The following is a 57671-nucleotide window of genomic DNA, read 5'->3' as shown; positions in this document are numbered from 1 at the left end:
TTTTCCGAATCCCTGCGCGCGCAGGTCGGGCAGCAGGCCCTTCAGCGCGGGCTTGCCGTAGCGCATCGCTGCTGCGACATGCCACTCCGGAAGCCGCGCCTGCATCGCCGCGGCCAGGCGCTGCGTGTGAACGGCCAACGGCGAGCCTTCCGGCAGCCAGATCTTGGCGTACTTGGCCGCCGCTTTCGGGCCACGCAGGGGCAGGATCACGAAGTGCAGCAAGGGGCACCAGATCCAGCGGGTCAGCTGGACCACGCGAGGGTCGTGGAGGAATTCGGCCAGATATCGCCGCACCGCCTTGGCGGTGGGTGCGTCCGGAGTGCCTAGATTGGCGACCACCAGGGCGATCCTGGATGGGCTTTCGGGGGTTTCGGGCATCGGCACATGATGACAGATGGGTTTGCGGGAGCCATGGGCGCGTGCCGTAGGGCGGGCACTGCCCGCCATGAATCGCACGCGAACGGCGGCGGGCAATGCCCGCCCTACTTCAAGCCGAGCTTGCCCGGCTGCTCTTTGCGCAGAAGCAAAAGCAGCCGAGCAAGCTCGGCTCTACAAAAGCAAAAAACTCATCGACGATTCACGCTGCCGCGTCTAGGCTCGGTGTTCCAGGCTGCACTATCAAGGCTTTAGCGCGCGTTCCTGTTGCGCCACATCGCCAATGAATCCATTTCGGGAGTCAACCATGTCCGTCCTTCGCCCCCTCCGAGGATCGCGTCTTCCGCGTCTGGCCCTGCTGCTGGCAATCGGCGTATTCGCCGGTCAGGCGCTGGCCGGGACCGAAGAAGACAAGCGCGCCAACGATGCGGTGCGCGTGCTCAGCGAGATCCAGAAGATCCCCGAGCAAGGCATTCCCGACAAGTTGCTGGACGAAGGCCGCGCGGTGGTGGTGATTCCCGACACGCTCAAGGTCGGCCTGGTCATCGGCGGACGCCGCGGCCACGGCCTGATGTCGGTGAAAACCGCCGATGGCAGCTGGTCGCAGCCGGTGTTCGTCAAGCTCACCGGCGGCAGCATCGGCTTCCAGGCCGGCGTGCAGTCTTCCGACGTGGTGCTGGTGTTCCGCAACGACCGCAACCTGGAAAACATCGTCAACGGCAAGATCACCCTGGGCGCCGATGCCGGCGTGGCCGCCGGCCCGGTCGGCCGCAACGCCTCGGCGTCCACCGACGGCCAGCTGAAGGCGGAAATCTGGTCGTGGTCGCGCGCGCGCGGACTGTTCGCCGGTGTGGCCCTGGACGGCGCGGTGCTGCAGATCGACGACGACGCCAACGTGGCGGTGTACGGCAGCGCCGCCACCCCGCGCGCTATCTTCGAAAGCCGCGCCGGCATTCCTTCCGACGCCGTGGTCGGTTTCCGCGACCAGCTGGAGGAAGCCACCGCCATCGCCCGCGCCGCGCGCCGCGACGAGCCCTCCGAGCCGGCGGCCCCGATGGCCGCGCCGGTCACCGTCACCGGCTCGTCGGCTTCCCAGCCGGAAGTCTCCCAGCCGCAGCCCGCCACCACCGAAGCCCAAACGCAGGGTTTCCAGCCCGTGGCCGAGGGCGAGATCCGCAGCGAACCGCTGCCGACCACGCCATGACGCGATTGCGGGCCGGCTTGGCAGTCCCCGGCCCGCAAGCTGCGTTATCCTGATGTCCCTCATTTTTTCGGCGAGCGCACCATGGGCGGTTTGAGCATCTGGCATTGGATCATCGTGCTGGTGGTGGTGTTGCTGGTTTTCGGCACCAAGCGCCTGCGCAACGCCGGGCAGGACCTGGGCGAAGCGGTCAAGGGTTTCAAGAAGGGCATGAAGGACGAGGACAAGCCCAACGGCCAGTTGGGCGACGAATCCCGCGACGAGGGCACGCGGTCCAAAGACGCCAGCGAGTCGAAGGAACGCGACCGCGACGCGCGCTGATTCCGCGGACGCAGGCCTATAGGCTTAACCCGGTCATGTTCGGCATCAGCGGCGGCGAGCTGTTCTTCATCGCCATCATCGCCTTGATCGTGCTCGGCCCCGAGCGGCTGCCGAAGGTCGCGCGCATGGCCGGCATGTGGGTGCGCCGCGCGCGCAACCAATGGGATTCGGTGAAGGACGAATTGGAACGCGAACTGGCCGCCGAGGAACTCAAGCGCAGCCTGCACGACGCGAAATCGGCCTTGCAGGATACCGAGCAGCGGATCCGCGACAGCGGCGCCGAAGCGCGGCGCGAGTTCGAGCAGATGCGGGCTTCGGTGCGGGAACCGGACGCTTCGGCCGATGCATCCGCGCCAACTTCCGATGAGGCTGCTTCCGATGAGCCGGCATCCCCGTCGAAACCGCAGGAAGGGCAGGGCGATGAACCGCGCAACGCCTGAATCCGATTCCGAATCCAGCCTGCTCAGCCATCTGATCGAGCTGCGCACGCGGCTGATGCGCGGGCTGGCCGGGGTCTTCGTGGTGCTGCTGGGCTTGCTTCCCTTCACCAGCAAGCTCTACAACTGGATCGCCGAACCGCTGATCGCGCGCCTGCCGGCGGGTCAGTCGATGATCGCCACCGATCCGGCCGGCGGTTTCATCGCGCCGGTGAAGCTGGCGTTCTTCGTGGCGTTGTTCGTCGCCGCGCCCTGGCTGCTGTACCAGGCGTGGGCGTTCGTGGCGCCGGGCCTGTACCAGCGCGAGAAACGCTTGGCCGTTCCCTTGTTGGGCTCGGCGGTGGTCCTGTTCTATGCGGGCTGCGCCTTCGCCTACTTCCTGGTGCTGCCGTCGCTGTTCAAGTTCGTCATCAACTTCACGCCGGAGGTCATTTCGGTCACCCCCGACGCCAGCGCGTATCTGGATTTCGTGCTGGTGATCTTCCTGGCCTTCGGCGCCAGCTTCGAGCTGCCGGTGGCGCTGGTGATCCTGGTGCTGCTGGGTTGGGTGACGCCGGAGCAATTGAAGGAAGCGCGCGGCTACGCGCTGGTCGGCATCTTCGTGCTGGCGGCGGTCATCACTCCGCCGGATGTCGTATCGCAATTGCTGCTGGCCATCCCGATGTACCTGCTGTACGAAACCGGGATCATCGCCTCGAAATGGATCACCCCGCGCGAAGCGAAGGAATCGTAGGTCGGGGCTACGCCCCCGACGCGCCTGATGGACCTAGCGCCCGAGTCCGTACAGCGTCGGCCAGATGATCCTGTAGGAGCGGGCCCTGCCCGCGACGCTTTTCGTCAGGCAAATCAAGCAAGAGCATCGCGGGCAGGGCCCGCTCCTACAGATCAGGCTTCCAGATGCGCTTGCGCAGCCGATGTCGTGGATTCCGCGCCGCCGCCCAGCATCTGCCGCCAGGCGTAGAACACGGCTCCGGCCATCAGCGGCATCACCACCGCCATCAGCAGCAGATTGGAAACCCACATTCCAACGGTCGGCCCGGCCACCAACTGCACCACCATGGCCAACATCTGGATACCGATGCTGAGTGCGAACAGCGCGATGAACAACAGCACGTAGAACACCAGCATCGCCAGCAGATTCTGCACGCAGGCGCGGAAACTGTTGCGCATTGCGGTTATTCCGCCGTTGCCGCCGAACACGATGTCCGGCACCGCCACGAAGGTGAGCAGGCTCATCAGGATGACCGCCGCGAACAGCATCAGCATCCACAGGAACAGCCTGCCGACCGGCAGCGCCTGCACCAGCGCCGGATCAGGCTGGCCGCCGGTCTGCGCCGTTTCCTGCAATTTGGCCACGACCTCGGCCAAGTGCTGCAGCTCGGCGGGACCGATCATCACCACCAGCAGAACGCCCAGCACCAACGCCGCAGCCAGTTGCGGCAACAGCGTCGCCAACAGGCTGGGCGCGTAGTCGCTGCGCAAGGAATGGAACAGGTGCGAGGGCTGCGCTGCGCGGCCTTCATCGACTTCGCGCACGGCCCACAGCATGCCTGCGAACAACAGCGGCCCCAGCAATGCCAGTACGAGCTGCATGAACAATCCGAAGGTCACGTTCAACACCATAGCCTGCACCGCCAACGTCGACAGCAGGCCCCAGATAACGCCCAGCAACCCCAGCGACAGCGGCGCCTTGCGGATCAGCGCGAACGCGCCCAGCAGCCATTCCGCACCGGCACTGGCCGGCACTTTGTTGATATTCGACATCCAGGGTTTTTCCGATGGCCTTGTGGGGGGATTTGTGCGGTCGTGGTGGGCTCAGCGTGCGTGCAAACCGCGCGCGTGCTTGACGAAGCGCCGCAATAGTTTGCGCGCCTGCGGCGCTGCCGTCACGTCGCGGGCGATGGTGGTGGGGCAGCGGCCGGCTTTCTTCAACTCTTCGCCGCGGAATGCCACGTAGCCGCGCATGTGGTGGGTGGCGAATTCGGGATGGAACTGCACGCCCCAGGCCCGGTCGCGCCAGCGGAAGGCATGGCAATCGTCCTGCTCGGAACGGGCCAGCACCGTGGCTTCTTCCGGCGGGCGCAACACCGTTTGCACATGGGTGGCATGCGCAGGAAAGGTGAGCGGCAGGCCCGAGAACAGCGGATCGTCCTGGGCCGGCGGATGCAGATCGATGCGCACCGTGCCCGATTCGCGCCCGGCCGGGTTGTCGGCCACCTCGCCGCCCAGCGCATGCGCCAGCAACTGGTGTCCGTAGCAGATGCCCAGCAGCGACATGCCGTCGTGGGCCGCATCGCGCAGCCAGTCGGCGCTGCGCTCGCTCCAGTCGGCACGGTCGGTGACCATGGCCGCCGAACCGGTGACGATGACGCCGGCGAAACCTTCGCGCCGCGGCAAGATGCCGCCCTGTTCCACATTCACCACCACCGCCTCGCTGGCTTCCAGGCCGGCGGCCACGCGGATCCAGTGCGGGAAGCGGCCGTAGCGGCGCAGCCGGGTGGCGGGCTGTCCGGTTTCGACGATCAGAAATGGAGCTTTGTGCGTGGTGTTCACGGGCAAAAACAAGGCCGGTCAGGAGCTTGCGCGCTTATACTAGCCCGCTTTTCCGCAGTGCAATAAAAAGGCCATGACAGGACCCACGTTCCAGGGCTTGATCCAGACCCTCAACAGCTACTGGGCGGCCCAGGGCTGCGTGCTGATCCAGCCGCTGGACATCGAGGTCGGCGCCGGCACCTTCCACCCCGCCACCTTCCTGCGCGCCCTGGGCCCGGAGCCGTGGAGCGCCGCCTACGTGCAGCCCTGCCGCCGCCCCACCGACGGCCGCTACGGCGAAAACCCCAACCGCCTGCAGCATTACTACCAGTACCAGGTGGCGATGAAGCCCAACCCCGACAACATCCAGGAGCTGTACCTGGACTCGTTGAAGGCGCTGGGCATCGACCCGCGCGTGCACGACCTGCGCTTCGTCGAGGACAACTGGGAATCGCCCACCCTGGGCGCCTGGGGCCTGGGCTGGGAAGTCTGGTTGAACGGCATGGAAGTCACCCAGTTCACCTATTTCCAGCAGGCCGGCGGCCTGGAATGCCGGCCGGTGCTGGGCGAAATCACCTACGGGCTGGAACGCCTGTGCATGTACCTGCAGAACGTGGACAACGTCTACGACCTGGTCTGGACCGAAGGCCCGCAGGGCGTGGTCACTTACGGCGACGTCTACCACCAGAACGAAGTCGAGCAGAGCACCTACAACTTCGAAGTGGCCGACGTGGCCGAGCTGTTCCACCGTTTCGACGCCTGCGAGGCCGAGTCGCAGAAGCTGGTGGAAGCCGGTCTGCCGCTGCCCGCCTACGAACAGGTGTGCAAGGCCAGCCACTGCTTCAACCTGCTCGATGCGCGCCGCGCGATCTCCGTCACCGAACGCCAGCGCTACATCCTGCGCGTGCGCAAGCTGGCGCAGGCGGTGGCCGAGGCCTACTACGCGCAGCGCGAGAAGCTGGGCTTCCCGGGCCTCAAGACAAAGGACGCTGCGTGACCGCAACGTCTTCCGCCGCTACCACGGCATCGGTCGCGTTCCTGTTCGCGATCTTCGTGGCGCATTGGGCCCAGAACACGGGCCGCAATACACTGCTTTGGTTCCTGTTCGGCTTCGTGCTGCCACCCGTCGCCGGACTGGTACTGCTATGGAAGAACAGCAAGCAGAATCAGATTCCGCCCAGACTTGAGGATCCCGGCCGGGCCGATCTGATTGCCACGCGCAAGGACGTCCTATGATCCTCATCGGCATGTTCGATTCGCCCTACGTGCGGCGCGTCGCCATCGCCATGACTTTGCTCGGGCTGGAGTTCGAGCACCGCAACTGGTCGGTGGGCAAGGACTTCGACCGCATCCGCGACTACAGCCCGATCGGCCGCGTGCCCGCGCTGGTGCTGGATTCGGGCGAAGTGCTGGCCGAATCGGCGTTGATCCTGGATTACCTGGACAGCCTGGCCGGCCCGCAACGCGCATTGCTGCCCACCGAAGGCGGCGCGCGGCGCCAGTCGCTGCGTCTGATCGGCCTGGCCACCGGTGCGGTCGACAAGGGCATCACCATGGTGATGGAGCGCGTGTTCCGCCCTGAAGAAAAACGCCATGCGCCGTGGACCGACCGTTGCCGCGCGCAAGCGGAAGGCGCGCTGGCCGAGCTGGAAAAGCACTGCGCCCAACGCAACGGACAATGGCTGGTGGGCGACGCGATGACGCTGGCCGACATCACCCTGGGCTGCAACGGGACCTACCTGCGCGAAGCGGTGCCGCTGGATCTTTCCCCCTACCCTCACGTCGAAGCCCACGTGGACCGTTGCGAGGCGCTGCCGGTGTTCGAGCGCTTCCACGTTCCCTTCGATGCGCCCACTCCCGCTCCGCCGCCATGAAGGAACGCCTGACGCCCCATCATGCATTGGCTGCACTGGCCCGCAGCGAAGACAAGCTGCCGTTCGTGGAATTGTTTCGGCACGGCACACTGTCGGTGGAGATCTACCAGCCGGTGGGCCAGGACCTGCAGACGCCGCATACGCGCGACGAGGTCTACGTGGTGGTGTCGGGCGTGGGCGAGTTCATCAACGGCGGCCAGCGCAGACCATTCGAACCTGGCGAACTGCTGTTCGTACCGGCCGGCGTCGAGCACCGTTTCGAGAATTTCAGCGACGACTTCACCACCTGGGTGATCTTCTACGGCCCCGAAGGCGGCGAATCCAGAGCCCCTCTCCCTGCGGGAGAGGGGTTGGGGTGAGGGTACGGCGGAGTCCATGTCTTACAAGCATCTGGACTTCGCCGTACCCTCATCCGCCCTACGGGCACCCCGTATCAAGTACGGGGCAGGCTCTTCTCCCGATGGAAGAAGGGAACCACTACTAAGGTTTTTTTGAGATGGCCGAAATGAAACCCCTACTGATCGAACTAGGCACCGAAGAACTCCCGGTCAAGGCGCTGCCTGGACTGGCGCAGGCATTCTTCGACGGCGTGATCGAAGCGCTGCAGAAGCGCGGCATCGACTTCGACCGTACCGACGCCAAGCCGCTGTACACGCCGCGCCGCCTGGCCGTGTTACTGCCTGCGGTTTCGGTGGAGCAGCCGGAACAGAGCTCGGAAGTGCTGGGCCCGTACCTCAACATCGCACTCGATGCCGAAGGCCAGCCGACCAAGGCCCTGCAGGGTTTCGCGGCCAAGGCCGGCATCGACTGGTCGCAGCTGGAACGCACCACCGACGGCAAGGGCGAGCGTTTCGTGCATCGCTCCAACAAGCCGGGTGCGAAGACCGCCGACCTGCTGGCCGACATCGTGCGCGAGTCGCTGGCGGCCATGCCCATTCCCAAGCCGATGCGCTGGGGCGACCACGACTATGCGTTCGCGCGGCCGGTGCACTGGCTGGTGATGCTGTTGGGCAAGGACGTGGTGGATGCCGAAGTGCTGGGCGTGCGCAGCGACCGCATGAGCCGCGGCCATCGTTTCGAACACGATAAGCCGGTGTGGATCAACCAGCCGGGCGACTACGTGGATGCGCTGCGCGGCGCGCATGTGCTGGTGGACGCGGACGAGCGCCGCACGCGCATCGCCCAACAGGTGCGGGAAGCGGCTGCCAAGGCCGGCGGCGATGCGCGCATCACCGAGGACAACCTGGAGCAGGTGAACTGTCTGGTGGAATGGCCGTCGGCGGTGCTGTGCGGTTTCGAATCGGAGTTCCTTGCGGTGCCGCAGGAAGCGTTGATCGCGACGATGGAGGCCAACCAGAAGTTCTTCCCGGTGCTGGACCACGGCGGCAAGCTGACCGAACGCTTCATCGGCATCGCCAATATCGAATCGCAGGATGTGCGCGAGGTCAGCAAGGGCTATGAGCGGGTGATACGTCCACGCTTCTCTGATGCGAAGTTCTTTTTCGATGAGGATTTGAAGCAGGGATTGGTGGCGATGGGCGACGGGCTGAAGACCGTGACCTATCAGGCCAAGCTGGGTTCGGTCGCGGACAAGGTGGCGCGCGTGGCTGCGTTGGCCGAGACGATTGCGAAGGAAGTCGGCGCCGATCCGGCGCTGGCGCGCCGCGCGGCGGAGCTGTCGAAGAACGATTTGCAGTCGCGCATGGTCAACGAGTTTCCTGAACTGCAGGGAATCGCGGGCCGCCACTATGCGGCAGCGGCAGATGAGCCCAGAGCAATCGCACTGGCCATTGACGAGTCTTACCAGCCGCGCTTTGCTGGTGACGACATTGCATTGTCGCCAGCGGGCAAGGTGTTGGCGATTGCAGAACGACTGAGCACGCTTGCGGGTGGTTTTGCGGCTGGTTTGAGGCCTACCGGCAACAAGGATCCGTTTGCATTGCGGCGCAACGGTCTGGGCTTAGCCCGAACCATTATCGAAAGCGGGTATGAATTACATCTTCCCAGTAACGTCGGATATGCGCTTGAACAGGTTCGTGAAGCCGCCCGAGCTCAGCGAATCGAAGAGTTGAATGCAGAACGTGAAAAAGAAAAGCGCGGCACCTTAGTTGGACTGCCAAATATCCTGGCTGACATCACCCGTGCGGTTGAAGAGATTAATACTGAGGATGGATTGAGAAGTTATCTTTCCAAGCTTGGCAATGAACTTTACGACTTCATCCTCGACCGTTTGCGTGGCTACTACTCCGACAAAGATGTTCCAATTCAGCACTTCAATGCCATTGCCGAGCTCCGCCCGCAGTCCCTTTACGACTTCGACACCCGACTGGACGCTATCGGCCAGTTCGCTACGCTGCCGGAGGCCGAAGCCCTAGCTGCCGCCAACAAGCGCATCAACAACATCCTGAAGAAAGCCGACATCGAAATCCCGCACGCCATAGACCGCAGCCTGCTCAACGACCCGGCCGAAAGCGCGCTGGCCGAAGCGGTGGAAGCGGCCCTGGGCGACACCGACGAAGCTTTGCACCACCACGACTACATCCGCGTGCTCAGCCGTTTGGCGCTGCTGCGTCCGCAGGTGGATGCGTTCTTCGATGGCGTGATGGTGAATGTTGACGACCCCACAGTGCGCGCCAACCGCCTGGCTCTGCTAAAGCGCTTGGCCGACCGTTTTCGCGCTGTTGCTGCAATCGAGCATCTATCCAGCTAACTACGTCCTTTTGCCTTGCGCTACGAGAACGAGAAAGAGAGCAATAACCCGCAGATGCCATTGCAAAGGCAGAAGCGATCCGCGAACACGGCCGCTGAATTCACAATCTGCGACGATGCCTCTTCGCCTGCCCTCTCCCGCCGCGCAAGCGCGTCGACCTCTCCCACGAGGGGAGAGGTGGTAATTGTGGCCTGCTCGATATTATTCGTTGATTCCCCCTTCTCCCCTTGTGGGAGAAGGTGCCCGTAGGGCGGACGCTGCGAAGCAAGCACCCTTGGGGTGTGAGGGGAGCGAGCATAGCGAGTGCTGTTGGCTCTGCGCGAAGATCAAAATGGATCCCAGCTTGACCAGCTTCGCTGTTGAGAGCCGCTGGGATGACGATCCTTGGGTCCTGAGCATTCCGCGACTCACACAACTCGTCCCTCGCGGCCCGCACAAATGTGCCATCCGCCTCACCCTCGGTTAACCCGATTGCGCGCCCGCCCGGTATCCTGTGCCGCATGCGCTCATCCCCCCTGCTCGCCGCCGCCGTTCTGTTCACCGTCGTCGGCCAGGCGCAGGCAGCTTCCACCATCGACAAGGTCGAAGTCCGCGGCCTGAACCCGGACAACGAAACCGAAGCGTTGATGATCGAAAACATCAACGTGGCCCTGTCGCTGAACGACATCATCGGCCGCCGCCAGGGCGAATCGCGGCTGGAATACCTGATGACCGAAGCCAAGGCCGAAGCGCGCGAGGCGCTGGAGCCTTTCGGCTACTACTCGCCCGAGATCAGCGTGGACGCCGCACGCCCGGGCGGCGAGGACGAGCACATCACCGTGGTCGTCACCGTCGACAAAGGCGAACCGGTGCGCGTGCGGCACTCGGACCTGAGCATCGAAGGCGCCGGCGGCAGCGACCGCTACCTCAAGGAAGACCTGGCCGCGTTCCGCCCGCAGGTCGGCGACATCTTCGACCACACCACCTACGAAACCAGCAAGACCCAGATCGTGCGCCGGCTGGCCGACCGCGGCTACTTCGATGCGGACTTCATCCACCGCCGGGTGGAAGTGACGCGCGCCGAACGCGCCGCCGATATCGACCTGACCTGGGCCAGCGGCATCCGCTACGACATGGGGCCCACCACCTTCCACCAGACCAAATTCCGCCCCGGCCTGCTGGACAAGCTGGTGTACTGGGAAGAAGGCAGCTACTTCCACCAGGGCAAACTGGACCGCCTGCGCGAATCGCTGGTGGGGCTGGATTACTTCGGCAACATCGACATCCAGGCCAAGCCCGAGAACGCCGTGGACGGCCGCGTGCCGATCGACGTCAACCTCACCCTGGCCAAGCGCGACGTCTACACCACGGGCGTGAGCTACGGCACCGAGAGCGGTCCCGGCGTGCGCTTCGGGCTGGAGCGGCGTTACGTGAATTCGCGCGGCCATAAATTGTCCACGCAGCTGGACTACGCGCAGAAGCGCAAGAACTTCATCACCCAGTACCGCATCCCGGCGTTCAAATGGCTGGACGGCTGGTACGCGGTGGCCCTGCAGGCCTACGACGAGCAGACCGACTACATCGATACGCGCCGCCTGGAACTGGTGGGCAGCCGCAGCGGCGAACTCAACGACCGCTGGACCCTGCTCGCTTCGGTGCACGCGCTGCGCGAACGCTGGAGCTACGGCGAAACGGTGCCGGGCGTGACCCCGGACTACCAGTATTCCACGCTGACCTATCCTGAAATCAGCGGGCAATACGCAAGCGTGGACAACCGCACCTTCCCGCGCAAAGGCATCAGCGGCAGCATCGCCTTGCGCGGCGGCGTGGAAGGCGTCGGCTCCGACGCCAGTTTCGTGCAACTGCATTCCGTCGCGCGCTGGTATCGCGGCATGGGCGAGAACAACCGCCTGCTGGTGCGCGGCGAATTCGGCACCACCTACACCAATGCGCTGGTGGCCATGCCGCCCAGTCTGCGCTTCTATGCCGGCGGCGACCGCAGCGTGCGCGGCTACGCCTATCGCGAAGTCGGCCCGCGCCTGCCCAACGACTACGCGCTGGGCGCCAAGCACATCGTCACCGGCAGCGTCGAATACGAGCACTACCTGCCGGGCAGCGCCTGGGGCGGCGCGGTGTTCGTCGATACCGGCAGCGCCTTCGACGACACGCCCGACCTGAAGACCGGTGTTGGCGTCGGCCTGCGCTGGCGGTCGCCGGTGGGGCCGGTCCGCGTGGATATCGCGCATGGCCTGAACGATCCTGATTCCAGCTTCCAGCTCTATCTCAACATCGGAGCGGACCTTTGAACCATCGCCCTGACGACATGAGTCCGCAGGAGCGCGATGCCCGCATCGCCGAACTGCGCGCGCGCCGCCGTGCGCGCATGCGTACGCTGGCTCTGCGCAGCACGCTCGTTTCGCTGGCCCTGGCGCTGTTGCTGATAGTGGCGCTGTACTGGCTGTTGCAAACCGTTGCTGGGCGCGATGTGCTGTTGAACCAGATCATTACGCGTCTGCCGGCCGGTTCTTCGTTCACCTGGAAAAAAGCGGAAGGGCCTCTGGCCGGTCCGCTGACGTTGTATGGGGTGGATTTCCGCTACGAAAAGATCCATTTCACCGCCGAACGCGTATACCTGGACCCGGATCTGCGCCCGCTGCTGGGCAAGCGCCTGCGCCTGGATGCCCTGCAGGTGACCAGCGCGACGCTGGAGATCCCCAAGAGCGACGAGCCGTTCGAACTGCCGACCTGGCCCGAACTGCTGCCGCAGATCGAGATGCCGATCGCGATCCAGGCGGACGCCATGGCGATCGATGGCTTGCGCATTACCCAAAACACGCAGCCGCTGATCGACATCCGGCGCGCGCACGGCGGCATCGATATCGGCGACGGCTACTTCAAAGCGGAAAGGCTGGCGATCGACAGCGATCGCGGACGCATCGGCATCCATGGCAGCTACGAACCACGCGACGGCTACGCCACCGACGTGGTGGCCACGGCGGTGTTCCCGGCATCGCTGGGCCGCACGCCCGCAAGGCTTGGGCTGGTGGCGCGCGGCAACCGCAAGAGCATGGACATGGGCCTGGCCGGCAACGCGCCGGCACCGGTGCGGGTGACGCTTGGCGTGCGCGGCGAAGACAACCCCACCTGGAGCTTCAGCGGCAAGACCGAGTCGCTGGATCTGGCGCTGCTGGGAATGGTCGAAGACAGCATGCCGCTGGCCTTCGACCTGGAAGCGAAAGGCGCCGGCGGCGCCGCCGCCCTGCAGGGCCGCATCGCGCAAGGCGATTTCGTCGCCGTGATCGAACCTTCGAAGATCCGCATCGCCGATGAAGTGCTGACCGTGGAACCGCTGGCGGTGCGCGCCTTCGACGGACTGACCACGCTGCGCGGGCGCGCCGATTTCAAGGATCCGGAAAATCCGGTGTTCAAATTCTCGGCCAATGCGCGCGGCCTGCGCTGGGGCCAGGATGCGCAGACGCAAATCGGCGCCGACGCCGATCTGGGCATCGCCGGCCAAATGAAGGCATGGGCGGCGATCGGCAAGGCCACGCTGGTGCGGGAGAAACAAAAGGCCACGGTCGATTTCGACGGCCGTGGCGACGGCGAACAGCTGGTGCTGAAAAAACTGCAGGCGAAGATGCCCACCGGCACGCTGGACGCTACCGGCACCGTGGGCTGGGAACCGGCGCTGCGCTGGGATCTGGGCGCGAAGCTGGCCGGTTTCGATCCGGGTTATTTCCTGGCCGATTGGAAAGGCAACGTGTCCGGAGATCTGGCCAGCAAAGGCCAGGCGCGAGAGACCGGCGGCTTCGATGCCACGCTGGACGTGCCCAAGCTGGGCGGCAGTCTGCGCGGACGCAAGCTGGACGGCCGCGGCAAGTTCGCGCTGCACGGCGACCAGGGCGAAGGCGAACTGGCGCTTTCTCTCGGCAACAGCCGCGTCAATGCCAAGGGCAAAGTCGGCGACCGTCTGGATGTCGATGCGAAACTGCAACCCCTGCACCTGGACGATCTGCTGCCGGACGCCAGCGGCAGCATCGCCGGCACGCTGAAGCTGACCGGCGCGCGCAACGCGCCCAACGTGGATGCCGATCTCACCGGCAGCGGTCTGAAGTGGAGCGGCTACAGCGCCGATGCGCTCAGTGTGCGCGGACGCCTGCCGTGGGCCGGTAGCGGTGGCGAACTGGCAGTGCGCGGTTCGGCGGTCGACGTCGGCATGGTTCTGGACAGCGTGCGCCTGGATGCGCATGGCGCAGTGGAGAACTTGCGTTTCGATGGCGGCGCCAACAATTCCATGGGCTCGGTGTCGCTGGCCGGCACCGCGTTGAAGCGCGGCGCCAATTGGCAAGGCAGCCTGGACGCTTTGCAGCTGACGCCCTCCAAGGGCAGCAGTTGGCGCCTGCAGCAAGCCGCGCGTTATGCGCAGAACGGTTCCGCGTTCACGCTTTCCCCCGCATGCCTGGCCGCCAGCGGCGGCGGCGCGCTGTGCGCGCAGGCCAACTGGCCGAAGCAAGGAATACAGGTGCATGCCGACGCCCTGCCGCTGACCCTGGTGCAGCCGTGGCTGCCGCCGAACAATGGCCGGCCGCTCACCCTGCGCGGCGAGATCAAGCTGAAAGGGTCGGTGAAACCGGCCGGCAACGCCTGGGTGGGCGAACTGCATCTGAGCTCGCTCGACGGCGGCCTGAAGCTGGGCAACAACGCGCGCGGCGAGATCGTGCGCTACGACAACTTCACCCTGGACGTCGATTTCAATCCGCAGACCATCAAGGGCCGGCTTGGCACCGGTTTCAAGGGCGACGGTTTCGTCGATGCGACAATCGCCACCGGCTGGGACGAATTCGCGCCGCTGAAAGGCGACATCTATTTCCACAACTCGCGCCTGTTCTGGATGGAGCTGTTCTCGCCCGACCTGGTGCGTCCCACCGGCAAGCTGCAGGGGCATGTCGGGCTGGCGGGTACGCGCGGCACGCCGGCGCTGAGCGGCGACGCCCATCTCACCGAGTTCAAGGGCGAGTTGCCTTCGCTGGGCATCACCCTGACCGACGGCATAGCCAATCTGGACGCGCAAGCCGACGGCAGCGCACGTATCGACGGCACGCTGAAATCGGTGTCCTCCACCGGCGGCACGGTCAACGGCGGCACCTTGAGCGTGGACGGCACCCTGGACTGGAAGGTGGAAGGCTCGCCGCTGCAGTTCAACATCCGCGGCAAGGATTTCCTGGTTTCCGACACCACCGAACTGCAGGCGGTCGCTTCGCCGGACCTGCAGGTGGGCTTCGCCAACAACACCATCCAGGTGCGCGGCAAGGTGGCGGTGCCTTCGGCCAGCATCGACGTGGAGAAACTCGACGACGGCGTTTCGGTATCCGAAGACGTGGTGGTGCTGGACCCGGCCGATCCCGAACGTACGCCCAGTTCGCGCCTGGATCTGGACATGGCCATCACCCTGGGCGATGCGGTGAAACTGAAAGGCTACGGACTGGACGGCACCCTGGCCGGCACCATGAACGTGCGCTCGCGCATCGGCCGCGAAATGGTCGCCACCGGGCGCCTGGATGTGGACGGGCGCTACACCGCCTACGGACAGAAATTGAACATCACCCGCGGCGAACTGGTGTGGAGCAACAACGCCGTCTCCGACCCGCGCATCAACATCCGCGCCGAGCGCGAAGTGGTCAGCGCCGGAGTCACCGCCGGCATCGACGTCACCGGCCGCGCGGGCAGCCCCAAGGCGACCATCTGGTCGAATCCGGCCATGGACGAATCGGCGGCGCTGGCCTATCTGGTGCTGGGACGTTCGTTGAATACCGCCAGCACCGACGAAACCCGGAAGATCAACGCCGCCTCCACCGCGCTCAGCGCCGGCGCCGGCCTGCTGGCCTCGCAGCTGGGCGCCAAGATCGGCCTGGACGATGCGGGCGTGCTGGAATCGCGCACGCTGGGCGGCTCGGTGTTCGGGGTGGGCAAGTACCTGTCGCCCAAACTCTACGTGAGCTATGGCGTGTCGATGGTGGGCGGCGGTTCGGCGATCACGCTGAAGTACCTGTTGCGCAAGGGCTTCGATGTGGAAATAGAATCGAGCACGGTGGAAACGCGCGGCTCGCTGAACTGGCGCAAGGAAAAGTAGGCAAGCGCGGGGATTATGGCGACGAAGGTTTCCCGGATCGCAAGGCTGCGTCTGCAAAGGCAACGTATCGTTGGCGGGAAATTCGAATCGCCCGCGCAAGTCGTTTCCTGGCTCGGCGCGATGCAGGCACAGGACTACGCAGCCGCGCTGTGGGCGATCGGCTTGCGTACGCGGGACGCGACCCTGGCGCAGGTGGAGCAGGCCATCGCCGAACGCCGCATCGTCCGCACCTGGCCGATGCGTGGCACGCTGCATTTCCTGGCCGCCGAAGACGTGCGCTGGATGTCGGCGTTGATGGCGCCGCGCGTCATCGCCAACAACAAGTCGCGACTGCAGCGCGAGTTCGACCTGGACGATGCCGTGCTGGCCCGCTGCAGGAAGGTGCTGGTGAAAGCTTTGCGTGACGGTCAGCGGCTGACGCGGAGCGATGCGTACGCGAAGCTCGAAGAGGCCGGCATCTCCACCGCCAAGCAGCGCGGCATCCACATCACCGGGCGTCTGGCCCAGGAAGGCCTGCTGTGCCTGGGTCCACGCGCGGACAAACAGCCGACCTTCGTGCTGCTGGACGAATGGATTCCCGACAGCCGCACGATGCCGCGCGAGCAGGCGCTGGCCGAACTGGCGCGCCGTTACTTCCACAGCCATGGGCCGGCCACGGTGCAGGATTTCGCATGGTGGTCGGGGCTGACGGTCAAGGATGTGCAACTGGCCATCGAACTGGCCGCAGCCGACCTGGCCCAGGAAGTCATCGACGGCCGGCTTTATCTGCATTCGGGCGAAGAGTCTGAATCGGAAGAGGATGTTGCCGGCGATCCGCACTTGCTGCCCTCGTTCGACGAATACCTGGTCGCCTACAAGGACCGCAGCGAGGCGGTGGAAGCGCGCTTCAGCCAACGGGTCATCGGCATCAACGGCCTGTTCAACGCCAGTCTGGTGATCGATGGCCGCATCGTGGGCACCTGGAAGCGAAACATCGACAAGGCCGGCCTGACCGTGGAGCTGAGTCCGTTCCGCGTCTTGCTCAGGAAAGAACAGAAATCGCTAGACGAGGCCGCGCGCCGCTACGGCGATTTCATCGGTTTGCCGGTGCAGTTGAAGCTGTTGGAAAAACAACATTGAAAAAGCCGTAGGGCGGGCATTGCCCGCCGGCTCTGTCTTCACGAAGCGGAAACGCGGCGGGCAATGCCCGCCCTACACCAAACCCTATCTCCGTTTGGTTTCTCGCTTCCGAGAACTTGCTCAGATCCCTTTCGCAGTCAGCCTCGCACCATGCAGCGCGGGTTTTCCGTCCACCACGTCGGTCCAGACCAGATACGCCGCCCCCTCGCGCGCGACCAGTTGTGCGAAGCCGGTAGCGCGGCCCCGGCCTTGCAGCTTGGCTACCTGGATACGCTGCAGCTCCTTGCCCAAGCCGGCGTCGTAACGCGCCAGCCAGATCGATTGCCCGTTGGCGTCTTCTCGCGACCAGCTCACCCACACCGCATCGCCATCGGCCGCTACGCCGACGCGGCCCTGCACTTCCAGTCCGCTGTCCAGATCGACAGGAGCGGAGAAACTGTCCCCGGCATCCTGCGAGCGGGCCACGCGCACCTTGGGCAGGTCGCCGGCGGCCGTGTACCACGCGACCCATGCCTGCGTACCCTTTGCCGTGATCGCTGGACCGTTGACCGGGCACGCCGGCATCTTCCAGCGGTCGTCGTGGACCTTGCGCGGCAAGGTCCACGCACCATCGTCGAAACGCGCCGTCACGATATCGCGGATCTCGCCTCCGTCGCGGTCGCGATAGACCAGCAGCAGCCCGCGCGCGGTCATCGCCGCATCGGTCTGGCAGCAGTCGCAGGTGCGGGAGTCGAGTTCGCTTTCCGAAGATTTTCCCAGGTCCGCGCCGATGTCGGCCACGCGCAAGGTCATCGCGCCCCCGTGCGCTTCATGGCCGCCATGCCCACCGCCCACAGTATTGCGGCCATCCAGCCAGGCGATGCCGATGGAGTCGCGCGATTGCGGCCAGAGGGAAACGAAGCCGTGTTCGGTCGGCGTCCCATCATCGTTGACCTTGATCGGCGCAGACCAGGTGTTTCCTCCATCTGCCGAACGCGACAGCACCACATCGTAGGCATAGGCCGCCTTCGCCGATTGGCGCAGCCAGTGCGCCCACAACGCGCCATCGGCGGTGGCCGCCAGGTGCGGGGTGTCGGCCCAGTTGACGAACCAGTCGTCGCCGCGCGCGATTTTCCGTGGCGGGCTCCATGCATCGCCGTCGAATGCCGCGGACATCAGCGTATGCGCGTTACCGTTTTCGGCTTCGATCCAGGACAGCAGCACGTGTCCGTCCGGGCCGACCACCAGATCGGGCTGTGCGGCCCTTCCGTGCACGGGCAATTCCCACTCCGACAGATCGTAGGAAACATGCGTGCCCACCGTCGGCGGCACCGGTACCGATTCGACAGGGTCGCCATCGCAGGCAGACAGGAGGAAAAGCAGGAATACGAAGTAGTGGCGCATGCATGAAGCATAACGCTTCATGCCGCCGCCTACTCTTCTACCGCACGACCGGAAAGCCCGTGGAAGCGGCATCCCGCCGCGAGCTCTTCAAGCAATCCGGCAGTCATGGAAAAAGCTCGGGCGGGACGCCGCTCCCACAATGCTCTCACACCGTGAATGTGCGATTGCGAAACCAGCAACCGCCTTCCTGTCAACGGGTTCCCCCCACGCGCCGCGACCGCCACAATCGGGGCCTGCCAATCACGAATTCGAACAAACGCAATGAAGGACACCCCAAAGCAACTCGCCCAGCACATCGCCCACACCATCGCCGCGGAGATCGGCGCCCAGACCGCGCAGGCCCTGGCTGCCATCGCGTTGCTGGACGAAGGCGCCAGCGTTCCCTTCATCGCCCGCTACCGCAAGGAAATCACCGGCGGGCTGGACGACACCCAGCTGCGCAACCTGGAAACGCGCCTGGCCTATCTGCGCGAACTGGAAGACCGCCGCGCCACCGTGCTGGCCAGCATCGAGGAACAAGGCAAGCTGACCGTCGAATTGCGCGCCGAGATCGAGGCCGCCGACAGCAAGGCGCGGCTGGAAGATCTGTACCTGCCGTACAAGCCCAAGCGCCGCACCCGCGCGCAGATCGCCCGTGAGGCCGGACTGGAACCGCTGGCTGACGGATTGCTGGCCGATCCCACTCAGTCGCCGGAGATCTTCGCCGCCGCTTTCGTGGATGCCGGCAAGGGCGTGGCCGACGCCAAGGCCGCGCTCGACGGCGCGCGCGCGATCCTGATGGAGCGCTGGGGCGAAGACCCTGCGCTGGTCGGCGAACTGCGCCACTGGCTGGGCGAAGTGGGTGTGATCCGCGCCCGCGTGGCCGAAGGCAAGGAAGAGGCCGGCGCCAAGTACCGCGATTACTTCGAACACAGCGAAGCGCTGGCGAAGATCCCTTCGCACCGTTTGCTGGCCTTGTTCCGCGCGCGCAAGGAAGAAATCCTGTATCTCGACCTGGATCCGGGCAAGGATGCGGAAGCCGGCCACCTGTACGGCGACGGCCGCGTGGCGCTGCATGCCGGCGTCAGCGACCAGGGCCGCGCCGCCGACCGCTGGCTGCTGGACAGTTGCCGGATGACCTGGCGTGCGAAGCTGCACCTGCATTTGCTGCTCGATCTCTTCAGCCAGGCGCGCGAGAAGGCGGAAGCCGAAGCCATCGCCATCTTCGGCGACAATTTGAAGGATCTGCTGCTGGCCGCTCCGGCTGGCGCACGCACGGTAATGGGTCTGGATCCGGGCATCCGCACCGGCGTGAAAGTGGCGGTGGTCGACCGCACCGGCAAACTGGTGGCGACCGATACGATCTACCCCCACGAGCCGCGCAAGCAGTGGGACCAGTCGCTGCATGCGTTGGGCAAGCTGTGCGTTCAGCACAACGTGGAGCTGATCGCCATCGGCAACGGCACCGCCTCGCGCGAGACCGACAAGCTGGCCGGCGAAGTGATCAACAAGCACCCGGAGTTGAAGCTGCAGAAGATCGTGGTCAGCGAAGCCGGCGCTTCGGTGTATTCGGCCTCGGAACTGGCGGCGAAGGAATTCCCGGAGCTGGACGTGAGCCTGCGCGGCGCGGTGTCGATCGCGCGCCGGCTGCAGGACCCGCTGGCCGAACTGGTGAAGATAGAACCCAAGGCGATAGGCGTGGGGCAGTACCAGCACGACGTGGATCCCTACCGCATGGCGCGCGCTCTGGATGCGCGCGTGGAGGACTGCGTGAACGCGGTCGGCGTGCACGTGAACACCGCCTCGGCCGCGCTGCTTTCGCGGGTGTCCGGATTGTCCGCCTCGGTGGCGGAGAACATCGTCCTGCATCGCGACCAGAACGGCCCGTTCAAGCGCCGCCGCGAATTGCTGAAGGTGCCGCGCCTGGGCGAGAAGACTTTCGAGCAATGCGCCGGCTTCCTGCGCATCGCCGACGGCGACGAGCCGCTGGATGCGTCCTCGGTGCATCCGGAGGCGTATCCGGTGGTCGAACGCATCGTGAAGGACAGCGGCCGTGCGGTGAAGCAGCTGATCGGCGACAGCGGCTACCTGCGCGGGTTGAAACCGGAATCCTTCACCGACGAGAAGTTCGGCGTGCCGACGGTGCGCGACATCCTCAAGGAACTGGAGAAGCCAGGCCGCGATCCGCGTCCCGAGTTCAAGGCCGCGCGTTTCGCCGAAGGCGTCGAGGAGATCAAACACCTCAAGGTCGGCATGATCCTGGAAGGCGTGGTCACCAATGTGGCTGCCTTCGGCGCCTTCGTCGATATCGGCGTGCACCAGGACGGCCTGGTCCACATCTCGGCGCTGTCCGACACCTACGTGAAGGACCCGCGCGATGTGGTCAAGGCCGGCGACATCGTCAAGGTGCGGGTGCTGGAGGTGGACATTCCGCGCAAGCGCATCGCGTTGACACGGCGGTTGGAGGACGTGCCGGTGGCCAAGCCGGCGCAGGACAGCCACCGGCGCGATGCGGATCCATCACGCGGCCGAACACCGAGCCGGCAAGGCAAACCTGCAACGCAGCCGACTAATTCGCAACCCGCGAATAATGCGTTGGCAGCAGCGTTTGCACGAGCAAAGAGCGGCGCCTGATCGAATCGGTAGGTGCGTAGGAGCGACGTAAGTCGCGACTAGGCGCGTTGTATTTTCGAGGCCGACCACCAAGACCCCGCTTTTTTCCGTCGCGACTTACGTCGCTCCTACGTCAGGCGACTCGGCTACGGCGCGCGCGCGTCAGATGCACCAGCAGCAACGAAATCGCCGCGGGCGTCATGCCGGGAATGCGCTGCGCCTGGCCGACGGTCTGCGGCTGCACGCGTTCCAGCTTCTGCAGCACCTCGAAGGACAGGCCGCGCACGCCGGCGTAATCGAAGCCCGACGGAATGGTCGTGTCCTCGTTGCGCTGCTGGCGCTCGATCTCTTCGCGCTGGCGGTCCAGGTAACCGGAATACTTCACGCCGATCTCCACCTGTTCGGCGACTTTGGCGTCTTCCACTCCGGGTCCGATCGAAGGCACCGACGCCAGCTTGGCGTAATCCAGTTCCGGGCGCTTGATCATGTCCAGCACGGTGGTCTCGCGGCTGACCGCGATACCCAGAACGGCTTCCACCTCGCGGCCCAGCGCATTGCCGGGCGACACCCAGACCGCACGCAGGCGCTCGGTTTCGCTGGCGATCGCATCGCGCTTGGCGGCGAACTTCGACCAGCGCGCATCGTCGACCAGCCCCATCGCCCGGCCGGTTTCGGTCAGGCGCAGATCCGCATTGTCTTCGCGCAGCTGCAGGCGGTATTCCGCGCGCGAAGTGAACATGCGGTACGGCTCCTTGGTGCCGTGGGTGATCAGATCGTCGATGAGGACGCCGATATAGGCTTCGTCGCGACGCGGCGACCACGCTTCTTTCTGCTGCACCTGCCGCGCGGCGTTGAGGCCGGCGATCAATCCCTGCGCTGCGGCTTCCTCGTAACCGGTGGTGCCGTTGATCTGTCCGGCGAAGAACAGGCCGGCTACCGCCTTGGTTTCCAGCGAGGATTTCAATCCGCGCGGATCGAAGAAATCGTATTCGATGGCGTAACCCGGCCGGGTGATGTGCGCCTGTTCCATGCCGCGGATGCTGCGCACCAGCTCCAACTGCACGTCGAACGGCAGCGAGGTGGAAATGCCGTTGGGATAGATTTCGGCGACGTCGAGCCCTTCCGGTTCGACGAAGATCTGATGCGAGGCTTTTTCGGCGAAGCGCACCACTTTGTCTTCGATGGACGGGCAGTAGCGCGGGCCGATGCCTTCGATCTGGCCGCTGTACAGCGGCGAGCGATGCAGCGCGTTGCGGATGATTTCGTGCGTGCGCTCGCTGGTGTGGGTGATCCAGCACGAGACCTGGCGCGGATGCTGCGAGGCGTCGCCGACGAAGGACATCACCGGCAGCGGATCGTCGCCGGGCTGTTCCTCCATCACCGAATAGTCCAGCGAACGTCCATCGATGCGCGGCGGCGTGCCGGTCTTCAGACGATCGACCACGAACAAACCTTCGCGCAGTTTGTGCGCCAGCGCAGTGGCGGGCGGATCGCCGGCGCGGCCGGCGGCGTACTGGGTTTCGCCAACATGGATCTTGCCGGCCAGGAAGGTGCCCGCAGTCAGCACCACGCAGGGCGCATCGAAACGCAGGCCGGTCTGGGTGATGGCGCCGCGCACGGTATTGTTTTCGATCACCAGATCGTCGACGGCAGCCTGGAAGATCGTCAAGTTGGGCTGTGCCTCGACGATGCGGCGGATGGCGCTGCGATACAGCGAACGGTCGGCCTGGCAGCGCGTGGCGCGTACCGCCGGACCTTTGGATGCGTTGAGCGTGCGCCATTGGATGCCGGCCAGGTCGGCCGCGTGCGCCATGACCCCGCCCAGCGCGTCGATTTCCTTGACCAGGTGGCCCTTGCCGATGCCGCCGATGGCCGGGTTGCAGCTCATCGCGCCCACGGTTTCCACGTTGTGGGTGAGCAGCAGCGTGCGCGCACCGGCGCGCGCGGAGGCCAGCGCCGCTTCGGTACCGGCGTGGCCGCCGCCTATGACGATGACGTCGTAGTGGTGGAAAGAGGCGTTCATGGCGATCAGTTTCGCATTGCAGGAGAGGAGGAGCTAACCGGGGCATGCAGAAAAGTTGGCACGGTTTCTGCGATATCCCCATTGCACCCGTCGTGGCAAGCGACCAGGGGCGCAGGCTGGTAATTGGAACAGGGGCCAGCCATGTGCACTGCGGGGGAGCGCGGGGCCGGTAGTCGGGGGACTGCCGGCCCCATTTTATTTGCAACGCGCGGCCAATCCAACAAAAAGCCCGGCATGGCCGGGCTTTTGCATGAGCGCCGACGCCCGGCAGGGCCGGAACAGGGGGGATCCAGATTTCCCCACCGGACGTCGACATAGAGGCTTGTCATTCCAATCACGTCAATAAGCGACGCAACCGGTCAACTGCCCATGACAAGCCCTGCGGCGTCCGGACGCACGCGTTGAGGGTCAGGGTTCTTCGGTTCTTATCCGCTCGCGGTTTGCTGCGCGCGGGGCCGGTTGCGCACGTTCCACCGGACGCGGCCTTTCCATCTGGCGGGGCTGGGGTTGGGAAGGAACCGACATCCGCGGGGGCTGGTTGCCGCCCTCGGGCCTGACCCGCATGCCCGGATAGCGGCCGCCTTCCTGGCGGACCTGCGGTTGGCTGGGAACCTGGGGAATGCCGTTGCGGGGCGGAATCATCACCTGGCCCGAATCCTGGTAGCGGCCGTCGGGACGGCGCCAGGGGGGCGGACGGCCGCCCTGGCTCGGCGGCCGGTCGTCGTCGTGATCCGGACGCGGGTGGTGCGGGCGATACGGACGGTAGGGGTAGTAGTAGTAAGGGTAATAGCCGCCGTAATAGCCGTAGGGGGCGTAGCCGTAGCCGCCACCATACCCATAGCCGCCGTAACCGTACGAGCCGTACCCGTAGCCTCCGCCATAAGGTCCGTAGTACTCCACCGAAGGCCGACCGTAGTAATAGCCACCGGGTGCGCTGCCGCCGGCATAGTCGTACGTCGCGCAGCCGCTGAGTGCGGCGGCGGCGAAGAGTGCGGTCAACAGACGCATTTTCATAAGACACCCCTGATTCGTACGGCCAGAATCTGCCTGCCGCATTGAATCGGTGCTTAATTCCACCGGCTGGCTTCGGACACGGCGGGTTCCGTTCATGTGCTCGGCCTATGTGCCGATGCCGGTTGGCTTCGGTGGGTCCGGGACCGGCGAGGGATACGCTAATCTTTGGGCATGCCCGACTCCCTGCCTTGCTTCGACGACATCCTGGCCGCCGCCGCACGTATTTCGCCCCATGCCTACGTCACTCCGGTACTCCGTTCGCGCACGCTGGACACGCTGGCGTCGGCGCAGCTGCACTTCAAGGCCGAGCATCTGCAACGGGTGGGCGCATTCAAGTTCCGCGGCGCGTGCAATGCGGTCTGGGCGCTTTCCGAGGCGCAAGCACGCGCGAGCGTGGTCACCCATTCCTCCGGCAACCATGGCGCGGCGCTGGCGCTGGCCGCCCAGACCCGGGGCATCGCCTGCCATGTGGTGGTGCCCGAGGGTGCGGTGGCCGCCAAACTGGCATCGATCCAGCGCTACGGCGCGACCCTGCACCCCTGCGCACCCAGCATCGCCGCGCGCGAGGAGAAATGCCTGCAGGTGCAGCGCGAAACCGGAGCGGTTCTGGTCCATCCCTACACCGATCCGCGCGTGATCGCGGGCCAGGGCACCGCGGCGCTGGAATTGCTCAATGCCGTGGAGGAGTTGGAAGTGCTGGTGGTGCCGGTGGGCGGCGGCGGCCTGGCCGCGGGCACGGCGATCGCCGCGGCGGCCCTGCTGCCGGATTGCCGGGTGGTGCTGGCCGAACCGGAGGGCGCCGCCGATACCGCGCGTTCGCTGGCCGCTGGCGAGCGTCTCGTCGATTTCGTTCCCGACACCGTCTGCGATGGCCTGCGCGGCACCCTGGGACAACCGAATTTCGAACTGCTGCGGCGATACGCGGTGGAAGTGCTGACGGTGCGCGACGCCGACACCCTGCAAGCCATGCGCCTGCTCTGGCAGACCACCAAGCAGTTGGTGGAGCCTTCTTCGGCCATCGCCCTGGCGGCGGTGCTGCAACACTCCGCGCGCTTCGCCGGGCGGCGCGTCGGCCTGCTGTTGTCCGGCGGCAACGTCGACCTGGACGCCCTGCCCTGGAGCGCGCGATGAGCGCGCGCGGGCAACGCAAGCGACGCGGCGTGCTGGGCTGGGCCTGGCGCCTGCTGCTGTTGCTGGCGCTGTGGCTGGCGGGTGTGGCGTCCTACATCGTCTGGGTCGGCGAGCGCGACCAGGCCGCGCCCGCCGATGTGATCATCGTGCTGGGCGCCGCCGCCTACGACGCCCGTCCTTCGCCGGTGTTCGCCGAACGAATCCGCCACGGCATCGACCTTTACCAGCGTGGCCTGGCCAAGCACCTCATCTTCACCGGCGGTTTCGGCAACGGCGCGCGGTTCTCCGAATCGCAGGTGGCCCAGCGCTATGCGCTGAAACACGGCGTACCGCGGCAGGCGATCCTGATCGAAACCCGGTCGCGCACCACCCACCAGAACCTGCAGCAGGCGGCGGCGCTGATGAAGGCGCACGGGTTCAAGCGCGCGATCATCGTCAGCGATCCCCTGCACATGGCGCGGGCGCTGCGGCTGGCGCGGGAGGCGGGCATCGACGCGCTGGGATCGTCCACGCCCACCAGCCGCTTCCGCAGCTTCGAGACGCGCAAGCGCTTCCTGTTGCAGGAGGTGTATTTCTTCCATCGCGACCTGTTCGTGAAAACCAGATGATTGCAGCCGATAACCGCAGCCTATGGCCGCGCCGGGAACGGGTGGATGCCGTCGGCGCTATGATGAAATGCTGAATCAGGCAGGGAATCCGTCCATGAAGATCGATGGCAACCGCAAGCAGGACCGCGCCACCGAACTGGTGCTGACCTATTACTCCGCCTTCAACCGCGGCGACTGGGACGGCATGCTGGCGCTGTTGACCGAGGATGTGGCCCACGACCTCAACCAGGGCGGCCGCGAAATCGGTCGCGAAGCGTTCGCGGCTTTCCTGGCGCGCATGCAGGCCAGCTACCGCGAACAATTGCGCGACATCGTCGTGCTGGCCACCATCGACGGCGACCGCGCAGCGGCCGAGTACGTGGTGCACGGCCAATACCACGCCACCGACGAAGGCCTGCCGCCGGCCCGCGGCCAGAAATACGTGTTGCCCGGCGGCGCGTTCTTCGATATCCGCGAAGACCGCATCGCGCGGGTCAGCAACTACTACAACCTGCAGGACTGGATCACGCAGGTTTCAGCGTAGGTCGGGGCTACGCCCCCGACGCGCGAGTCGCGGGTTCAGAGCTAGTTGGATACGTTGGTGAAGATGGTTTCGCTCCTCCTCTCCCCTTGTAGTGCCCGAGGATGTGCAAAGCTGAGAGGATGCCCGGAGAGCCTGCCCCGTACTTGATACGGGGGCAGGAGAGGAGTGCGCGAGCGTAGCGATGCGTGCTTTGGCTCCGCTTCACTCGACCCACAACAGATTGTTCACCATTACGGGCTCCGGCGCACCCTCTCCCGGCCTTCGGCCACCCTCTCCCATCAAGGGAGAGGGATTAATCATTCGCGTCGACGGATCGGTATCGCCGATATCGGCACCGAGGCCACTTCCTCGCCCTGTCCGCGGATCGGTGCGCCCGGTGGCGGCGCCCAGGCATGCGCGTAGATGACTTCCCAGGTGCTGGGCAGCTTGCCATCGTCGCGACGGAAGGTTTCGTAGGCGGCGGTAGCCGCCGCGAAGCGCGAACGCCCGGTCAACGTATGCCGGCGCGCCTGCAAGGCATTGGTCGCGCCCATCGCCCGTAGTTCGCGCATCAATGCGGGCAAGTCGTCGTAGGTCAGGGTGAAGCGGTCGCGATCGACCACCGGATCGCGAAACCCCGACATCAGCAAGGCATCGCCGAATTGCGCGATGGGCGGGAACCGGCTGACATGCGGCGTCGCATCGGCCTGTGCGAAGGCGTCGCGCAATTCGATCAGCGTTTCCGGGCCGAAGGTGGAGCACAGCAACAGTCCGCCCGGCTTGAGCACGCGCCTGAATCCGGCGAATACCGCCGGCAAATCCTCCACCCATTGCAGGCAAAGATTGCTGAACAACACATCCACGCTGCCGTCGGCGAAGGGCAACGCGCGCGCATCGGCGCACACGCGCGCGAACGGCTTCCACCAGCCCGCATGCTTCTTCGCCTCGCGCAGCATCGGCAGGGCCATGTCCAGCGCCACCACCTGCGCACGCGGCCAACGCTTGCGCATCGCAGCGGCCGCGTGCGCCGGGCCGCTGCCGACATCCAACGCTACTTGCGGCGTGCGCTCGCCCAGATAGTCCAGCGATTCGAGCAGGCGCTTCTCGACTTCGTGCTGCAGGGCGGCGGCCGCATCGTAACTGGAGGCGGAACGCGAAAAAGCGCGGCGGATCTGGCGGTGGTCGAAAGGGGCGTTCATTGAGGATGATTCTGCTGCAAATCTCTGATGCGATCTCATGAAACCGTAGGAGCGACGCAAGTCGCGAAGGCAAGCTCGTGCGAACAGCGTCCATTCGCGACTTACGTCGCTCCTACGGCGGGGGAACGGATGCCATGAAGTTGCGTACTTCGTCGGCAACCTGGTCGGCATGGCCGAGGAAAGGGGCGTGTCCGCCGCCTGCAATGTCCAGGTAGCGGCTGCCCGGCGCCATCGCCGCGGCGGCCTGCATGGCGGCGGGAGAGACCAGGCGGTCGCGATGTCCGGAGATCCACAGGCTGGGGACCGACACCGCCGGCAACGATCCGCGCAGATCGCTTTGCTCCAGTAAAACGAGGCCCTGTTGCAAAGCTTGCGGAGAAGGTTCACCGCGCGCGTAGAGCTTTCCCTTCAACGTGCGCAGTTCGGCGCGCGCATGCTCGGAACCGATGGTATCCAGCGCCAGGAAACGCTCCAGCGTGCCGCGATAATCCTGCTGCAGGTCCTTGCCGAACTGCTCGAACATCGAGACTTCCACCGCATGCGGCCAATCCCCGCCACGCACGAAGCGCGGCGTGACCGCGACCAGCGCCAGTGCGCGTACCTGCGTGGAGACCGAAGCGGCATGCAAGGCGAACAGGCCACCCAGCGACCACGCCAGCCAGGCAGCAGGCGGCGTGCGCGCAAGGATTTCGGCGACGGTGGCTTGCAGCGTCAGCGGCGTGGCGTCTTCGCGGCTGTAGCCGTGGCCGGGTAGATCGACCAGATGCATGCGGAAACGATCGGACAAACGATCGACCAGCGGCGCGAACACTCCGCCGTGTAATCCCCAACCATGAATCAATACCAAGGGTGGGCCATCGCCCACGGTTTCGATATGCAACGCCATCGAATCAGGCAGCGCCGCGTACGCGTTGCACCGCATCGCGCGAGCGCGCCAGGACTTCGACCATGGCATCCACCTCGGCCGCCATGTGCAAAGCGGACAAAGTCACCCGCAGGCGCGCCTTGCCTTCGGGCACGGTGGGCGGGCGGATGGCGGTGACCAGATAGCCGGCGTTTTCCAGCGCCGAGGACAGAGCCACCGCGCTGGCGTCGTCGCCGCACATCACCGGCTGGATGGGCGAATCGGAAGGCAACAGTTCCAGTCCATGGCGTTGCGCACCGGTGCGGAAGCGGCCGATCAGTCCCTGCAGCTTTTCCCGCCGCCAATGATCGCGGCGCGCATGCTTGACCGCGGCCAGCGCCGCCGCTGCCTGCGCCGGCGGCAGCGCCGTGGTGTAGATGTAGGGACGCGCGGTTTCGTGCAGGTGCTGGATCAGGGCGTCGTCGCCGACCACCACCGCGCCATAACCGCCCAGCGCCTTGCCCAGGGTAACCAGTTGCAGCGGCACTTCGACCATGCCCAGGTTCGCTTCGGCCACGCTTCCGCGCCCTTCCGGCCCGCGCACGCCGACGCCATGCGCGTCGTCCACGTACAGCAATGCCCGCTGCATGCGCGCGACCAGAGTCAGCGCGCGCAGCGGCGCCACGTCGCCGTCCATGCTGAAGACGCCATCGGTGGCCAGCATCGCCGCGCCTTCCGGCGCATGCTTGAGTTGCCGCAGCGCGCCTTCGGCGTCGGCATGCGGATAACGCCGCAGCCTGCAACCCGCAAGCAGCGATGCATCCAGCAGACTGGCGTGGTTGAGGCGGTCCTGCACGCAGACATCGTCGTCTTCCTGCAGCAAAGCCTGTTGCACGGCCAGATTGGCCGTGAATCCGCTGCCGAACAGCAGCCCGCGCGAATAACCCAGCCACTGCGCGATTTCGCGCTCCAGGGCTTCGTGGGCGGCGTGGTGGCCGCTGACCAGATGCGAAGCGCCCGCGCCGACGCCGTCGCGCGCGGCGCCGTCCTGCAGCGCGCTGACCACTTCGAATTGCTGCGACAGGCCCAGGTAATCGTTGCTGCAGAATTCGGTCAGCCAGCGGCCGTCGACTTCCACGCACACGCCGTCGCGGCGGGTGATGGTGCGGCGCACGCGCACGCGGCCCTGGGCGATGCGCAGTTTGCGCAGCGCGTGGACGCGTTCGTGCAGATCGGGCCGCATGGCTTTAGGCGGCGCGTCCGCAGGCGTGGTTGTGTTCGACGATGTCGGCATGCACGGTTCCCCCTGGCGCTGGCATGGCTGGCTCCACCGGCATGGGCCGCAGGCCCAGGCGCGCGAACAGCGCCTGGTCGCGTTCCACGTCCGGGTTGCCGGTGGTCAACAGTTTTTCCCCGTAGAAGATCGAATTGGCGCCAGCGGCGAAGCACAGCGCCTGCAGCTCGTCGCTCATGGATTCGCGGCCAGCCGACAATCTGACCATAGAGTGAGGCATGGTGATCCGCGCGATTGCGATGGTGCGCACGAATTCGAACGGATCCAGTTCGGCGGTGCCGTGCAGCGGGGTGCCTTCCACCTGCACCAGGCGGTTGATCGGCACCGAATCCGGATGCGCCGGCAGGTTGGCCAGCGCCAGCAGCAGGCCGGCGCGCTGGGCGCGCGACTCGCCCAAGCCGACGATGCCGCCGCAGCAGGTCTTCATGCCGGCGTCGCGCACGTGTTCCAGCGTGTCCAGGCGGTCCTGGTATTCGCGGGTATGGATGATCTGGCCGTAGAAATCCGGTGCGGTGTCCAGGTTGTGGTTGTAGTAGTCCAGGCCGGCCGACTTCAAGGCATCGGCCTGCGGCGCGCTGAGCATGCCCAGGGTGGCGCAGGTTTCCAGCCCCAGCGCCTTCACTTCGCGGATCATGGCCGCGACCTTGGGGATATCGCGGTCCTTGGGCGAGCGCCAGGCCGCGCCCATGCAGAAGCGCGAGGCGCCGGCGGCCTTGGCCTGCCTGGCCTTTTCCAGCACCGCCTCGGTGCTCATCAATTTCTGCGCGTCCACGCCGGTGTGGTAGCGCTGGGCCTGCGGGCAGTAGGCGCAGTCCTCGGGGCAGCCGCCGGTCTTGACCGACAAAAGAGTGGAAACCTGGACTTCGGCCGGATCGAAATGCTGACGGTGCACGCTGGCGGCCCGGTGCAGGAGTTCGGTGAACGGCAGTTCGAACAGGGCCAGCAATTCGGACTGCTGCCAGTCGTGGCGGATCGCGCCCGTGGAAGCCGGACTGGCGGTGATCGGAGCTTGTGCGGACATCGGGGCCTCGCGGCGTTAAAGTCCGGGCAGTCTGAAAACCGGAAGCAAGGCTGTCAACCGCATGGATGCTTTGAAAGTTGACGAGTGGCTGCGAAAGGCTGCCCGGGCGGTGTTTTCGCCACTGTAGATTTAGGGATATGGCAGGTACTGGGGGGGTCAAAAGGTGAGAACGCTAAAGCCATAAAGCGAGTATTTCCGTGTAGGCGATCTGACGCAGAGCTGGCTCAATTCTTTATCAAATGTCGGCGAATGGGAGTCTAATGGTCGCCATCGGCGACCAAAGTGGTGAGCTAAGCGACGGACGATCAACATCTAAACGCGGATGGCGCCCATAAGTCGCATGCGATGCCGAAGCGACGAAGTTGGCCAAGGACCAATGAGAGACCTGCGCGGTACGCGGACGGCACTGGTCAACCCTTTTGGCGATCTCCAGGTGATTGGCTAGCGACTTAAGAATGACTAGATCCGTCTCACGTCCTCCGATCTACTCGGCGCCGCTTGACGGGACTGCTCTTCGTGGGCGCGGCGAGTGCCGCCTCAAGCCTTCTTACAAAGTCGTCCAAGCTGACACCGAGTGCTCGACACAGGTCTCGCAGCTCGATGATGTCGATTCTCCGCTGGCCGGCCTCGATGGTGCTCATGTACGGCTGAGGCTGACCTAGCGCCTCTGCTACTGCTTCCTGCGTGAGCTGTGCCTCATGCCGGATATCCGTCAATAGACGGCGAACGACGGCGTATTCCGGACGATGAATAGGTTTGGGCATGGGGCCGCCGAGCTTTGGGCGGCCTTGACGCTAAATACGCTTTTCTTATATAAGAAAATCCTATATAGCCGGGAAGGGGGTCAAGCCATGGTGCTGCCGGTAGGAGAAGGCTTTCAGCAAGGCGTGCTGTCCGAGCGCTACGCGCAACAGTGGCAGCGTGGCAGGGAGCAGCGCGACGCCAATGACGCACTAGCCTCCTGGCAGCGCTATGCAGCTGATCTCGAACAGCGCTTGGCGCAAGCACAGGCCGAAAGCTATGCCGCTCAGTACCAACGCAATGTGCTAGCCGAACAGCTCGATAGTTTGCAAGCTGAGATCAGGCGCTTGGATCCCAAGAATCATTTAGGCAATGAAGCCGCCTTAGTTGAGGCTGGCCGGCAGCGGGTGGATCGACATTTAGCGACCAAAGGATTGCAGATCGATCGAAGCAATCCGAAAGTGTTCGCCGTGAAAGGTCAGTTGCGCTGAGGACAAGCCTAAGAATTCCGCATCTCTACGCTACCGTCCGTCCTACCGTCTTGGAGGTCCGCCTTGCAGCCTTATACGATGGCTTGCAGTGGTCGTCCGGCTCCACATGCAGGGGAAGAGTGCCGTAATGCGTGAGGACTCGACCAGCTTCGCTGTGGGCTTACGCGAAGACGCGATCATTTCCCCAAAGGCCTACGTCGAACGCCTGCACATCAGCATGCAACGCTTGGCTGACCTTGCGCACGTGCACCACACGGCCCTCCTGCATGCTCCGGAGTCGGAGAAGGTGCAGGACTACATGCGGAACTCGATCAGCGTGATCGCCATGCTTCTGGATTTCAACGGCGGTGACGCCGAGCGTGCGATCTACTGGTTCCGCAACGTGCCATTGACCGAACTGGGCGGCGAAACCGCCGAGCACTATGTGGCCAGCGGCAAGGCTAAGGTGATCCGCAGCTACATCACTAACCTGGCCGCAGGGGCGACCGGCTAAGCCTCGTCAAGCTATACATCGTAGGGGTGCCCTGGTCGGAATCGAACCGGGTGCCGGGCTCACTTCATAGATCTGCGGAGACAGAAAGGCCTAGGCTAGTTCAGATTTTCCTTTAGCGTAGGCCATGGTCGTGGCTTGCCGCTCGGCACATCAAACCCGTCTCGGCGATTCTCAAGCGCCTTAATTGGCAAGCGTCTTCCACATGTCAGTGCCTTGTTTGGCGTGCGCCTGCGCAAACTCCTGCGGATCCCAACTTGTCCCCGTCAGCAATAGGCCAAGTTTGGCCACGAGGGCCTGACCGAGGTCACCGAACGCCAACACCTCATCGAAGGTCAGCCCAATGGAATCCGCATCGAACGGCTTTGGCTCTTCGTCCAACTTCTGCATTTCGAAATGGGCGTGGCGCTTATTGCGGAACGTCTTTATTTTTGCTGCCACTGGATTACTGCCGAGGACGGCCATCTCGGCTTCCACCCGTTCCCAATCTTCGTCGAACCGCGCGTAGTTCTTGTCCCGATCTTGCTGTGCGAATTGCTCCATGATGGCTGCTGAGCTCTCTGGAGAAAGGCCTTCTATCGTGTCGGTGCGCAAGTCGTCGAACATTCGGCCATAGACTTCACGAAAGTGATCCTTGATCGCCGGGTCGACGCGGAGTTTGCGCCAGAGGTTGGTCAAACTTCCCGATCGGCTGTCGTCGTCGAGGAAGAGCCGCGCCTGGTCGCGTAAGAGATCCTGGCCGAGTAGTGGAGCCAAATGGTTCCAAGCGCCCACCCCTGGTGTCTTGTCCAGCTTCTTTTTCAAGGCCTGTTGGATCTCGGAATTTTGGAGCAGGGGCGCGAGGATGTGTCTGCGCTCATCCAGGATGTGGCATTCCTGCGTCAGGGCCCGGATGAACCCTTCAACCTGGTCGACACGCTGCTTCAATTCTTCCGATTTCATGGCTGTTCTGCCTTCGTTGGAACTTGCTGGAAGCGCACCTGCAACCGCTTGATGAGCGCGCGAGTTTCGACCGACGGTGCACGCGTGAGGATGCGCAAAGTGTCGGGAATGACGTGACTACGCCAAGGCGTCTGCGCCAATGGAACGCTGGACCCATCGAATTCAACGGCCATGAGCACCCCCTATTCTCTTGGACTCCCCTGCGGCAGCGGCCTCCTGACTGCGATTGGCCGGTTGGCGCCGGCGCCGCAGGGTTTCTACCAGCGATGGAGACTGCCGAAGTGCGTGGGCCGCGTCCGGAAAAAGAAACGCCAGCAAGTTGTCATAGCGGCGGTTCGGTTCGAACGTGGGATCCCCAAGGAACCACCCTTCCCGATATTCGTCCCGCTTCTTCTTCCATCCGTCCACGTTTCCGTTGGCCGTGAGGTCGTGGCCGCGATCGAAGTGCCTGAGCATGACCGAGAACACCCACAAGGCGTCCTTGTGGAGATTGAACAAGCTGTTGGCCAAGCCCATCAGGTTCTTGATGCCACAGGCCACGGGCTTGCCGTGCTTGGCCGAGTATGCGGCTTGGAGCAGGTAAAACGGACCCTCGTCGTAATAAAGCCGCGGGGGTAGATCGAAGCCCCGCCCCAGGAATCGTTGGCGAATTTCCAACCAATCGTCGTTACCTTCATCGGCCATGGAGAAGTTGAGCACCGCTGCTTCCAACGCGTCACGCAGCACCTGGTCGCGTGCTTCCCTCTTCGCCTGACGTTCCTGCTCTTGCTTCTGCTGGCAAGCAGCCAGCTTATTGTCGTAGTCGGAGTAGAAAGCACGGGGCACGCCGCCGGCGCTCACATCGAAGGTGAGCTCGTCGAAGCCCACTATTCTCCGCTGAACCCTATCTTCCAGAATGCCGCGTTCGTCCAGGTGTGGTTCGTGCCAAACGCATCCGAGCATGAAGCGCCCCAGTTCCCGGGAGCGCTCCACCGTATCCACGCCCACCCGAAACGCGTTGCGATTGTTCGAATAAAAAATGTCGTCCTCGGCGAGCTTGAACTCGTCGGGGTTCAAGTCCCGGAAAAGCCAGAGCAATGCGCCGTCGTTGTGGCGGTAGAAGGTCATGCGCTCGGCGATGACATGCAGAAAGGTCGTGGACAGCTGGACCTCAAAGGCCACGCGGCGGCCTTGCCACACACTTTGCACGTCAGGCTGGCGCCAGCGGACACCATCAGCATCCTTCCAGCGGGCCTCCACGCGGGTGTCGGTGAATCGCGGATCAGCAGCGATGCTCTCGGCAATCAGCTGCTTGAACAACTTGTGCCGGACTCCTTCTTTGGCGTGGTCATACTTGCGCGCGCAGATTGCCGCGGGCGATAAGCCCTTCCGGCCGGAGCAAGTGCCATCGTCGATGCGGTGGCGGAAATAAAAGCGGTCTTCAGTCCTGTCCCGTGTGGGGATGGATCGCAGCACCATCGCCTTCTCGCAATCCGGGCACACGAACCGCTCCTTGCCCTCGACCAGGTCGTTCTCCAGCGCTACCCGCCTGTCGGCGATGATCTCGCCATACGTGCCATCGCCCAGGAACTCGGTCAGGGACACATAATCGCCCGCATCTTTGTCCCAGACCTGGTCGTATTGGCGATCCTCAGCCGGGACGGCCCGCCTCTCACTCCCGGCTGCAGACATGCGTCACCCGATCCATCCATGCACTCTGCCCAGCCGAAGCCCGGGCTATCAGCGCACCCGGCCCCTCAATGAAGCGCAGGCGTGACAGGTCGCCATTGTCCTGCGGCCAATAGGGGCCGTCTGGAGAAAACACGAAGTGATCGCCCTGGATTGCACCGCACGTGGTGCAATGGTGAGCAAGGTAGGTCTGACCGGACGTACGCGTGCTAGCCGGGCGCAGCCAGGGGGCGTGTCCGCGCACGAACGCAGCCGCGCCCTCATCCAGGTATTCGATGTAGTGCAATAGCGCTCCGTCGCCTAGGTCCACCACGTCCTCTTTGTCCGTCTCGACAAACGAAGACACCCACAGCGCGGCCGTGGGCGTCTGGGAGTAGCAGTAGTGGCAGCGCGTATGGCCGAGCAGCAGACCGTAGGCGGGGGCACTCAGCCCACTATCGCGAGAGGCGGGGTTCATCCCCACATTATTGCCGGCCCCGGGTGTCAATTGGTGAGACTCAACAGCCAACCTGCGGGTCCTCTTTGGTCAGAGGCAGTCATCACTGTTCCGACCGACGCGCATCGGCGACATGATCATCGAAGATAGGACAGCTGATGCACCCCGGTCTGACTAGCCGACTCCGAGCTAGATTCCGCTTGAATGAATTCTTAGACGATCTGCCACCAGTGCTTGCGGCATCGGACTTGCTCGATGCTAGTGGGCGATGATATGGCAAACGAACCCCCTCTTGTATTGACCAGCAACTTGTCGTCCGTTGTCACCCAAGAACTACGCACCCCTCCGGGCAGCTTGAAAATCTCGCGCACGCTGGGTTTTCCGCTATCAGAGAATTTGATCAAAAGGATAGAACCGATATCTTGATCAAGATGAAAGTAGCCTGTCGTTGCAAGAACCCCATACTTCATTAAGAACAGGTCTTCAATATTATCGCGGTATAAAACCGTTGGCTTAGCTTCCGGGTTCTCTTTGTCGGCGAGCACAAGTTCTCCACCAAACTCACCACGATCCGATCCCAGCAATCGTCCATGATCGGTCCAGAGCGCGACAGTTGCATGAACCAACTCGGTGCGTGGCTTTGATCCAGGCAATGGCTGATAGGTGACCACGTAGTGATACATCCCCATGCCGCCCACATTTGGACTGGCACGATGCTTGATTTCATCGCGATTCAAACGTTCTTCGTAACTCATTTCATTACAAGAGATGAGCTTTGGTCTGGGGCTTGGCATTTCCCACAATGGCACAATCAATGCGATCCCGAGCGCTAGCGACATAACTCCGCCAAAAATGAGGGTGCGCCGTACATTCACCATGATCGCCAAGCCCCTGAATTAGGCCGACCCGCGAGGTGGGTTCGACCTGAGTGAATTGTTAGCCCGGAGGTATGTGGGCTAAGGCCGAGACAGCTCTTGAAGCGTCGCAAGCACTGAATCCTCACTTGTTGTGGAAAATTTCGCCTCTCCTCTGGCGAGAATCCGCAACGATTCAACAAGCGCAACAAGCTTGCTGTTGCGAGTATTGGGCTCTGGCGACCATGCGCTAGCGCACTGATCAGGCAGCTTGAAATTGTAGCTGACGCCGTCAAGACCAAGGATCTCGGATGGACGGGAACTCCTGATGGATCTATCCCACTCCGATTGAAGCGACTGGTACAGGGACTGATTAATAGGAACAGTCCTTGCTTTGGGTTTGGCATAGCCGCTGGAGGAATCGTGCCTCATGGTATTTGGCCCTGATGAAACCCAGCCGCCATGCCACAGAGACCGATCAAAAACCACATAGGTCAAAAAATGTTTATTTCCGTTTGTGGAAACACCAATGCTCCACTCTGGCTCAAACGAAGGAATGACCGTCACCCAGAAATCGACTTTCCCAGGCATTGCTCCGTGTGCTATTACATCAACTCGATTCTCGTACCCCTTCAGGAAATCGCCGCACGGAGCGAGGTGGTCTTCCGCCCTGGCAAGAGGAGCCGATAGAAGTCCAGAGACGGCGAGGATTGCGAGTACGTATCTCATGTGGGCTAACTACCTAATAGACGGACCCGGTGCAGCCCAGGTTGGACGAGGCCGCAATGTGGGCTCGGGTTATGTCGCTTACTTTCCCCGGCACGAGATGACCTACCGCGCGAATAACTCAAATGCTACGACAGCCCAAAAAGGGGTGGCTGCAACTACAAGCCACCGATTGACTTTCCTATGCATTGCGCATCCCACTAATGAGAAAGGCTGATGCAGCTAACCTGGTCTGCGGTTCTCAAACTTTAGAACGAAAAGATTGACCACACCCCAAGCAATCATTAGCGGGCCGTATAGATAATAGTTCCACTCGTAGAGATGGAATGGTCTGTAAGTAATGTAGACCAGGATTGACTCAATTATTTCGATAGATGCGATTCCGAATATACAAATGCAGACAACCAATCGCGCCTTCCATTTATCTCTCCATAGAGGGAGCATGGCAATCAGAAGCGATGCTGTGAGCACAAAAACGATCGCGCTTACTATGACTACACGCATAGGCCAGTCATAGCTTTGTCCAGTCAAGGCTTCTCCTCTAAGGCCTAACAGAACGACGGCCGAGGCCAAGAAATATCTCGCCAGTATCGCCAAGTTTCCGACAAGAGCCAATGCCGCCAGCCACTTTTTGGTGGTCGATTTTGGTTTGAGTAAATTCGTCTGCATTGATCACCTCAAAGAATTTTCAATTTACTTGCTATTTGGATTCATTGCGCTAGGTCCGTAATAAAGGTCTTGGTAGGTTGGAATACCTTGTGCAGTCATGCCCTGCATTTGACGAACCACGAAATAGCTCTTCGACCAGTATCTATTGTTTGCGAGGCTTTGATCTCCTGAGGAAGGTCCGAGCCCCGAAGAGCCGGGGCCACAGAAAGCATTGCAGAAATCAAACGGGTGTGTGTGATAGACAACCCTGATGTTCCATTCCGCAGGATTCAATCCTGCTGCAAAAAACTTCCCTTTTAGCGTACTCGGATCCATTGCGATCGACTTGTAACCAAATGACATTGGGTTCCATGACCATTTTGCTTCCAGCTGCAAAAAACGCATCTGCGTCGCTTCAAGGTTCTCAACACCGAGGAATCCGTATTCTCTCCTTGAATTTCCTTTGAAAGAACTATCCCAGTATGAGTCCATACGAGCGTCAATTTCTGGGTACTTCTCGCGAAGCAGGTTAAATCCTTCTGGGGCTTCTGTTTCATATGAGCCAAATTCATTATTGCCTGAGGCATTTAGTTCTTCTGCGCGATTGGTTTTCGACATCGCTCCTTGGATAGCTCCGCTGATCGCTCCGTTAGCAAACTTCCCGCCCGTGGCCTTTGAAATCGACCCGCCGACGATGGCTCCTACCGCAGTCCGAGCATAGTCATTATTAATGAAGCCCACCTGCGGCATGAAGGCCGTCGTCAATCCGGCGGACAGAAACCCATTGCCGAAGTCGCCGCCATTCATGCCTTCTACGATGCCGCCACTCAGTCCTTGCGCAAACATCTGTGCATAGATGTTCGCACCTTGAAAAGCAACTCCGACACCCATTGTTAGCCCTGCCGCAAAGGCCCCTTGCACCCCGCCTTTCAGCGTCCCGGTGCCCACATACCCAGCCGCAAATCCACCAGCAATCGCCACCCCGAACGCGGCCGCGTACATGCCCTGGGTGATGTAGTACTGGCCGAATATTGCAGCAACTGCCCCAATGACGAGCGCCAATCCCTGCCTGAGACTGATATTCCCGCTGGGGTCGGTATACGCCAATGGATTGTTGAAGCAATAGGTGTAGGCATTCCAACTCTGCGCGTTATCCGGTGTCTGAATCACCGGATCGGGCTGCAGGAATCTGCCCAGGTACTGATCGTAGATGCGCCCGTTCATGTGGATCAGGCCCACGCTGTCGAGCATCTCGTGTCCGGTGAACCCGCGCGGCGTCAGGCTGGGCGGCGTACCGTTGGCGGCTTGGGTATCGGTGTTCCGACGCCCGCCGAATGCCAGGAAATCCATGCTGCTCACCACGGCACCGGCGGCATTGGCGATACGCACCAGGCTGCCCAGCTGGTCATGGAACAGGTAATAGTTGGTGGCCGTGGTTCCCACCACCGTCTGCAGCATGACGCCGGCGATGGTGCGCCGTGTCGTCACGACAGCGCCATCGGTAACGATCTCCACATTGCCCAGGTATAGCGTCTTCTTCGCTCCGTCCTCGCTCTTGTAGCGCGCCCCGTCCGCGCCGTACCAGAACCGCATGCGCTCGCCGGTGTCTTTGGTGATCTCGTGGGCCTGGTTGGCCGCGGTGTACTTGAGCACCCAATCGTTGCCCGCCACCGGCCCGTCGCGCTGGATCATGTTGCCATTGGCATCGTAGTACTGGTTGAGGGTCGTGGCGTCCACCAGCGCCGTAACCTGACCCGGACCCAAGGTCCCCGTGCCGCCGGAGCCTTGCGTACTGTTGGCCCCGCCCAATCCGCAACCGGCGCGACCAGCATAGGTGTAGTCGCGGCTGGCCCAGCCATGAGTGTCGCGATGGCAGATGTTGCCCAACTGGTCGTACTCATAATTCTGCATCAGCTGATTGACGGGCACACCGTCCTGCTGTGCCAGATAGGTAGTGCGCAGCCGATTCAGACTGTCGTAGGTAAAGGTCTCGACATAGCGCGTTTCCTTGCTATGCGTACTGAGATTGCCCGCCAGATCCCATCCGTACCCTTCCTTCACCAAGTTGCAGCCCGCGCTGGTACCGCCGCAAATCTCGGCCACCTTGCCATTCTGGGCGTAGTAAGTTCGGTTGACCTCCAGCGCCGCGCTGTTGCCGCGCCGTTCCTTGGTGACATGGCCCCACTCGTCCGTGGTCAACGTGGCGACGTAAGTGTTGGCATCCGCAGGACACGTGGGTGCGGTGTCGGTCTCTATGCTGTTGCAAACCGCGCGTACGAAACCGCGAGCGTCGTACTCGGTCTTGACCCAGCGTCCACTTGCGTCCTGGCCGCGATAGGCGCGGCCCAACTCGTCGTAATGCGTGAAGGTGGCGTAGGCAACCCCATCGATCGTGGTGGCGGTGGTCAGGCCACGACCCATCGCGTCGTAGGTAGCACTACGGGTGTAGCCCAAGGCCAAGGCGCTTTGTCCGCTCCATGCGGCATACGTGCCGGTGATGCTTTCACTGGCCAGCTGGCCAGCACCATTGGTAGCGGTGTCGAAAGTGAAAGTGGACTGGGTCTCGATGGTGCCGCCGGCGGTCTTCACCGTTCGCCGCCAGACCCGGCCGCGGGCGTCGTACTCGTTCTCGGTACGTTGTCCTTTGGCGTCGATCTGCACGATCACTTCGCCCAGCGCGTTGTACTGGAAAGTGCTCAGGCCGCTGTCAGGGTCCTGCTGGGAAGTCTTGCGGCCCAGTACGTCATAGCCGAAATAGTTGCCGACCGTTCCGCGCCCGGCATCGCGCAAGACGCTGCCAAGCGTGCCGTCGGCAAAATAGTTGTAATACGTGGCCAGCCCGGTGGCATCGACGACCTTGGTCAATTCCCCTTTGCCGTTGCGGAAACTATTGGTCAAATTTCCACGGGGATCCCTGGCACCTGTCGTCAGGTTGCTATAGGCGTTAGTGACCGCCGCGGTGCCGTTAGGGTCCGGTGTTTCCACCCGGGTAGGGCGTCCCAGCAAATCGTACGTGGTGGTGGTCCAGAGCCGGGAGGCTGAGGTGCAGACCGCATCCAACCCGGTGGGCCCATCGGTTCCGCCCGTGCCGGCCAGGAAGAACGGATTGGAGGCTTTGATGGGCTTGCCGGTAACGTCATAGGCCGTGCAGGTTGCGGCTACGTCCTTGCCGATGACGTTGGTGTTGAAAGTCTCAACCGCCTTCATCACCGGTCGCCCCAGGACGTCGAGGTAAGTCCATTGGCGAGGGGATCCCAAGGTAACGACCTGCTGCCTGACCTTCGCCCCTTGCGGGCAATTCACCTGGCTGCCGCACCAGCGATAGGTGGTGAGCGATGTCATGCCCCCGTTGCCCGGGGTAGCGTTGGGACTGGTCTGCGCCCACCCGTAATAGTCACGCCCCAACAGGCCCTTGACCGCAAAGGTGCGTACGTTGTTGACGTCGAGGACGTTGACCGCGTCGCCGAAAATATTGCGTTCCACCACGCGACTGGTCGTAAGTTCCACCGTGCCCGTTCCATTCCAGAACGGCTCTATCGTGGTTACCGGGAACCGTCCTTGCGCGTCGTACTCGACGCGCGAGTAACGCTTCACCGCGTTCAATGCAGCGGGATGGAACTGGAAGCCTGTGGTGCTACAGGAGGTTGCCGGCGCACCGCAGATCACTGACTGCACGCGATTGCCATATTGATCGAGTGTGTAAGTCTTGGTGAGTGCCTGGTCCGCACTGCCACCAGGCTGGGTTCGCTCTTCCGACAACAATCCCGTCGCTGCGCCGCCCATGCTGTAGCTGAAGCCCGTGGTGCGCACGACATCAGGTTGGCTAGGCCTACGGTGAGTGATCGTGCTCGCAGTCAGGCGACCCAGGCGCCATTTGGCCACATCGTCGGTGTAAGTATTGGCGGTGATGACCGTAACAGCTGCAGCACTTTCGGTACCGTTGAAGGTGTCGACCCTGGTCTGGCTGACATTGCCATAACTGCCATAAGTGAAAGCGGTGCTGACCTTGCTGGTCTGAGATCCAGTGAAGGGATCGCGTAACGATTCTTCCGTGCCAAGGGTGCGCACGTTCAAGGGTGTCTGTGTCGCTAAACTGGCGGGAGCGACCTCCCAAATTTGGACACCGTTTGAGAAGACACTGCCACCCAGGCTCGGGAAGCCTTGTCCCGGGGTCGCATAGCAGGCATTGGTGATGGCGCTGCTGAGGCAGGTTGGCACCAGGTAGGCCTGATTCAAAACCGCAGCTTTGATGGTTTGAGTAGGCACGCCCACGAATGGGAAGTTCTGGGCATAAGTGGTCGTGGTAACAACATGGCCACCCGATTGATTGGGATCGATAGTGATCATTTCGCGGAAGCCCAGAAAGCCCCGGCCACCCGCCTGCACGCGCGCGCCAGCGTAACGGTAGTGCAAGGTCGCCTTGGCGCTAGGCGCTCCAAGCTGCGGTGAACTACTGGAGACACGGGCCACGGCATAGCTGGGCGCCAGCAGGTCCAGTACGGGAGCACCACGGCCCCAGTTCAAGCCATTGCGCGAGCCGGTGTCACGACGATAAAGGTCTTTGTTGGTCAGCGGTGCATAAGTGATGTCGGTTTCCGAACCCAGGCCGTTGACCACTTTTACCAGCGTATCGCGCGGCTCGAATCGACTGTTGGAGCGGGAGACGTAAAGCGCCGGATTGTTTTCCATCCTGATCGACATCAGATCAAGATTTCCATCCGCATCGAAGTCGGAGAAGATCGGCACGTATAGATCTTCATTGCAACTTCCCGTACAAAGACGGGCATTGCCTCCCAGAATTGGCGTTGTCGTTGCTGCGTAGCCTCCTGTACTGAGGGCATAGCGCACCGCGTAGACTTTGTTGCCACCGCTGTCTGTAAGCATCAGCGCGTCGGCTCGACCGTCACCATTGATATCTTGGAAGCGGGTCTGCTCCCGGTAATCGGTCTGAGTCAATGTTCCACCGGAGATAAAGCCGGTACCCCTGTTGAGCTGGTAAACCCAATCGCTGTTGGTGGTAGCGCGATAGAACACGTCCGATAGACCGTCGCCATTGGCATCTGCAAACGTAATGGTCTCTGGATTGCCGGGCGACACTACGCCATACGACTTCAAAGCCACACCGTTGACGCCTAACGACTGGACCGATAGTGCGTGCAACCTGTTGGTAATCGTAGTTACGACGCAAGAGTCAGCCGCGACGCTTTCCGCTGCGGCCGTCGAAGAATCTTCTTGTATAACGTAGGGCAATACAGCCAACGATGGCTGATCCGTGGATTGAGCCTGCGGAGGCGCTATTGGCTCAATCGGACAACCAGGTGTGCCGTAGTTGTATTGGGTGATCGTCGTGGTGACTTGGATCAGCAGGTCCGAAGTGGCATCACCATTGAAGTCCGTCAACTGGGCGAAATTCGTCTTCGGAGTGGGGGCGCCGGCAACGGCGTAGGAACAATCGTCGCCGGGATCTTGCTGGGCACATCCGTCCAGCGAGGCTTGATCGATGGCGATAGTTTTCTCGATACCCCAGCCGAAACCAGCCCCCTGCCGTTCCATGATGCGAGCGCGCAGCGTGCCGCCGTTCGGGTAGACCACATCGGTCAACCCATCGCCGTTGAGGTCGGCCAGCTGAACCTGGTCGTTCTTGTCAGGGTAAGAGGGAATGATCGACGACAGGCCGGCAATCAGGTTCTGACTGCTATCGAATCCGGACCCATTGGAAGGAAACAACCGCCAGCCCTGCCATTCGGGGCCGGCCACAAACAAGTCGTCCCTGCCGTCGCCGTTGTAGTCGAACAGGTGCCAGGCACCTTCCCCACGGTTGGTAATGAAAGCGGGTAAACACAGCGTGCTGCCGCCCGCGAAAGCGGGTCGGTTCGCGCTATCGAGCACGCTCAGGGCCGTGACGATGAAGTTGGTGGCGCAGTTGCTTGAGCCGCCCCGCAGGTACACTAGATCCGAACGCCCATCCCCGTCCAGATCCCCATATTTGAAACCAGCGAAGCTAGAAACGTCCAGAGGCAGATTGGCTGGCGTCTCTTGGGTGGCGAACTCGTATTTGCCCTGGCTCCAGACAAAGGACGTAGGCGATGCACACACTGCGGCCGTGTTGTCCCTGCACTCCTGCAGGCCAATCAGCGTATCGAAGTTGCTGCCAGAAACACTGACTGCATAGGTGAGCAAGTAATGCCGCACTTGCTCTTGGACGGTGCAGCTCAAAGTGGCGCACGAAGTGATGCTTGAGAGGCTGCGGCTTTGGGTGAAAGTGCCGCCGGAGGCATAGCCCTTGCTCCACTTTGCGGCAGGCCGAGCCACATAGTTGAACACCACCTTGGCGTAAGGCGCCGCAGCGCTACCCGACTGGCCGCTGAGCACCGTCTTACCGGTGTAGCGGACTTCGCTAATCAGGTGCTCGCCCGTGCCGGCACCGGCCGGGTTCTCCAAATAAAAGTAGTCAATGTAGTTGCCGGTAGAATCCTGGAACCGGGTCTGTGCCCAGGTGAGGGCCGCGGCGGGATTGAGGGTCGAATTGGTCTCGAAGTAGCCGTCGGGGCGATTGGAGGCATTGTTGTTGTCCCGGTCGCCATACCAGCTGGTCGAACCATCCTTGCGCTCGACGGTAAAAAAGCTGGGTCCACCCGTGGCACTGCCCGCTGTATAAGCGCACACACGTGCAAACGAATCGACCTCGGTCGCCAAGGCGGCGGCCGTCATGCCGCTGGCGGCGGGGCAGGTGGCACTGGAAGGAATGAGTCGCTGGCCATCCAGACAGAAGCGGTCGCTGGCCGAAAAGTTGATCGGAGTCGGATTGCCATCCGGTGTGGACGCGCCGATGAAGTCACCCGCTTCCCGCGTCGCGCGGCATCGGGAAATCGAGGACAACCCGCCGATGGCCCACCCTTTACCCACTGGGCCATCACCATTTTGACTGGAATAGCTCAAGGTCAGCTGCGGCACCACCCCGGCGGTGCCCGGCACGGCATAGAGGGGGATCGAATACGCTGCCGCACCCGACTCATCCACCCGAAACTCAGCGGCCGTAGCGGAGACCGCGTCGGAAAGTGGATCAGCTGCCACCAGTAACTGGGGCGGGCTGCCACCTGTTGACTGAGCGAGGACATCGGTGACCAGTGCGCCGACAGGTGCAATCAGAATCGCTATAACCAGCAGGAAAAGGGCGGCGGCAGAATAGGAAATCCGCGAAGAGGATGTATCGGGCATAGCGGAACTCCCTTCCCGCATCGCTACGCAGCCACAACCGCGGAATCGACGCGCATTGGCTAAATCAATTCTGCAATTCCCTTAGTGTCTGGCGTTGAGCTGCCGGTCCCCACCGGTGTCGCAGTTCTTCTTCCCCACTGGGCTTACCAGTGAAGAGCACGCTTAGTATCGGTCTGCCTTATTAGCCGTGCAACCACGGCGGAAATGTGAGATCTGGCAGTATCCGCATGAAGTTTCTAGGTATTGAGCCTGGTGTGAATTATTTACAGTCATGGTGTGAATTATTTACATATGTCGCAAAAGTGAGCAGGACAACCTCCATGGGGCCGATCACAAAGGCCAGCGGAACGCTGGTATTCACCAGCGTTCCTAGCGTTTTGAGTGGAGCCGGCGTCAAATGCGATCACTTTGGGCATTGATGCGGGCGAATAGCTGCTCGGCCGTCTGGCGCGCAACGGCATCGGCACCGCTCGAAAGCGGGTTCAAGTCGATGCCCTCGTCGCCGCCGACATAGGCAGGTCCTCCTGCGTCATCGTCGTAAGGTGTGCCATCCTCGTTGATAGCTTCGTACCGGTCCTGGCTCAGGTCGCGCTGCAGTAGGCGGGACAGGTGCATCCACACCCATGCCTTCCCGTTTGGCTCGTCATGGTCGAGGATCAACTCGCGCATTGCGCCGATGTGGCCTTCCTGCGCGGCGACCGTTAGCCAGTAGCGTACCTTCTCTCCATCCCCGTGCTCACCAGCGATCTCGACCATGCTCATCGGATCCATTTCATCCGACGGCGCTCGTTCGAGAACTGCGGGGTCGCCGTAGCGTTCGGCCGTTTCCATTAGTGCACGAATGTCGCCGCCCCGAGCCGCGGCCAGCAGGTGATGGCGGTGCTTTTCTTCCATGCGCAGTCCGTTGGACTCGATATCTACGAAGCTCACGAACGGGCTCGTCCACATACCCTCGCGTTTTACTTGCCTCCTCACTCGTTCCTCTTCGTCGCCAAACAGCATCGCCTCGGACTCGAGCAGCTTCGCAATGGCCAAGTGCGCCGCCGGCACCCCGCGCTGGGCCGCCGCCTCTAAGCTTCCCAGCAGCAATCGCTGGTGTTCGAAGTTGAGGCCCGAGGCCCCGTGTGTGGGCTCGACTACGTGTATCCATACCCACTCGTGCCAGTCGGGGTCATCTTGATGACCTTCGACCGCCGCGATCAGCGCTTCGAACCGCACCGGTGCATAGCCGGCGTCGTGCAGAAGAAGGGGCAGTCCTTCTACGACTCGTTCACCCTCGTCCGCAGAAAGACCGAGCTCTCGGCAGCGGATCCGTATGGCGCCTGGGTCGGGATCAATACCCGTGAGGCTAAAAGGCACATCGCACCAGGTCGCGTCGTGCTGGAACGCGGCGTGGGTGGGATAGCTCACCGCGGCGGCGAGCAGCTCGTGGACATGGCTGCGCTTGAGTGACGTGACGCCGCGTGCCTGGAGGAACGCGTGCGTACGGTAGGCTTGTTCTTTGATGGTCATGACTCGTCCTCGATGGCCAAGCCGATCCGGGTCAGGCGCACACGTTTAAATCCCCGGCAGCCGGGCCAGAAGTCGAATCGATTTAGGGATCAGGCCTGTTTTTGCTCGTGTGCAAGCAGGGCGGGCGCCGCGACCAGTCTATCCCCAGTGGCAGTCGATTCCAACCACCGTGGTCCGCTCCATGCCTTGGATTCAACCAAGCGACACGAGTTCCAGGGTACAAATGTCAGTGGAGCATAACGTTCGGCTCCGATTCCCCGGTTACCAATTCCCGAGCGGCCAGAAACCGCACGGTTGGCAGAGGGCTCGGTAGTTCAAGTATCGTGCGATTTTGTGGACAGTAGATAAGGAATGGACATCCAATGGGTCAGGCCAGGATAAAAGGGAGGACGCGCGAGGAGCGCGTCGCGACCGTGCTAGCGGTACACCATGTCAAGCCGCTCTCACAAGAGCGGTTCAATGCGTTCGTGGCATGGGCTCGTTCGCCAATCGTCGCGTTCGTCGGGAAGGAAGTGGAGTACTTTTCAGACTTGGACGAGCGCGTGCTCGGAGTCGTCGTCCGAGACGTCACGGATGGGGACTTCGGCTACGTCATTCTCGGTCGGGACGAGAAGCAGCGCTTTCGGGCCATCGAAACGAATGCCAGCCTGACGCACGGCGTGGCCCGGGCGGCCCTGCTCGCGCGCCTCAAGGCCCACCATAATGAAGGCACGGTGCAGTTCTCCCAGGATGATGAGGACGGCGATAACGCGGGGATTGACCTGTTCACGCCCTCGGCGCCCCTAGGAAAGCTCCACCCGTCGTTCGACCATGTGCGCCAAAGTGACCATTTTCTTCCGGCACGGTCGATCATGACCGAGATGATGCGTCATGTCGTCGATGTCGACGGAAACTTCGTCGAGCAGTTCCAGACCGCCGGTTTTGACGCACGGGTCTGGGAACTCTACCTCTACGCGGCACTGCTGGAGTTAGGACTCTTCGTCAGCAAGCCCGAGCCGGCACCCGACTTCCTGGTGTCCGATGGGTTGGCGAAAGTGTTCATCGAGGCCGTGACCGTCAATTCGTCCGGCGGCGAACCGCCTTTGCGTCCCGCGGACCTGCCGATCAAGCGGCTTCCGGAGGAAATCCACCGGCTCAACCAGACCAAGATCCCCATCAAATATGGGAGTGCGCTCTGGTCCAAGCTCAAGCGCAAGAAGCCATACTGGACCCTGCCCGACGTACAGGGGCATCCCTTGGTCTTCGCGATCGCCGACTTTCACGAGAAGCAGTCGATGCTATGGACGTCGAGCGGGCTGTTCAACTACCTCTACGGCCTTTCGCACGATTTCCGGCGGGATGAAAACGGGCAGCTCATCATTTCTGCCGAGCAGTTCGAGGTTCATGAGTACGAAGGAAAGAAGATTCCTTCCGGTTTCTTCTTCCAGCCGGATGCGGAAAACATCAGTGCCGTGCTCTTTTCCGCAACCGGCACAATGTCAAAGTTCAACCGCATGGGTCGCCTCGCCGGCTTCGGCCACGCTGATCAGCGTATGCTGCGCATCGGGTACAAGCACAAGCATGACGACAACGCGGCATTTCCAGAACCATTCTGCATCGAGATCGCCCCAGGCGAAGCGCACGAGAGTTGGGCAGAAGGACTCTCGATGTTTCACAACCCGCGGGCATTGCATCCTGTCGATCCGCGGATGTTCCCTGGTGTCGCACATCACTTCTTCGAGAATGGGAAGATCGTGAGCATTCTGCCGGAGTTCCACCCCTATAGCTCCACGACCTTCAACCTGCTTCCCGATCGGGGCCAGGCCGTGAACACTCACGCTGGCTAGCGGAACCTGTCATTGTATCAAATGCTTCGTGGCATGAATCCGGAGCAATGGTTGGATCGACAAGTTCCGAACGAATGCCACCTTGGGAACGTAGACCCATCCGTTCGGGCCTGCTATCGATCAGCCTGTGTCGGCTTCCGGCCAGAAGCGGATATTCTCAGTTACTGTTCTTGGGACGATGGCTGGGCCCAACCAGAGACTGCGCCCACGCCTCTCTCTCAAAAAGAATCCTAACCACTGAGATTGAAATAAGGCCTTTCTCGCCGCCTCTCCTTCCACCAATCCTTCCGGCGCCCCCTGCGGCGCGCTACATCGCAACTCGATGTCTAAGCCGCGCTCACTGTGAATTATTTACGTTGTGATTTGCAGATTCAGGTACGCAGAATAGATGAACGGTGAACGCCGCAGTCCATTCGGTTAGGAGTAAGGGAATTCCTACCTCTTCTGGCGCTATCCACTGACTGTGGTGACGTAGCCGTTACGGCACCCTATCTCTGCCCCCGGAAGCATGCCCCTGCGTTGACAAGAATTGTCGCTCTGCAGAAGGAAAATGGTCCCGCCTTGAGCAAGCGGTTAGCTGGGCCGGGGGTAGCTTTTCGATCTCAGTCTGATCCTTTGCTTACTAACTTGGTGAACCTCATGTACTTCAATCTTTACAAAGATGTGAAAGGCGAGTGGCGTTGGCAATTGGTAGCAGCAAATCACAAGGACATTGTCGCTGACTCGGCGGAAGGTTATAAGAACCGTGCAGACGCTGTGAATGGCATCAACCTGGTTAGGGCGACAGCAAAGACGACTCGGGTTTTTGATCGCGCAAAAAATGACTGGGCGGTGGACTAGCCTAGGAATTGTGTGAAGCCATGGAAGCTGAGTTCTTCGTGATCATGCCGGCCATGCATGGCTGGGACCTCTACCAGGTTCGCCAGGCGGGATGACGCCCTGGAAGCCGCTGAGGTGATGGCCGGCGCCCGCCACGATGCTGCTGGCGTGACAACCGCGGTCGTGGTCGAGATGCGTAACAGGGATGCTGCATTGGTCAGCGTCTACGCCTGACTGGGCCCCGCGAACCACAGCTAGGGCTACTCTCATATCCCCACGCGGGAGCCAAGCCCATGAAATCGATGTCTTCCCTAAAGATTGCGAGACTGCTCCGCGATCATGAGGACGGCATCAGCTTAAAAGAAATCGCGCGAAGGTATGGAATCACGATAGGTCACATTGGGTTTCTGACCAGGCAATACTCGGGCCTCGATGCCAGGTGGATTGAAACGATTCGACGGCTCGAACACCAACTCACGATCATGACCAGCCGTGTCGAGAAGCTGAGCAGCTATATCGATATCTCCAGACAGGTCATCAAGCGCATGCAGCCGGCCCAGCGGCCTCGCTCGGTCATGGCCGCGACCCTCCGTGCAAACTTCGGCATTCCTCACATCGCCGCCAACAGAATCGTTGGCCTTTCCCCTTCCGCTGGCAGCGGCAAGGTGGCTGCCACGGCCGACGCCAACCTTATCGCAGACATGAAGCGATACTTCGAACAGAATCCTGGCCAAGGATTTCATAAGGTCTTCAATGCCATCTTGAAGGATCAGCCCAATAGCAGGAAGGCCTGCTGGTTGACGTATAAAGCTGCCAAACTGGAACTGCCGGGCCGCGGTGGCAAGAGCGCTCCCAAGCTTCCGACCCCCGCTCGTGTTCGCAAGCACATGCAGGCGCAAACCGCCCCCAACGACATGTGGTCGATGGACTTCATGGCAGACGGGCTGTTCAGGGGAAAGCGCTACTGGATTCTGAACATCATTGACGACTTCAATCGGGAAGCGCTGCTCACTCATCCTGTGGTTAGGCAAACAACCAGCGTAGTAGTTCGCTGTCTGGAAAGGCTGCATTCGTCTGGTCGAGTCCCCAAGGCTATACGGACCGACAACGGAAGTGTATTCAAAGCCTCCGAGTACGTCGCTTGGATGAAAAGAATAGGCGCTCAGCGGGTTTATGGCCGGCCCTATGTCAGTGCCGACAACAGCCTAATAGAGAGATTCAATGGAACTCTGCGAAAAGAAGTCTTGGATCGCTATGAGCTACACAACATGATTGAAGTTAGCCGCATGCTTGAAGACTGGAGAACGAGGTATAACTTGTCGAGGCCGCATTACTCCCTCGGTGGACTTTCCCCATTGCAGTACTCTGCGCTCGTTAAACCTGAGTTGGCGATGCAAATGTAATGTTTCAGCCAACCGCCCCGACACATGCCCGCTTTCGGCCAGTAGCTGACACTCCGAAATCAGCAGACGCGACCGCAAACCTGGCGTGCGGGGTACGACCCGGAACGTGCATCTCCCCGACCCAAAGCGAACACCTACGCTTTACCGGGGGCGGCCGGCTTGGGATTTACACGCAGCGGCACGGGCAACCATATCTCGACGCTGAAGCCATGGCCGTCGAGCCCGGCACCGCAGCGCAGCCGTCCACCATGCGAAACGACCACGTACTCGACAAGCGACAGACCCATGCCTATGCCCTGCGTGCGATGACCAACACCGGCGCGGTAGAAACGCTCGAACACCTACTGGCGCTCCCCGTCGGTGTGTTACCAGGCCGGACGAGAGATTGATAATGCGCCCGCCAGCGGATATGCGGGCCAGTGCGGACTGCACCATGAAGAGCGGAGCACGAGCATGGACCGAGAAATGGTGTTCCAGCTGTCCGGCGTTGCATCGGTGAGACCGCTCAGCCTCTATTGCCCGCATCGCTCTAATCTCTCTGCACGGGTACTTTTTGTGTGCTGGAGTGTTCATCCTCGCCTTTGTGTGCTTCGCAAACTGCGTCTATGGCGCACTGATGCTTATCGCCGCCCGAGAACTCACCAGTTTCGCATTGGCAAGATTCATATTTTTTTACTTTTCCCGTTTCGCATTGCCTAGCTGCATTGGCTTTGGCATTGGCGCATGCGGCCACCTCGCTCTTACCAGTCGAGACCGCATTGACAGTTTCCGCCCAGGCCACATGTGAAGCGCAGCAGCCGAGGGCCAATAGGGCATATTTTGCAATCATGATCAGACCTCACAAATGGAATCGATTAAGGGAAGGGCATTGCCAATCTCCCGCGCATACCAAAGCATCCATCTATGTCTTACGACGCAACCCTTGCTTGAGGTAGACAGCCACGTTAAGCACAAGCCAATCCAACTCGCTAAGCGTTTCCCACTTCTTGCGGTCATTCAGCGCGGCCTCCAGCGCCGCTGACTCGGGGAAGATGTCAGCTTGCAGATTAGCTGAGCCACGGTCCCAGCTCGTCTCGGCACCACGCCAGAAGTAGTCCCGAATAGGTCCTTCCAGCGAGTCCAAGGCGTACACAATGCTGGCATGAAGCTTCGGCTCGTTGCCCTGCGCATCAAGCATGTGGAATAGCGGGTGGTTGGCCCAGTAGGTGACCGCGCGATCCGGCAGACTGCAAGCGATGCGGGCCACGAGCTGCTTGCGAGGCGCACTTCCTTTCAGCAGGCTGCGCAGCTCTCCCCGCACCGACAGTTTGCTTTGCCTATCTCCTCGCGTCGAAAGCGTGCTTGGCTTGCGCCTGAGCAATTCGGCTTCCAGCTTCAATGGGTCCCAGATGCCGGTCGCCAAGGCTGCCTCGGCGTAGGTAGCCAAGGCCACGGAACGTCGCAGGGACGCCCCCCAGAGCGCCTTGTTTGCCAGATCCGTCGGCACGGCGATAGGCGCTACCACAGGCAGATTCACAAGGGGATAAAAAGAGCGAGCAGGGTTTTTCAGAGAGCTACCGGCAGGCTCGCCTTACTATTCGGGAGATTAAAGAATACCGCCTACCCGTGACCAAAGCCGATTTCGCCTACGAAGAGCGCGCCCAATCCCTTGAGCGCTGGTTGCTAACCGAGTTCGGCCCGGTTCTGAGTGGGGCCAACTTGCGGAAGTTGCTGGGGTATCCCTCCAGCGATGCCTTCCGGCAGTCCCTGCATCGACATGGGCCAGCGGTAGCGCTGTTCATGCAACCAGGGAAGCGGGGATGGTGTGCCAGCACGCGAGAGGTGGCGCACTGGATTGCGAGATCGGAAACGACTTGCCCGGTGGGCCTGCCGCCGGGTCAACCTGCCGCAAGGCCTTCGAAACAGGAGTGACCCATGAAATAAGCCCGAACGCTGTGTCTTAAACCCCGGGCCAGAAACGCAGAAAGCCAGACTTTCGTCTGGCCTTCTGGAGTTACTTCAAAAGCTTTGGCGGGCTTTTTCGTAACTCTAGCTGCGCGGCCGTCCCCCGTCAAGCATGGGAGATGCCCTGCTGCCCGGATTGTTCCCTCTCTCGGCCGGTCTTAACGCCGGTTGTATTGGACGATCCCATGACCTTACCTGACATGTACCTGGGCCCCACGAGCCCAGCCTTTCCCCGTGCGTCCCTGCGATGGGCGCCACCATTGGACTCAAACGCCCGCGTGCACTGGCGATGGCCTGAGCAGGGCCAAGACCGCGTACGCAAACTCCTCAGCCGTGCGGCGATGCGCCCGATTTACCGCTTCATCAGTCTGAAACTGGGACGGGCGGTTCACGTGGAGTCCGGCCTGGAACACCAGGTAGCCATGCTGCTGGACGCCTGCCCGACCGTGGACTGGTTCGCCGAACAGCCGGTGATGATGGAATTCGACACGCCACAAGGCCTAGCCCGGCATATCCCAGATTTTGCCGTCGCGCACCGCGGCCGACCATGGTTTCTGGAACTGAAGTTCGCACGCGACCTGGACGCAGTGCTGATCGAGCGCACGCAGCACCTGACAGAACTGCTTTCGGCTGTCGGTGTGGGCTATCGATTGATCACCGAGCGGGATCTGCCTGGCCCGACCCGCCTGTCCAACGCCTGGTCACTGCTGCAGCGCGGGCGAGGTGTCTCCAGCGAGCATCAATCCTTGCTGGCCTACCACCAAGTGAGCAGTACACCTGGCATCTCGTTGGGCGAGCTTGGGTGGAGCATGCCCGCCAATGCGATAGGTCTGGCCCGGGATCTGATGCAAGGTCGCCTGCATACAGATCTGGCTCTCCCACTGTCTTCGGAATCGCGCATCTGGGCCTCCGGCGTGGAAGGGGGCTGGCTATGGGCGTAGGCACATTTGCGGTCGGTCAGCGCTTCGACCTGGACGGCACGCGCCATCACATCACCCGCCTATTGGGCGAGGGCCGCATCGAGTTTGAGGACACGGCAAAGGTTCGCCGGCATGAGCTGACCCAGGAGCAGATGCTCAAGTACTTCAAACAGGGCCGGCTGATATTCAGGCAGGTTGCAGAACCTTCGGCTGACAGACGCGCCAAGATGCGTGTCGTGAGCAATGCGCTGTTGGCATCCGTTAACCCTGCTCATAGTCGGCTTGCGGCACTGCGCCTGCACTTTGTAAAGAAACTGCAGGGCGTGACGACCACGCGTTCAACTTTCGCGCCAATCGTGGCTTCGATCTGGAATGCCCTAAAAGCCCCGGAACGAGAACTCCTACCGACATGTCCGCATGCCAGTACCGTGACCAAATGGATCCAACAGTACCGGGAGGCAGATTGCAATATCAACGCACTGCTGGATCGTCATGCTCTGAAGGGCAACCGCGAGACCCGACTGCATCCTGACATCGAGGACTTGATCGATCAGCTCATCCACGACCTGTACTTGACGCCTGAGCGCCGCAGCATCAAGGCAGTGCTGGGGGCTATCAACGACCAGATCGACATCAGCAATCTCGAACGCATTGAGTCCGAATATTTGCCGCACGTCGGGTATGAGTGCCTCAAGACACGGATTTTTGAGCTGGATGCTTACGACGTCTACTCGGCGCGTTATGGCATTCGCGCAGCCAGCGTCAAGTTCAGGAGCACAGGCGAAGGAGCGAGAGCTGAGCTCCCACTGGAACGTGCCGCTATTGACCACTGCAGGCTTGACTTATTCGTAGTTGACGAGAAAAAGGGCCTCCCCTTGGGCCGGCCCTGGTTAACGGTGATCCTGGACGAATGCACGCGTCTCATCCTTGGGTACTCACTCAGCTTCGATGAGCCTAGCGCGTTGACAGTCATGCGTGCACTCCGACACGCCATGCTTCCCAAAGACGACATGGATGATGTGGACAACCCATGGCCGACATGGGGGGTAATCCGTATGCTCGTGGTGGACAATGGCCTGGAGTTTCATGGCTTCTCGCTGGATCATGCCGCCGGGCAGTTCGGTACCACCGTTCAAACCTGTCCCCGCCGCAAGCCTTGGTACAAGGGCAAGATCGAGCGCTATTTCAGAACCCTGCAATCTGACCTCATCTCCGGCATCCCGGGTCGAACCTTCTCCAACATCATGGAGAAGGGCGACTACGACAGCTCCAAGCACGCCTTAATCAGCCTGGGCACCCTGAACCGCATCCTGCGCATTTGGACCGTCGATTATTACCACCAGCGCAGACATACCACCCTGGGAGAAAGCCCTGCCGCTAAGTGGACGCGACTGATCGACAAGGTGGACCGTCATCTGCCGGATTCGGCCGAGTGGGTCGATGCGGCATTCGGAAAACGAGACCACCGCGTTCTAGGTCACCAGGGAATCCTGTTCGATTCCTTGTTTTACAACAGTTCGGACATGGCATCTCTTCGTCATCGTCATGGTGACCGGATCACGGTGGAAATCGTGACCAACGATGAGGACATAGGCCATTTGTACGTGCTTTGTCCGGACACCGGCAAGTACATCAAAGTAGAAGCGGTCGATAGCGCATACGCCCAAGGGATGACGCGTTGGCAGCACCGTAAGTGCCGCGAATACGCCAACGCGCTCAGCGAGGAGTCGCAATCCACCGTCGGCTTGGCCGACGCCAAGCGGCGTATTCGGGAACTGATCCAACAAGACATGCTCCTGAATCGTCGCAGGACGCGAAAGAACCAGGCTCGATTCCTGCATGGCGATGTTTCCACGCAGATGACCAAGCCTGAGTCCAAGCCGCCAAGACCCAAGAGCCGGCCCGGTACCAATGGGTCCACGCTCCCAATCGCGGTAGCAGTCCCACCCGCGCCTGCATTTCACCCTGCCGTCTTTCAAGACGATGACCTGCTGGAACTTACCGCCAGCACCGCCAATCAATACAACCAGGAACTCTTCGCATGAATCCCGAATTCCCGCTGCTCTCCGAACTTCACAAGATCAAGAACCTCTCTATTCCCACTCCCTCCTTCGCATTGGCGCAACGGTGTCTGCATCGCACCTTGAGGGAAACCAGTACTACCAGTACACCTACCTGCAAGCACTTCGTTGGCCACTCCCGATCAGGCAAGTCGTTCATCTTTCGGGAGTTCGAGGCACAGTTCCCTGCAGTGCGTACGCCTTCCGGCCTGAAGAAGCAGGTGATCTATGTACAAGCCCCGGTTAAAGGCACCATCAAGGGTTTGATGGAGGCGCTTCTAGAAGCGCTGGGCGATCCGAATTGGATGAGGGGCACCTACTCCAACATGCTCTCGCGCCTGCTGAACCTGCTGCACAAGGTCGAGTGCAAGATGATCATCGTCGACGAGTTTCAGCACTTGGTGGACAAGGGGCAGCGCTTCTTACTTACCGGCGCGACCGACTGGCTCAAAGCACTTGTCGAACGCAATACTTTCAGTCTGGTCTGCGTGGGATTGCCCAGCTCCAAGAAAATCATCTTGAGGAGTGAGCAGTTGCGCAGCCGCTTCGACGCGACGATCGAGGTGCCGGTCTACGACTGGGCCGATCCAGACTCACGGAGGATCTTCCGCTCCCTGCTGAATTGTATCCAAAGGGAAATGGCCCCATTCGAGGTGCCAAACCTGTCCTTACCTGACTTGGCGTTGCGCATGTTCATTGCCTGCGGTGGACGAATTGGCCTGCTGTCCAAGCTCCTGGATCGCGCGGTCAAAAATGCGATCTGGGATAACCGCACCGCAATTCGCATGGAAGATTTGGCTGAGGCGTTCAGTACAAGCATTTGGTTCGGCAATGAGTTGCGGTTGGAGAATGGCCCTTTCCTGGGTGCGCTAAGCCAGAACGTAGTACCCGATCTCTGCAAGCACGCGATGACTTTGGCAGATGAGGTGCCTTATGAGGAGGAAGACAGGCAGACGCATCTGGGTACATTGGCTGTAGCCACAAAATCGCCGTCCAAAGCTGCCGTCAAGAAGGAGATCGCGAGGGCTCTGACTTGAGCGTTGATCCTCAAGAAGCCGGCCACTCCATCGTACCGCTGGTGGTAACCCCACCAGCTGACCCACGAGAATCCGCTATTGGATATGCACTTAGGCTCTGTGAGGCCAATGGGTATTCCTCGCCCAATATTTTCCTTTCACAATTGCGCTTAACAAGCTATTGCAATCCTGCATTCGGCGGCTCTAAAGAGGCCTTCACAGGGCTGACGCTCATGGATACTTCCGCAGCAGAGCGTCTAGAGATTCGTCGGACCGGTGACAAGTCATACTACCTCTTGGGTCAGCGCATGCGCTTAATGGAATTGTCGCTTACGCATCACAGCGTTTGCCCCATCTGCATTGACACAGACGGCATCTATGACGCCAGTTGGCACCTCTCGCAGGTCACGCACTGCCCGATTCACGGTGTTCCTCTCGTAGGTTCATGCCATGACTGCGGCGCGAGCTTTCGTATGAACAGGTCCGGGCCTGGGCTATGCAGGTGCGGCATACCTATTCGGGGCCTGGCCGAGCTGCCGAGATGCTCTGATGCGACTGCGTCCTTATTTCAGGCCATACGGGCAAAGCTCATCTGTGATCCTTCAATCGCGCAAGTTCCTCTGGCGTTTTCAATATTTGATGAAGTAGATCTGCCTGCCTTCTTGAGCCTCATTCGCCAGATGTGCAAATTCGTCCGCGACCACCAGCCATCCTCCCAAGATGAGTCGATCAGGGTGCCATCAATCGAAACCTTAGCTGTTGTTGCTGAAGCACTACGGAATTTCAGTAAAGGCATCGATACGGAACACGGCGTGCTTCGGCGCAGAAAGATGGGATTTCAACAACTCGTGACGGCGACAGCCTTCTGTTGGTTCAAAAGGAGTCATCTCGCGAACTCGAAAACTCCCGACCTGACCTTCGTTGGACACTTGACTCGTGCATTTGTCCAAGAGTTCCCGGGCCGTACGCCCCCAGGTGCGGGCTTTTCCGAGCGTCTAGCCAGGCATCGCTCCATGCGACTCCGTGACTCCGAGGAGTTCCTCAAACATTGGGTCTATGCAGATGACGTTGCGAGCCTGACTGATTGTGATCCGGTCTATGTCTACAGGGCCATCAGGCTAAAGCTGTTCTCCCGGAAAAAGGGTGTAATGAATCGGATGGCTGTCTCTAGGGTCGAAATAGCACACCTAAAACCGTCCTCGCATGTTGGGCTTGAGGCTGAAGATGCCGCGGTCGTTGTCGGTCTACCCGCTACACTTTTCTTGAGGCTTTCGCGATCAAGAATCTACATTGCACAGTACATTCCAAAGTCGGGAGGACCCTTCGCCCGGGAAGACGTGAGGTTCTTGAAAGCAATTGTCGAAGGGGCTCAGTCTCACGTGATTGACGGAACGAATAGAACCGTCGGTGACTTCCTTCGTAGGACGCCAAAATCCATGCTCAATTGGACCAAGCCGCTCGTGGATACGTTGGCTCTGCAGGCTTTGGCACAGGCTGTTACGGGCGCCGGCGATGACTGACCAACGCCCAGGCTAAGGCTTGCTCCTTTTCGTGCGCGCCCGCAGATTTGTACGGCTCCGGTTTTCCTATTTGATCTCAGAAGGGCTCTATGACGCCAACCTACTTATTCCTCGATACCGAATGGGCGGATGCGATGGGCTCCGAACT

General features: G+C 61.9%; 46 protein-coding genes (2 of these 46 cut by a window edge). 26 read left to right on the top strand and 20 right to left on the bottom strand.

Annotation, left to right across the window (positions count from 1 at the left end):
- Nucleotides 1-378, bottom strand: the beginning of a protein-coding gene (gene hemH, locus CSC73_RS05945) for a ferrochelatase (protein WP_163839490.1). The gene continues 591 nt to the left of window position 1, outside the view; the window shows 378 of its 969 coding nt (coding positions 1-378); it begins with the start codon at nt 376-378; the stop codon falls past the left edge of the window.
- A gap of 304 nt (nt 379-682) precedes the next feature.
- On the opposite strand from hemH, the gene CSC73_RS05940 reads away from it, so the two are divergent.
- The 4 genes from CSC73_RS05940 to tatC all read left to right on the top strand — a co-directional run bounded on the left by CSC73_RS05940 (nt 683) and on the right by tatC (nt 3067).
- On the top strand, nt 683-1579 hold the full coding sequence (locus tag CSC73_RS05940) for a lipid-binding SYLF domain-containing protein (RefSeq protein ID WP_163839489.1): 897 nt from the start codon (nt 683-685) through the stop codon (nt 1577-1579).
- 81 nt (nt 1580-1660) lie between these two features.
- Nucleotides 1661-1897: a Sec-independent protein translocase subunit TatA gene (gene tatA, locus CSC73_RS05935; RefSeq protein WP_093289156.1), complete on the top strand. Its 237-nt coding sequence runs from the start codon at nt 1661-1663 to the stop codon at nt 1895-1897.
- A gap of 35 nt (nt 1898-1932) precedes the next feature.
- Nucleotides 1933-2337 carry a Sec-independent protein translocase protein TatB gene (gene tatB / locus CSC73_RS05930; RefSeq protein WP_163839488.1) on the top strand — a complete coding sequence of 135 codons (405 nt, stop codon included), beginning with the start codon at nt 1933-1935 and terminating at the stop codon, nt 2335-2337.
- Nucleotides 2318-3067, top strand: coding sequence for a twin-arginine translocase subunit TatC (tatC, locus tag CSC73_RS05925; protein ID WP_163839487.1), 750 nt, complete (start codon nt 2318-2320; stop codon nt 3065-3067). Before tatB ends, tatC begins: the two co-directional genes overlap by 20 nt.
- Before the next feature lie 152 nt (nt 3068-3219).
- Here the strand turns inward: tatC and CSC73_RS05920 are convergent, their stop codons facing one another.
- Both CSC73_RS05920 and CSC73_RS05915 read right to left on the bottom strand, forming a co-directional pair.
- The gene (locus CSC73_RS05920) at nt 3220-4098 is read right to left on the bottom strand and encodes a BPSS1780 family membrane protein (protein WP_163839486.1); all 879 of its coding nucleotides are present in this window, start codon (nt 4096-4098) and stop codon (nt 3220-3222) included.
- Between the two features lie 51 nt (nt 4099-4149).
- On the bottom strand, nt 4150-4887 hold the full coding sequence (locus CSC73_RS05915; protein WP_163839485.1) for a glutamine amidotransferase: 738 nt from the start codon (nt 4885-4887) through the stop codon (nt 4150-4152).
- A gap of 73 nt (nt 4888-4960) precedes the next feature.
- On the opposite strand from CSC73_RS05915, the gene glyQ reads away from it, so the two are divergent.
- From glyQ to CSC73_RS05875, 8 genes are all read left to right on the top strand, one after another.
- Entirely contained in the window at nt 4961-5863 is a 903-nt protein-coding gene (gene glyQ, locus CSC73_RS05910; RefSeq protein WP_163839484.1) for a glycine--tRNA ligase subunit alpha, read from the top strand.
- Nucleotides 5860-6102, top strand: a complete 243-nt coding sequence (locus CSC73_RS05905; RefSeq protein ID WP_163839367.1) for a hypothetical protein — start codon at nt 5860-5862, stop codon at nt 6100-6102. The genes glyQ and CSC73_RS05905 overlap by 4 nt, the downstream gene beginning before the upstream one ends.
- Nucleotides 6099-6740: a glutathione S-transferase family protein gene (locus tag CSC73_RS05900; RefSeq protein ID WP_163839483.1), complete on the top strand. Its 642-nt coding sequence runs from the start codon at nt 6099-6101 to the stop codon at nt 6738-6740. Before CSC73_RS05905 ends, CSC73_RS05900 begins: the two co-directional genes overlap by 4 nt.
- Nucleotides 6737-7099 (top strand): cupin domain-containing protein, encoded by a 363-nt coding sequence (locus CSC73_RS05895; RefSeq protein ID WP_163839482.1) that lies wholly within the window; start codon nt 6737-6739, stop codon nt 7097-7099. Before CSC73_RS05900 ends, CSC73_RS05895 begins: the two co-directional genes overlap by 4 nt.
- A gap of 137 nt (nt 7100-7236) precedes the next feature.
- On the top strand, nt 7237-9450 hold the full coding sequence (glyS, locus tag CSC73_RS05890; protein ID WP_163839481.1) for a glycine--tRNA ligase subunit beta: 2214 nt from the start codon (nt 7237-7239) through the stop codon (nt 9448-9450).
- 500 nt (nt 9451-9950) lie between these two features.
- Entirely contained in the window at nt 9951-11735 is a 1785-nt protein-coding gene (locus CSC73_RS05885; protein ID WP_163839480.1) for an autotransporter assembly complex protein TamA, read from the top strand.
- 17 nt (nt 11736-11752) lie between these two features.
- Nucleotides 11753-15559 carry a translocation/assembly module TamB domain-containing protein gene (locus tag CSC73_RS05880; protein WP_163839526.1) on the top strand — a complete coding sequence of 1269 codons (3807 nt, stop codon included), beginning with the start codon at nt 11753-11755 and terminating at the stop codon, nt 15557-15559.
- A 15-nt stretch (nt 15560-15574) separates the two neighbouring features.
- Complete coding sequence (locus CSC73_RS05875; protein WP_163839479.1) at nt 15575-16678, top strand: winged helix DNA-binding domain-containing protein; 1104 nt, start codon at nt 15575-15577, stop codon at nt 16676-16678.
- A 120-nt stretch (nt 16679-16798) separates the two neighbouring features.
- Here CSC73_RS05875 and CSC73_RS05870 read toward each other — a convergent pair whose 3' ends face one another.
- Nucleotides 16799-18061: a sialidase family protein gene (locus tag CSC73_RS05870; RefSeq protein WP_163839478.1), complete on the bottom strand. Its 1263-nt coding sequence runs from the start codon at nt 18059-18061 to the stop codon at nt 16799-16801.
- A 261-nt stretch (nt 18062-18322) separates the two neighbouring features.
- Between CSC73_RS05870 and CSC73_RS05865 the strand changes: the two genes are divergently transcribed.
- Nucleotides 18323-20674, top strand: a complete 2352-nt coding sequence (locus CSC73_RS05865) for a Tex family protein (RefSeq protein WP_163839477.1) — start codon at nt 18323-18325, stop codon at nt 20672-20674.
- Nucleotides 20675-20786: 112 nt separating this feature from the next.
- On the opposite strand, the gene mnmG is transcribed toward CSC73_RS05865, so the two are convergent.
- Both mnmG and CSC73_RS05855 read right to left on the bottom strand, forming a co-directional pair.
- Nucleotides 20787-22676, bottom strand: a complete 1890-nt coding sequence (gene mnmG / locus CSC73_RS05860) for a tRNA uridine-5-carboxymethylaminomethyl(34) synthesis enzyme MnmG (RefSeq protein WP_163839476.1) — start codon at nt 22674-22676, stop codon at nt 20787-20789.
- A 408-nt stretch (nt 22677-23084) separates the two neighbouring features.
- Entirely contained in the window at nt 23085-23690 is a 606-nt protein-coding gene (locus CSC73_RS05855; protein WP_211840825.1) for a hypothetical protein, read from the bottom strand.
- A gap of 171 nt (nt 23691-23861) precedes the next feature.
- Between CSC73_RS05855 and CSC73_RS05850 the strand changes: the two genes are divergently transcribed.
- The 3 genes from CSC73_RS05850 to CSC73_RS05840 all read left to right on the top strand — a co-directional run bounded on the left by CSC73_RS05850 (nt 23862) and on the right by CSC73_RS05840 (nt 25952).
- The gene (locus CSC73_RS05850) at nt 23862-24821 is read left to right on the top strand and encodes a pyridoxal-phosphate dependent enzyme (protein ID WP_163839475.1); all 960 of its coding nucleotides are present in this window, start codon (nt 23862-23864) and stop codon (nt 24819-24821) included.
- A complete protein-coding gene (locus CSC73_RS05845) occupies nt 24818-25429 on the top strand; it encodes a YdcF family protein (protein ID WP_163839474.1) in 612 nt (203 codons plus the stop codon). The genes CSC73_RS05850 and CSC73_RS05845 overlap by 4 nt, the downstream gene beginning before the upstream one ends.
- 94 nt (nt 25430-25523) lie before the next feature.
- Nucleotides 25524-25952 carry a ketosteroid isomerase-related protein gene (locus tag CSC73_RS05840; RefSeq protein WP_163839473.1) on the top strand — a complete coding sequence of 143 codons (429 nt, stop codon included), beginning with the start codon at nt 25524-25526 and terminating at the stop codon, nt 25950-25952.
- A 296-nt stretch (nt 25953-26248) separates the two neighbouring features.
- On the opposite strand, the gene bioC is transcribed toward CSC73_RS05840, so the two are convergent.
- The 5 genes from bioC to CSC73_RS05815 form a co-directional block, all read right to left on the bottom strand.
- Nucleotides 26249-27130, bottom strand: a complete 882-nt coding sequence (gene bioC, locus CSC73_RS05835; protein ID WP_163839472.1) for a malonyl-ACP O-methyltransferase BioC — start codon at nt 27128-27130, stop codon at nt 26249-26251.
- Between the two features lie 112 nt (nt 27131-27242).
- Complete coding sequence (gene bioH, locus CSC73_RS05830; RefSeq protein ID WP_163839524.1) at nt 27243-28010, bottom strand: pimeloyl-ACP methyl ester esterase BioH; 768 nt, start codon at nt 28008-28010, stop codon at nt 27243-27245.
- 10 nt (nt 28011-28020) lie between these two features.
- Nucleotides 28021-29268 carry an 8-amino-7-oxononanoate synthase gene (bioF, locus tag CSC73_RS05825; RefSeq protein WP_211840824.1) on the bottom strand — a complete coding sequence of 416 codons (1248 nt, stop codon included), beginning with the start codon at nt 29266-29268 and terminating at the stop codon, nt 28021-28023.
- Nucleotides 29222-30289 carry a biotin synthase BioB gene (gene bioB / locus CSC73_RS05820; protein WP_163839471.1) on the bottom strand — a complete coding sequence of 356 codons (1068 nt, stop codon included), beginning with the start codon at nt 30287-30289 and terminating at the stop codon, nt 29222-29224. Before bioB ends, bioF begins: the two co-directional genes overlap by 47 nt.
- Before the next feature lie 470 nt (nt 30290-30759).
- Entirely contained in the window at nt 30760-31053 is a 294-nt protein-coding gene (locus CSC73_RS05815) for a helix-turn-helix domain-containing protein (RefSeq protein WP_163839470.1), read from the bottom strand.
- 87 nt (nt 31054-31140) lie between these two features.
- Here CSC73_RS05815 and CSC73_RS05810 point away from each other — a divergent pair, with 87 nt between their 5' ends.
- Both CSC73_RS05810 and CSC73_RS05805 read left to right on the top strand, forming a co-directional pair.
- Nucleotides 31141-31521, top strand: a complete 381-nt coding sequence (locus CSC73_RS05810) for a hypothetical protein (RefSeq protein WP_163839469.1) — start codon at nt 31141-31143, stop codon at nt 31519-31521.
- Nucleotides 31522-31648: 127 nt separating this feature from the next.
- On the top strand, nt 31649-32014 hold the full coding sequence (locus CSC73_RS05805; protein ID WP_163839468.1) for a DUF2384 domain-containing protein: 366 nt from the start codon (nt 31649-31651) through the stop codon (nt 32012-32014).
- A gap of 180 nt (nt 32015-32194) precedes the next feature.
- Here the strand turns inward: CSC73_RS05805 and CSC73_RS05800 are convergent, their stop codons facing one another.
- From CSC73_RS05800 to CSC73_RS05775, 6 genes are all read right to left on the bottom strand, one after another.
- On the bottom strand, nt 32195-32953 hold the full coding sequence (locus tag CSC73_RS05800; protein WP_163839467.1) for an AbiU2 domain-containing protein: 759 nt from the start codon (nt 32951-32953) through the stop codon (nt 32195-32197).
- A 162-nt stretch (nt 32954-33115) separates the two neighbouring features.
- Nucleotides 33116-34624, bottom strand: a complete 1509-nt coding sequence (locus CSC73_RS05795; RefSeq protein ID WP_163839466.1) for a DUF6035 family protein — start codon at nt 34622-34624, stop codon at nt 33116-33118.
- Nucleotides 34605-35078 (bottom strand): hypothetical protein, encoded by a 474-nt coding sequence (locus tag CSC73_RS05790; protein ID WP_163839465.1) that lies wholly within the window; start codon nt 35076-35078, stop codon nt 34605-34607. The genes CSC73_RS05795 and CSC73_RS05790 overlap by 20 nt, the downstream gene beginning before the upstream one ends.
- 191 nt (nt 35079-35269) lie before the next feature.
- A complete protein-coding gene (locus CSC73_RS05785; protein ID WP_163839464.1) occupies nt 35270-35944 on the bottom strand; it encodes a hypothetical protein in 675 nt (224 codons plus the stop codon).
- A gap of 1386 nt (nt 35945-37330) precedes the next feature.
- Nucleotides 37331-44503, bottom strand: a complete 7173-nt coding sequence (locus CSC73_RS05780) for an FG-GAP-like repeat-containing protein (RefSeq protein WP_163839463.1) — start codon at nt 44501-44503, stop codon at nt 37331-37333.
- Between the two features lie 393 nt (nt 44504-44896).
- Entirely contained in the window at nt 44897-46015 is a 1119-nt protein-coding gene (locus CSC73_RS05775; RefSeq protein WP_163839462.1) for a hypothetical protein, read from the bottom strand.
- A 362-nt stretch (nt 46016-46377) separates the two neighbouring features.
- Between CSC73_RS05775 and CSC73_RS05770 the strand changes: the two genes are divergently transcribed.
- From CSC73_RS05770 to CSC73_RS05760, 3 genes are all read left to right on the top strand, one after another.
- Complete coding sequence (locus CSC73_RS05770) at nt 46378-47841, top strand: hypothetical protein (protein ID WP_211840823.1); 1464 nt, start codon at nt 46378-46380, stop codon at nt 47839-47841.
- A gap of 639 nt (nt 47842-48480) precedes the next feature.
- Nucleotides 48481-48681: a YegP family protein gene (locus CSC73_RS05765; RefSeq protein ID WP_163839461.1), complete on the top strand. Its 201-nt coding sequence runs from the start codon at nt 48481-48483 to the stop codon at nt 48679-48681.
- Nucleotides 48682-48953: 272 nt separating this feature from the next.
- The gene (locus CSC73_RS05760) at nt 48954-50063 is read left to right on the top strand and encodes an IS3 family transposase (RefSeq protein WP_163839460.1); all 1110 of its coding nucleotides are present in this window, start codon (nt 48954-48956) and stop codon (nt 50061-50063) included.
- Between the two features lie 134 nt (nt 50064-50197).
- On the opposite strand, the gene CSC73_RS05755 is transcribed toward CSC73_RS05760, so the two are convergent.
- The 3 genes from CSC73_RS05755 to CSC73_RS05745 all read right to left on the bottom strand — a co-directional run bounded on the left by CSC73_RS05755 (nt 50198) and on the right by CSC73_RS05745 (nt 51489).
- On the bottom strand, nt 50198-50404 hold the full coding sequence (locus CSC73_RS05755; RefSeq protein WP_163839459.1) for an ATP-binding protein: 207 nt from the start codon (nt 50402-50404) through the stop codon (nt 50198-50200).
- Nucleotides 50405-50592: 188 nt separating this feature from the next.
- Nucleotides 50593-50892 (bottom strand): hypothetical protein, encoded by a 300-nt coding sequence (locus tag CSC73_RS05750; protein ID WP_163839458.1) that lies wholly within the window; start codon nt 50890-50892, stop codon nt 50593-50595.
- Nucleotides 50893-50964: 72 nt separating this feature from the next.
- Nucleotides 50965-51489 carry a hypothetical protein gene (locus CSC73_RS05745; protein ID WP_163839457.1) on the bottom strand — a complete coding sequence of 175 codons (525 nt, stop codon included), beginning with the start codon at nt 51487-51489 and terminating at the stop codon, nt 50965-50967.
- A gap of 859 nt (nt 51490-52348) precedes the next feature.
- Here CSC73_RS05745 and CSC73_RS05740 point away from each other — a divergent pair.
- The 5 genes from CSC73_RS05740 to CSC73_RS05720 form a co-directional block, all read left to right on the top strand.
- A complete protein-coding gene (locus tag CSC73_RS05740; protein WP_163839456.1) occupies nt 52349-52948 on the top strand; it encodes a hypothetical protein in 600 nt (199 codons plus the stop codon).
- Nucleotides 52939-54972: a DDE-type integrase/transposase/recombinase gene (locus CSC73_RS05735; protein ID WP_163839455.1), complete on the top strand. Its 2034-nt coding sequence runs from the start codon at nt 52939-52941 to the stop codon at nt 54970-54972. Before CSC73_RS05740 ends, CSC73_RS05735 begins: the two co-directional genes overlap by 10 nt.
- Nucleotides 54969-56024, top strand: a complete 1056-nt coding sequence (locus CSC73_RS05730) for a TniB family NTP-binding protein (RefSeq protein ID WP_163839454.1) — start codon at nt 54969-54971, stop codon at nt 56022-56024. Before CSC73_RS05735 ends, CSC73_RS05730 begins: the two co-directional genes overlap by 4 nt.
- Complete coding sequence (locus tag CSC73_RS05725) at nt 56021-57523, top strand: TniQ family protein (RefSeq protein ID WP_163839453.1); 1503 nt, start codon at nt 56021-56023, stop codon at nt 57521-57523. Before CSC73_RS05730 ends, CSC73_RS05725 begins: the two co-directional genes overlap by 4 nt.
- Nucleotides 57524-57612: 89 nt before the next feature.
- Nucleotides 57613-57671, top strand: the start of a protein-coding gene (locus CSC73_RS05720; RefSeq protein ID WP_163839452.1) for a 3'-5' exoribonuclease. Its footprint extends 496 nt past the window's final position; only the first 59 of its 555 coding nucleotides appear in the window; its start codon is at nt 57613-57615; its stop codon lies off the right edge, out of view.

It is taken from the genome of Pseudoxanthomonas sacheonensis (assembly GCF_010093305.1).
Lineage (GTDB): Bacteria > Pseudomonadota > Gammaproteobacteria > Xanthomonadales > Xanthomonadaceae > Pseudoxanthomonas_A > Pseudoxanthomonas_A sacheonensis.
The sequence above is the reverse complement of the archived record's forward strand: the minus strand, read 5'-3'. Positions and strand labels throughout refer to the sequence as shown.

Coding starts and splice junctions, on each gene's coding strand:
- CSC73_RS05940 (WP_163839489.1), top strand. CDS start 683: ATGTCCGTCCTTCGCCCCCTCCGAGGATCGCGTCTTCCGCGTCTGGCC.
- tatA (WP_093289156.1), top strand. CDS start 1,661: ATGGGCGGTTTGAGCATCTGGCATTGGATCATCGTGCTGGTGGTGGTG.
- tatB (WP_163839488.1), top strand. CDS start 1,933: ATGTTCGGCATCAGCGGCGGCGAGCTGTTCTTCATCGCCATCATCGCC.
- tatC (WP_163839487.1), top strand. CDS start 2,318: ATGAACCGCGCAACGCCTGAATCCGATTCCGAATCCAGCCTGCTCAGC.
- CSC73_RS05920 (WP_163839486.1), bottom strand. CDS start 4,098: ATGTCGAATATCAACAAAGTGCCGGCCAGTGCCGGTGCGGAATGGCTG.
- glyQ (WP_163839484.1), top strand. CDS start 4,961: ATGACAGGACCCACGTTCCAGGGCTTGATCCAGACCCTCAACAGCTAC.
- CSC73_RS05900 (WP_163839483.1), top strand. CDS start 6,099: ATGATCCTCATCGGCATGTTCGATTCGCCCTACGTGCGGCGCGTCGCC.
- CSC73_RS05895 (WP_163839482.1), top strand. CDS start 6,737: ATGAAGGAACGCCTGACGCCCCATCATGCATTGGCTGCACTGGCCCGC.
- glyS (WP_163839481.1), top strand. CDS start 7,237: ATGGCCGAAATGAAACCCCTACTGATCGAACTAGGCACCGAAGAACTC.
- CSC73_RS05885 (WP_163839480.1), top strand. CDS start 9,951: ATGCGCTCATCCCCCCTGCTCGCCGCCGCCGTTCTGTTCACCGTCGTC.
- CSC73_RS05880 (WP_163839526.1), top strand. CDS start 11,753: ATGAGTCCGCAGGAGCGCGATGCCCGCATCGCCGAACTGCGCGCGCGC.
- CSC73_RS05875 (WP_163839479.1), top strand. CDS start 15,575: ATGGCGACGAAGGTTTCCCGGATCGCAAGGCTGCGTCTGCAAAGGCAA.
- CSC73_RS05870 (WP_163839478.1), bottom strand. CDS start 18,061: ATGCGCCACTACTTCGTATTCCTGCTTTTCCTCCTGTCTGCCTGCGAT.
- CSC73_RS05865 (WP_163839477.1), top strand. CDS start 18,323: ATGAAGGACACCCCAAAGCAACTCGCCCAGCACATCGCCCACACCATC.
- mnmG (WP_163839476.1), bottom strand. CDS start 22,676: ATGAACGCCTCTTTCCACCACTACGACGTCATCGTCATAGGCGGCGGC.
- CSC73_RS05855 (WP_211840825.1), bottom strand. CDS start 23,690: ATGAAAATGCGTCTGTTGACCGCACTCTTCGCCGCCGCCGCACTCAGC.
- CSC73_RS05850 (WP_163839475.1), top strand. CDS start 23,862: ATGCCCGACTCCCTGCCTTGCTTCGACGACATCCTGGCCGCCGCCGCA.
- CSC73_RS05845 (WP_163839474.1), top strand. CDS start 24,818: ATGAGCGCGCGCGGGCAACGCAAGCGACGCGGCGTGCTGGGCTGGGCC.
- CSC73_RS05840 (WP_163839473.1), top strand. CDS start 25,524: ATGAAGATCGATGGCAACCGCAAGCAGGACCGCGCCACCGAACTGGTG.
- bioC (WP_163839472.1), bottom strand. CDS start 27,130: ATGAACGCCCCTTTCGACCACCGCCAGATCCGCCGCGCTTTTTCGCGT.
- bioF (WP_211840824.1), bottom strand. CDS start 29,268: ATGCCGACATCGTCGAACACAACCACGCCTGCGGACGCGCCGCCTAAA.
- bioB (WP_163839471.1), bottom strand. CDS start 30,289: ATGTCCGCACAAGCTCCGATCACCGCCAGTCCGGCTTCCACGGGCGCG.
- CSC73_RS05815 (WP_163839470.1), bottom strand. CDS start 31,053: ATGCCCAAACCTATTCATCGTCCGGAATACGCCGTCGTTCGCCGTCTA.
- CSC73_RS05810 (WP_163839469.1), top strand. CDS start 31,141: ATGGTGCTGCCGGTAGGAGAAGGCTTTCAGCAAGGCGTGCTGTCCGAG.
- CSC73_RS05805 (WP_163839468.1), top strand. CDS start 31,649: ATGCGTGAGGACTCGACCAGCTTCGCTGTGGGCTTACGCGAAGACGCG.
- CSC73_RS05800 (WP_163839467.1), bottom strand. CDS start 32,953: ATGAAATCGGAAGAATTGAAGCAGCGTGTCGACCAGGTTGAAGGGTTC.
- CSC73_RS05795 (WP_163839466.1), bottom strand. CDS start 34,624: ATGTCTGCAGCCGGGAGTGAGAGGCGGGCCGTCCCGGCTGAGGATCGC.
- CSC73_RS05790 (WP_163839465.1), bottom strand. CDS start 35,078: ATGAACCCCGCCTCTCGCGATAGTGGGCTGAGTGCCCCCGCCTACGGT.
- CSC73_RS05780 (WP_163839463.1), bottom strand. CDS start 44,503: ATGCCCGATACATCCTCTTCGCGGATTTCCTATTCTGCCGCCGCCCTT.
- CSC73_RS05775 (WP_163839462.1), bottom strand. CDS start 46,015: ATGACCATCAAAGAACAAGCCTACCGTACGCACGCGTTCCTCCAGGCA.
- CSC73_RS05770 (WP_211840823.1), top strand. CDS start 46,378: ATGGGTCAGGCCAGGATAAAAGGGAGGACGCGCGAGGAGCGCGTCGCG.
- CSC73_RS05765 (WP_163839461.1), top strand. CDS start 48,481: ATGTACTTCAATCTTTACAAAGATGTGAAAGGCGAGTGGCGTTGGCAA.
- CSC73_RS05760 (WP_163839460.1), top strand. CDS start 48,954: ATGAAATCGATGTCTTCCCTAAAGATTGCGAGACTGCTCCGCGATCAT.
- CSC73_RS05750 (WP_163839458.1), bottom strand. CDS start 50,892: ATGATTGCAAAATATGCCCTATTGGCCCTCGGCTGCTGCGCTTCACAT.
- CSC73_RS05740 (WP_163839456.1), top strand. CDS start 52,349: ATGCGCCCGATTTACCGCTTCATCAGTCTGAAACTGGGACGGGCGGTT.
- CSC73_RS05735 (WP_163839455.1), top strand. CDS start 52,939: ATGGGCGTAGGCACATTTGCGGTCGGTCAGCGCTTCGACCTGGACGGC.
- CSC73_RS05730 (WP_163839454.1), top strand. CDS start 54,969: ATGAATCCCGAATTCCCGCTGCTCTCCGAACTTCACAAGATCAAGAAC.